The organism is Flavobacterium aureirubrum (assembly GCF_038739835.1).
Taxonomy (GTDB): domain Bacteria; phylum Bacteroidota; class Bacteroidia; order Flavobacteriales; family Flavobacteriaceae; genus Flavobacterium; species Flavobacterium aureirubrum.
Window position 1 is genome coordinate 288,358 of sequence record NZ_JBCGDO010000001.1, and the last position, 57,671, is coordinate 346,028.

55 protein-coding genes (1 of these 55 running past the window's edge) are annotated in these 57,671 nt (G+C 32.1%); 24 read left to right on the plus strand and 31 right to left on the minus strand.

Going from position 1 to position 57,671, the window contains the following annotated elements:
* The 4 genes in view from WFZ85_RS01280 to WFZ85_RS01295 are tightly spaced (at most 5 nt apart) and all read right to left on the minus strand, a layout consistent with a single transcriptional unit that may run on beyond the window.
* Positions 1 to 908 carry the 5' end (the start) of an AAA family ATPase gene (locus WFZ85_RS01280; protein WP_342694469.1) on the minus strand. 1,360 nt of this gene lie to the left of the window's left edge, so only the first 908 of its 2,268 coding nucleotides appear in the window; it begins with the start codon at positions 906 to 908; its stop codon lies beyond the left edge, outside the window.
* 4 nt (positions 909 to 912) lie between these two features.
* A complete protein-coding gene (locus tag WFZ85_RS01285; protein WP_342694470.1) occupies positions 913 to 3,576 on the minus strand; it encodes a DEAD/DEAH box helicase in 2,664 nt (887 codons plus the stop codon).
* 5 nt (positions 3,577 to 3,581) lie between these two features.
* Positions 3,582 to 3,881, minus strand: coding sequence for a DUF4160 domain-containing protein (locus WFZ85_RS01290; protein ID WP_342694471.1), 300 nt, complete (start codon positions 3,879 to 3,881; stop codon positions 3,582 to 3,584).
* Positions 3,882 to 3,883: 2 nt separating this feature from the next.
* The gene (locus WFZ85_RS01295; RefSeq protein ID WP_342694472.1) at positions 3,884 to 5,482 is read right to left on the minus strand and encodes a site-specific DNA-methyltransferase; all 1,599 of its coding nucleotides are present in this window, start codon (positions 5,480 to 5,482) and stop codon (positions 3,884 to 3,886) included.
* A gap of 290 nt (positions 5,483 to 5,772) precedes the next feature.
* Here WFZ85_RS01295 and WFZ85_RS01300 point away from each other — a divergent pair, with 290 nt between their 5' ends.
* From WFZ85_RS01300 to WFZ85_RS01310, 3 genes are all read left to right on the plus strand, one after another.
* Complete coding sequence (locus WFZ85_RS01300; RefSeq protein WP_342694473.1) at positions 5,773 to 6,168, plus strand: hypothetical protein; 396 nt, start codon at positions 5,773 to 5,775, stop codon at positions 6,166 to 6,168.
* Positions 6,169 to 6,246: 78 nt separating this feature from the next.
* Positions 6,247 to 6,681 (plus strand): JAB domain-containing protein, encoded by a 435-nt coding sequence (locus tag WFZ85_RS01305; protein WP_342694474.1) that lies wholly within the window; start codon positions 6,247 to 6,249, stop codon positions 6,679 to 6,681.
* A 284-nt stretch (positions 6,682 to 6,965) separates the two neighbouring features.
* Positions 6,966 to 7,097, plus strand: coding sequence for a hypothetical protein (locus WFZ85_RS01310; protein ID WP_262486609.1), 132 nt, complete (start codon positions 6,966 to 6,968; stop codon positions 7,095 to 7,097).
* 56 nt (positions 7,098 to 7,153) lie between these two features.
* Here WFZ85_RS01310 and WFZ85_RS01315 read toward each other — a convergent pair whose 3' ends face one another.
* Entirely contained in the window at positions 7,154 to 7,372 is a 219-nt protein-coding gene (locus WFZ85_RS01315) for a helix-turn-helix domain-containing protein (protein ID WP_342694475.1), read from the minus strand.
* A 59-nt stretch (positions 7,373 to 7,431) separates the two neighbouring features.
* On the opposite strand from WFZ85_RS01315, the gene WFZ85_RS01320 reads away from it, so the two are divergent.
* From WFZ85_RS01320 to WFZ85_RS01330, 3 genes are read left to right on the plus strand one after another with little or no spacing between them, the layout of a single operon-like run.
* Positions 7,432 to 8,217, plus strand: a complete 786-nt coding sequence (locus tag WFZ85_RS01320; RefSeq protein WP_342694476.1) for a hypothetical protein — start codon at positions 7,432 to 7,434, stop codon at positions 8,215 to 8,217.
* A 40-nt stretch (positions 8,218 to 8,257) separates the two neighbouring features.
* The gene (locus tag WFZ85_RS01325) at positions 8,258 to 8,761 is read left to right on the plus strand and encodes a hypothetical protein (protein ID WP_342694477.1); all 504 of its coding nucleotides are present in this window, start codon (positions 8,258 to 8,260) and stop codon (positions 8,759 to 8,761) included.
* 9 nt (positions 8,762 to 8,770) lie between these two features.
* Positions 8,771 to 9,244 (plus strand): hypothetical protein, encoded by a 474-nt coding sequence (locus WFZ85_RS01330; RefSeq protein ID WP_342694478.1) that lies wholly within the window; start codon positions 8,771 to 8,773, stop codon positions 9,242 to 9,244.
* Between the two features lie 1,024 nt (positions 9,245 to 10,268).
* Here WFZ85_RS01330 and WFZ85_RS01335 read toward each other — a convergent pair.
* From WFZ85_RS01335 to WFZ85_RS01355, 5 genes are all read right to left on the minus strand, one after another.
* The gene (locus tag WFZ85_RS01335) at positions 10,269 to 10,454 is read right to left on the minus strand and encodes a YgaP family membrane protein (RefSeq protein ID WP_342694479.1); all 186 of its coding nucleotides are present in this window, start codon (positions 10,452 to 10,454) and stop codon (positions 10,269 to 10,271) included.
* A gap of 17 nt (positions 10,455 to 10,471) precedes the next feature.
* Positions 10,472 to 10,777 (minus strand): hypothetical protein, encoded by a 306-nt coding sequence (locus WFZ85_RS01340; RefSeq protein WP_342694480.1) that lies wholly within the window; start codon positions 10,775 to 10,777, stop codon positions 10,472 to 10,474.
* A gap of 4 nt (positions 10,778 to 10,781) precedes the next feature.
* Positions 10,782 to 14,021, minus strand: coding sequence for an efflux RND transporter permease subunit (locus tag WFZ85_RS01345; RefSeq protein ID WP_342694481.1), 3,240 nt, complete (start codon positions 14,019 to 14,021; stop codon positions 10,782 to 10,784).
* 72 nt (positions 14,022 to 14,093) lie between these two features.
* A complete protein-coding gene (locus WFZ85_RS01350; RefSeq protein ID WP_342694482.1) occupies positions 14,094 to 15,176 on the minus strand; it encodes an efflux RND transporter periplasmic adaptor subunit in 1,083 nt (360 codons plus the stop codon).
* Between the two features lie 30 nt (positions 15,177 to 15,206).
* Positions 15,207 to 16,520, minus strand: coding sequence for a TolC family protein (locus WFZ85_RS01355; RefSeq protein ID WP_342694483.1), 1,314 nt, complete (start codon positions 16,518 to 16,520; stop codon positions 15,207 to 15,209).
* 260 nt (positions 16,521 to 16,780) lie between these two features.
* Here WFZ85_RS01355 and WFZ85_RS01360 point away from each other — a divergent pair, with 260 nt between their 5' ends.
* Positions 16,781 to 17,233, plus strand: coding sequence for a KTSC domain-containing protein (locus WFZ85_RS01360; protein WP_342694484.1), 453 nt, complete (start codon positions 16,781 to 16,783; stop codon positions 17,231 to 17,233).
* 266 nt (positions 17,234 to 17,499) lie between these two features.
* Entirely contained in the window at positions 17,500 to 18,009 is a 510-nt protein-coding gene (locus WFZ85_RS01365; RefSeq protein ID WP_342694485.1) for a hypothetical protein, read from the plus strand.
* Between the two features lie 148 nt (positions 18,010 to 18,157).
* Here WFZ85_RS01365 and WFZ85_RS01370 read toward each other — a convergent pair whose 3' ends face one another.
* Both WFZ85_RS01370 and WFZ85_RS01375 read right to left on the minus strand, forming a co-directional pair.
* Positions 18,158 to 18,637: a leucine-rich repeat domain-containing protein gene (locus WFZ85_RS01370; RefSeq protein ID WP_342694486.1), complete on the minus strand. Its 480-nt coding sequence runs from the start codon at positions 18,635 to 18,637 to the stop codon at positions 18,158 to 18,160.
* A 3-nt stretch (positions 18,638 to 18,640) separates the two neighbouring features.
* Positions 18,641 to 19,012 carry a leucine-rich repeat domain-containing protein gene (locus WFZ85_RS01375; RefSeq protein ID WP_342694487.1) on the minus strand — a complete coding sequence of 124 codons (372 nt, stop codon included), beginning with the start codon at positions 19,010 to 19,012 and terminating at the stop codon, positions 18,641 to 18,643.
* Between the two features lie 202 nt (positions 19,013 to 19,214).
* Here WFZ85_RS01375 and WFZ85_RS01380 point away from each other — a divergent pair, with 202 nt between their 5' ends.
* Positions 19,215 to 19,697, plus strand: a complete 483-nt coding sequence (locus tag WFZ85_RS01380; protein WP_342694488.1) for a DUF1761 domain-containing protein — start codon at positions 19,215 to 19,217, stop codon at positions 19,695 to 19,697.
* A 56-nt stretch (positions 19,698 to 19,753) separates the two neighbouring features.
* Positions 19,754 to 20,899, plus strand: a complete 1,146-nt coding sequence (locus tag WFZ85_RS01385; RefSeq protein WP_342694489.1) for a GNAT family N-acetyltransferase — start codon at positions 19,754 to 19,756, stop codon at positions 20,897 to 20,899.
* A gap of 27 nt (positions 20,900 to 20,926) precedes the next feature.
* Here the strand turns inward: WFZ85_RS01385 and WFZ85_RS01390 are convergent, their stop codons facing one another.
* On the minus strand, positions 20,927 to 21,292 hold the full coding sequence (locus WFZ85_RS01390; RefSeq protein WP_342694490.1) for a DUF4345 domain-containing protein: 366 nt from the start codon (positions 21,290 to 21,292) through the stop codon (positions 20,927 to 20,929).
* 6 nt (positions 21,293 to 21,298) lie between these two features.
* A complete protein-coding gene (locus WFZ85_RS01395; RefSeq protein WP_342694491.1) occupies positions 21,299 to 23,206 on the minus strand; it encodes an ABC-F family ATP-binding cassette domain-containing protein in 1,908 nt (635 codons plus the stop codon).
* 97 nt (positions 23,207 to 23,303) lie between these two features.
* Between WFZ85_RS01395 and WFZ85_RS01400 the strand changes: the two genes are divergently transcribed.
* Positions 23,304 to 23,687, plus strand: coding sequence for a DUF983 domain-containing protein (locus WFZ85_RS01400; protein ID WP_342694492.1), 384 nt, complete (start codon positions 23,304 to 23,306; stop codon positions 23,685 to 23,687).
* A 488-nt stretch (positions 23,688 to 24,175) separates the two neighbouring features.
* On the opposite strand, the gene WFZ85_RS01405 is transcribed toward WFZ85_RS01400, so the two are convergent.
* The 8 genes from WFZ85_RS01405 to WFZ85_RS01440 all read right to left on the minus strand — a co-directional run bounded on the left by WFZ85_RS01405 (position 24,176) and on the right by WFZ85_RS01440 (position 34,263).
* Positions 24,176 to 25,210 (minus strand): NAD(P)/FAD-dependent oxidoreductase, encoded by a 1,035-nt coding sequence (locus WFZ85_RS01405; RefSeq protein WP_342694493.1) that lies wholly within the window; start codon positions 25,208 to 25,210, stop codon positions 24,176 to 24,178.
* 66 nt (positions 25,211 to 25,276) lie between these two features.
* The gene (gene porN, locus WFZ85_RS01410) at positions 25,277 to 26,254 is read right to left on the minus strand and encodes a type IX secretion system ring subunit PorN/GldN (RefSeq protein ID WP_342694494.1); all 978 of its coding nucleotides are present in this window, start codon (positions 26,252 to 26,254) and stop codon (positions 25,277 to 25,279) included.
* A 42-nt stretch (positions 26,255 to 26,296) separates the two neighbouring features.
* Positions 26,297 to 27,841 (minus strand): type IX secretion system motor protein PorM/GldM, encoded by a 1,545-nt coding sequence (gene porM, locus WFZ85_RS01415; protein ID WP_342694495.1) that lies wholly within the window; start codon positions 27,839 to 27,841, stop codon positions 26,297 to 26,299.
* A gap of 55 nt (positions 27,842 to 27,896) precedes the next feature.
* Positions 27,897 to 28,529 (minus strand): type IX secretion system motor protein PorL/GldL, encoded by a 633-nt coding sequence (porL, locus tag WFZ85_RS01420; RefSeq protein ID WP_342694496.1) that lies wholly within the window; start codon positions 28,527 to 28,529, stop codon positions 27,897 to 27,899.
* Between the two features lie 55 nt (positions 28,530 to 28,584).
* Positions 28,585 to 29,991 (minus strand): T9SS ring complex lipoprotein PorK/GldK, encoded by a 1,407-nt coding sequence (gene porK / locus WFZ85_RS01425; protein ID WP_342694497.1) that lies wholly within the window; start codon positions 29,989 to 29,991, stop codon positions 28,585 to 28,587.
* Between the two features lie 257 nt (positions 29,992 to 30,248).
* Positions 30,249 to 31,400, minus strand: a complete 1,152-nt coding sequence (locus tag WFZ85_RS01430; RefSeq protein WP_342694498.1) for a formimidoylglutamase — start codon at positions 31,398 to 31,400, stop codon at positions 30,249 to 30,251.
* 3 nt (positions 31,401 to 31,403) lie between these two features.
* Positions 31,404 to 33,920 (minus strand): type I DNA topoisomerase, encoded by a 2,517-nt coding sequence (gene topA, locus WFZ85_RS01435; RefSeq protein ID WP_342694499.1) that lies wholly within the window; start codon positions 33,918 to 33,920, stop codon positions 31,404 to 31,406.
* Between the two features lie 112 nt (positions 33,921 to 34,032).
* Entirely contained in the window at positions 34,033 to 34,263 is a 231-nt protein-coding gene (locus WFZ85_RS01440; protein WP_342694500.1) for a helix-turn-helix domain-containing protein, read from the minus strand.
* A 351-nt stretch (positions 34,264 to 34,614) separates the two neighbouring features.
* Here WFZ85_RS01440 and WFZ85_RS01445 point away from each other — a divergent pair, with 351 nt between their 5' ends.
* The 11 genes from WFZ85_RS01445 to WFZ85_RS01495 all read left to right on the plus strand — a co-directional run bounded on the left by WFZ85_RS01445 (position 34,615) and on the right by WFZ85_RS01495 (position 47,904).
* Positions 34,615 to 34,920, plus strand: coding sequence for a hypothetical protein (locus tag WFZ85_RS01445; protein ID WP_342694501.1), 306 nt, complete (start codon positions 34,615 to 34,617; stop codon positions 34,918 to 34,920).
* 117 nt (positions 34,921 to 35,037) lie between these two features.
* Complete coding sequence (locus WFZ85_RS01450) at positions 35,038 to 35,880, plus strand: GLPGLI family protein (RefSeq protein WP_342694502.1); 843 nt, start codon at positions 35,038 to 35,040, stop codon at positions 35,878 to 35,880.
* A complete protein-coding gene (locus WFZ85_RS01455; RefSeq protein ID WP_342694503.1) occupies positions 35,880 to 38,510 on the plus strand; it encodes a hypothetical protein in 2,631 nt (876 codons plus the stop codon). The genes WFZ85_RS01450 and WFZ85_RS01455 overlap by 1 nt, the downstream gene beginning before the upstream one ends.
* A 231-nt stretch (positions 38,511 to 38,741) precedes the next feature.
* Entirely contained in the window at positions 38,742 to 40,190 is a 1,449-nt protein-coding gene (gene miaB, locus WFZ85_RS01460) for a tRNA (N6-isopentenyl adenosine(37)-C2)-methylthiotransferase MiaB (RefSeq protein ID WP_342694504.1), read from the plus strand.
* 77 nt (positions 40,191 to 40,267) lie between these two features.
* Entirely contained in the window at positions 40,268 to 41,533 is a 1,266-nt protein-coding gene (locus WFZ85_RS01465; RefSeq protein ID WP_342694505.1) for a sigma-54 dependent transcriptional regulator, read from the plus strand.
* A 46-nt stretch (positions 41,534 to 41,579) separates the two neighbouring features.
* Complete coding sequence (locus WFZ85_RS01470) at positions 41,580 to 42,083, plus strand: LptE family protein (RefSeq protein WP_342694506.1); 504 nt, start codon at positions 41,580 to 41,582, stop codon at positions 42,081 to 42,083.
* Positions 42,084 to 42,140: 57 nt separating this feature from the next.
* Complete coding sequence (locus WFZ85_RS01475) at positions 42,141 to 42,965, plus strand: tetratricopeptide repeat protein (RefSeq protein ID WP_342694507.1); 825 nt, start codon at positions 42,141 to 42,143, stop codon at positions 42,963 to 42,965.
* Positions 42,966 to 42,977: 12 nt separating this feature from the next.
* Positions 42,978 to 43,310, plus strand: coding sequence for a preprotein translocase subunit SecG (secG, locus tag WFZ85_RS01480; RefSeq protein WP_342694508.1), 333 nt, complete (start codon positions 42,978 to 42,980; stop codon positions 43,308 to 43,310).
* Between the two features lie 139 nt (positions 43,311 to 43,449).
* Positions 43,450 to 43,725 (plus strand): co-chaperone GroES, encoded by a 276-nt coding sequence (locus WFZ85_RS01485; protein WP_342694509.1) that lies wholly within the window; start codon positions 43,450 to 43,452, stop codon positions 43,723 to 43,725.
* A 54-nt stretch (positions 43,726 to 43,779) separates the two neighbouring features.
* Complete coding sequence (gene groL, locus WFZ85_RS01490; protein ID WP_342694510.1) at positions 43,780 to 45,411, plus strand: chaperonin GroEL; 1,632 nt, start codon at positions 43,780 to 43,782, stop codon at positions 45,409 to 45,411.
* 111 nt (positions 45,412 to 45,522) lie between these two features.
* Positions 45,523 to 47,904: a hypothetical protein gene (locus WFZ85_RS01495; RefSeq protein ID WP_342694511.1), complete on the plus strand. Its 2,382-nt coding sequence runs from the start codon at positions 45,523 to 45,525 to the stop codon at positions 47,902 to 47,904.
* Between the two features lie 19 nt (positions 47,905 to 47,923).
* Here WFZ85_RS01495 and WFZ85_RS01500 read toward each other — a convergent pair whose 3' ends face one another.
* The 9 genes from WFZ85_RS01500 to xrtF all read right to left on the minus strand — a co-directional run bounded on the left by WFZ85_RS01500 (position 47,924) and on the right by xrtF (position 56,630).
* Positions 47,924 to 48,610 carry a DedA family protein gene (locus WFZ85_RS01500; RefSeq protein ID WP_342694512.1) on the minus strand — a complete coding sequence of 229 codons (687 nt, stop codon included), beginning with the start codon at positions 48,608 to 48,610 and terminating at the stop codon, positions 47,924 to 47,926.
* A 141-nt stretch (positions 48,611 to 48,751) separates the two neighbouring features.
* Positions 48,752 to 50,365 (minus strand): SulP family inorganic anion transporter, encoded by a 1,614-nt coding sequence (locus WFZ85_RS01505; RefSeq protein ID WP_342694513.1) that lies wholly within the window; start codon positions 50,363 to 50,365, stop codon positions 48,752 to 48,754.
* Between the two features lie 99 nt (positions 50,366 to 50,464).
* Entirely contained in the window at positions 50,465 to 50,806 is a 342-nt protein-coding gene (locus tag WFZ85_RS01510; RefSeq protein ID WP_342694514.1) for a heavy-metal-associated domain-containing protein, read from the minus strand.
* Between the two features lie 54 nt (positions 50,807 to 50,860).
* Positions 50,861 to 52,867, minus strand: coding sequence for a TonB-dependent receptor plug domain-containing protein (locus tag WFZ85_RS01515; RefSeq protein ID WP_342694515.1), 2,007 nt, complete (start codon positions 52,865 to 52,867; stop codon positions 50,861 to 50,863).
* Positions 52,868 to 52,944: 77 nt separating this feature from the next.
* On the minus strand, positions 52,945 to 53,364 hold the full coding sequence (locus WFZ85_RS01520; RefSeq protein ID WP_342694516.1) for an HYC_CC_PP family protein: 420 nt from the start codon (positions 53,362 to 53,364) through the stop codon (positions 52,945 to 52,947).
* A gap of 52 nt (positions 53,365 to 53,416) precedes the next feature.
* Positions 53,417 to 54,772: an MBL fold metallo-hydrolase gene (locus tag WFZ85_RS01525; RefSeq protein ID WP_342694517.1), complete on the minus strand. Its 1,356-nt coding sequence runs from the start codon at positions 54,770 to 54,772 to the stop codon at positions 53,417 to 53,419.
* 1 nt (position 54,773) lies between these two features.
* A complete protein-coding gene (locus tag WFZ85_RS01530; protein WP_342694518.1) occupies positions 54,774 to 55,604 on the minus strand; it encodes an ATP cone domain-containing protein in 831 nt (276 codons plus the stop codon).
* Positions 55,605 to 55,660: 56 nt separating this feature from the next.
* Entirely contained in the window at positions 55,661 to 56,107 is a 447-nt protein-coding gene (locus WFZ85_RS01535; protein WP_413789721.1) for an exosortase F system-associated membrane protein, read from the minus strand.
* Positions 56,082 to 56,630, minus strand: a complete 549-nt coding sequence (xrtF, locus tag WFZ85_RS01540; RefSeq protein ID WP_342694520.1) for an exosortase family protein XrtF — start codon at positions 56,628 to 56,630, stop codon at positions 56,082 to 56,084. The genes WFZ85_RS01535 and xrtF overlap by 26 nt, the downstream gene beginning before the upstream one ends.
* A 77-nt stretch (positions 56,631 to 56,707) precedes the next feature.
* On the opposite strand from xrtF, the gene WFZ85_RS01545 reads away from it, so the two are divergent.
* Positions 56,708 to 57,160: a GAF domain-containing protein gene (locus WFZ85_RS01545; RefSeq protein ID WP_342694521.1), complete on the plus strand. Its 453-nt coding sequence runs from the start codon at positions 56,708 to 56,710 to the stop codon at positions 57,158 to 57,160.
* Positions 57,161 to 57,338: 178 nt separating this feature from the next.
* Positions 57,339 to 57,608: a 30S ribosomal protein S15 gene (gene rpsO, locus WFZ85_RS01550; RefSeq protein WP_342694522.1), complete on the plus strand. Its 270-nt coding sequence runs from the start codon at positions 57,339 to 57,341 to the stop codon at positions 57,606 to 57,608.
* Positions 57,609 to 57,671 lie beyond the last annotated feature (63 nt).

A 57,671-nucleotide genomic window follows, 5' to 3' on the forward strand; every position in this document is an offset into this window, starting at 1 on the left:
ATTTCATTGATTTTATTTTTATAATTTATGTCAAAATAATCATTGAATTTTTCAATAATCTCTTTATCTATTGTATCATTTTGGCAAAATGGGCATTTTTGCTTTTCTAGAGTTAGATTAATATATCCCGTACCCTCTTCAACCCATTTTTTTATTCCTAATGTATTAATTAAATCTGCAATATCAACATCATTATTACCTATTATTACTTCCTGTAAAATATTATTTATTTTAAATTCTAGCTTTCTGACTTTTCTGTATAAAATTATATCAATATTTGAATTAATTTTTTTTAATTCCTTTTCATAAAGTAAATTATAACTATTCTGCAAATCATTAAATGAATGATTCTTTTCTTTATTATCTTTTCGAAGTTTTCTTATTTCACTTAAATGATTAGCACTATTTCCTGAATGCTTTAAACTTAACTTTGAAAAACTTTCATTGTATTGATTTCTTTTTTTAAAACAATCTTCTTTTAATTTTTTCTCTCTATCAGAAATATCTTTTAAAATTTTAGCTCTCTCAATAGTAAGTTTATCTTTTAAATAGAGCTTGTATTTATCAATTAAATCTTGCTCTTTTTCAATAATGTCATCAATAATTGCATTTTTTTCATTTAGAGAAAAAATTCCATTAAGAGAATCTTTATCAATGAAATTTCTTTTAATAAAATTCTCATCATAAACTAGAATTTCATTTTCTATTGGATTATAACCATTCTGATTACAATTAGAGATGTTTAATAATCTATTATCTTCATTTAAACTTAAATTGTACAAATACTTTGCAATTGTAGATTTACCACTACCATTACTACCAAAGAAAAAATTTAATTTTTTTAATTCAGGAATAATGACCTCATTTTTGTAACTTGTAATTCCTTTAAGTTTAATTTCTGTAATCATACTTCTACAACCTCTTTAAAACTTCAATTATTGTATTTGCTGTATAGCAATCTTCTACATTTTTGGTTTGAAAAACCATAAAATACTTGTACTTCTCTCCTGATTTTTCAGCCCATATTTTGCCTAATTTATTTTTATCTTTACTATCATCATTATCCAAATGGTCTCCTTTAGTTTCAATTAAAACAAGGTTTCCTTTTTGGGTATAAATAATAAAGTCAGGGTAATGGTCTCTATAATATCCATTAATAAAAAAGCCTTTACCACGTGTTAGATTTCTATGCCAAAATATTATATTATCCATTGTTGCAATGGTCATAATCATATCTTGTTCAAATCCATTCATAGTATCTTCACGTTCATATAATGATTTCCCAATTGCAGTACTTAAGTTGATAGGGTTGATACTTTCACTGAATGAAAAATTCTCTTTTACAAAAACCTCATTGGAATCAAGTAGTATCTTAAATCTTTGTTTTGAATATGCAGAACTTAAGTCATTGATTTTGTTTTTAATTTTCTGAATATAGATAAATTCATTATTGATGATATCTCTAATTTGGTCATTAGATAAACTTTCAAATACTCTACCTACATAACGCTTTAAGTCTTGTTCTGAAATAGGTGTCATATCACCTAATTTGCTTACAATAAATTTACTTACATCTTTAATTTGGTTTTCTTTTGGTTTTGACAAAATAGTATCTACCAATATATTTTTTGCTCTTTGTGAAACTTTATTAGCTGTAGCTGTTCCTTTATTACTATCAAAATCTACAGAATAAATCTCAGCAGAAATTTCATCAAAATTAATTTTAGTATCACACTCTAGCAAGTTAAAACCTTTGAGCAAACTATTTTTGTTTAATAAATAATCACTTTCTGTTAGCTCTTCAAACAAAATATTTTGAGCTAATTCATCTGTTTCAGTTTTTAAGAAAAATTGAGGTAATACAATAGTTTTTGTAATAGATTCAAATTGTTTATCTATAACATATCTTTTTGGAGTTTGTTTCATAACTTCTGTAAAAAAGGTGGTATTATCATCAATCTCTATGCTGTTTACTTTTTCTTCAAAAACTTTACTCTCAATTACAGCTTTTTCAGTAATGTGTCCTATAACTGTAATGTTATTTGTATAGCTATCTAAAGTAACCTCTTCATCAGGGTTAAAGTCAATAGCATTTATATTAAAATCATCATCAGATTTTACTTCTGTAACAACAGGATTTTCAAACAAATCTTGTTGTAAAATTTCTTCATTGGTTAATTTTGGTTCTGGTAATTCCTCTGCAAAATAATCTTCTTTAGAAAATCCAGCATCTTGTAATCCTTTTACAATATTATCTAAAGTATCATTGAATCTAGCAGATGCAGTTAATACAAAAGACATGTTCAATAAAGGACTATTATGTTTTGTTACATAAGGCTGTCTTAATACCCTACCTAAAATTTGCTCTACTTCTACAGGAGAAGATTTATCTGCCAAAGAAGCTAAAATATAAGCATTAGGACAATCCCAACCCTCTTTAAGTGCATTTACAGTTATTATATATCTAACAGGACAATTTCTATCCATTAGATTAATTCCTTTTAACTCGTCAATACCACTAACTTTGATTTTGATTTGTTCTTCTGGTATTCTTAACTTAACTAATTGCTCCTTAATTTTTTGAAAGGTTGTATTGTCTTTCCCTTTGATATTAGACTGAGCTTGAAATAAAATGATAGGTCTTATATATTTTCCTGTGATAGTTTCTTCTTCTTTGGCTAATAATTCTAGTTGTCTTTGAAGATGTAATGCACTATTTATAACTTCTTCTTTTTTGTGATGATTGTAAACCACAACAGGTAATTTTACCATATGCTCTTGCTTTAATTTTAAAGCACTAACAAAACTAATAATATTACTATTCTCCTTTGGTGTAGCTGTTAAATCTAAAACCATAGAGGGGTTTAAATTTTTGAGCATTTCTACACTCAAATCACTTTCTGCATTGTGGCTTTCATCAACAATCACAATAGGATTTAAACTCCTAATAACATTGATTAAAGCAGTTTCATCTGTATCTTCAAGTACTAAATCTTTATTTATGATAGTCTCTCTAAAAGCTTCTAAAGCACCATTTTCTTGAAATATCTTCCTATCTTCTTTTTTAGCTTTATCAATTCTTAAACTACTAAAATTCAATACAAAAATATTAAGTTGCTCTGTTGCAGAAGTTGGATTAAAATTAGCTCCTTGCAAAAGTTGGTCTTTTTGATACACTTCTACTTTATGACCAAAAAGACTATTGATTTTCTCTCTGTATGGATGACTAGGGTTATTTAAATTGTTATAAGTTTGTTGTAACAAATTACTCCAAGGCACAAGCCAAACTACAGCTTTTGCATTTCCTTGATTGAAAAATTTGTTTATAGTGTATAAGGCATTACAAGCTATGAAAGTTTTACCACCAGCAGTTGGAACTTTTACAGCAATATGTACTGCTCCGGGAATGTTGTCTTTATAGGGTTTCATTCCAGATTGTGTAAGTGGATTATATGCACCCACTCTGTCAGTCCAAAACTCATTAAAAGCTTTAGCTGGATTGGTATGTTGTTGTAGATAAGAAAGGTAATTTTCTAAATCTTTTATTACGTCTTGTTGGTATGGCTTTAATTCCATTAAGTTTATTTTTTACTCCAAATTTGATTCATCAACATTTTAACTTTTACATCATTATAAAATTTTTCAACAATTTTAATCTCTTTACTAGCAATAGTTCCAGAAATATATTCACAATTTTCAATCTTAAATTTCGCATCTATTGTTAAATCTTTTGATTTGACATGAAAATGAGGAGGATTATGGTCATTAGAATAAATGATTATTTGCATATTTCCTAATGTAGCAATCCGTTCTTTTTCAACTAATCCTAAATTATTTGAAAAATAGTTATTTAAAATGGGTGTTAATATTATTTCATACATATTTAAAACCTAGTTATATCTCTTGGTATTTTTTTGAAAATAATGTGATATTTACTCATTAGTTTTTCATCTAACAAACAATTATCTGCATAAATTATATATTGCTCTGCTTTAGTTTTTAATTTTCTTAAAAAACTTTCATCTAATGTGGTCATAGCATCTTTATCATAATAGAAATAATAGGCAGTTTGTTCTTTAACTCCTAGTAAGTACTGTTCATTTTGCTTTATGTAATTAGATTTTGTTTCAGAAAACCACACATACTCATTAATTCTTTCTATACCAATAGCCTCATTTAATAAATCATTCTCTAAGAATATAGGTTCTCCTAATTCATAAAAACTAAAATCACCACCTGTTCCCTCAATAGGTTTAGCTTCTGAGCCATAACCTTTAATTACTCTTTTTACTCTTTCAGCAGTAATAGTGTTGGCATAGTCTTCCATTTCAATTAAAATGAATTTTCTGTTACCTCCATCTTGCTTATTTAGATTTAAAACTGCATGTGCTGTTGTGCCTGAACCTGCAAAGGAATCTAGAATTATATCATTATAGTTCATTCCTATTTGAATTATTTTTTCAATAAGTCTAGGTGGTTTTGGGGTGTCAAATGGAAATTCAGCATCTATGAAAATATTTTTCAAAACTTGTCTAGCTTCTTGGTTATCACCAACATCTTCTCTGAACCATAAAGTTACTGGTACAGTACCATCTTGAACCTCTGTTAAGAATCTTTTGATTGAAGGTACATTATCTCCATTAGAACCAAACCAAATTCTATTTTCATCTAATAGTTTTTGAAAATTATCTTTTGATGTTCTCCAGCATCTTCCTTGAGGAGGATTAACAATTCTTCCAGATGGTGTGGTTATGGGGTAGTCATAATCTTTTGAATATGTTTTAACAGAAAAATCACTTGATTTCCATACTCCTCTAATATCATTATCTAAATTTTTATATCTTTTATTTGCATCTTCAGTTCTAGGTAAAAGATTTCTAACCCATCCTATTTTGTCATTGTTATTTTTGTTTTTAGCATAACAAATTACAAAATCATGCATATCAGAAAAAAACCTTGCATCATTTTGAGGACTATACTTTTTTTGCCAAATTATATTGTTAATGAAATTTCCAACCCCAAATATTTCATCACAAATCAATTTAAGATTAGCTTGTTCATTATCATCAATTGATATAAAAATAGCACCATCATCAGCCAATAATTTATGAAGCAACTTTAATCTTGGGTACATCATGCACAACCACTTGTCATGCCTAGATAAATCTTCACTTTCTTTACCCACCACTTGCCCTAACCACTTTTTAATTTTAGGGTCATTTACATTATCATTATATACCCAGCCCTCATTTCCTGTATTATAAGGTGGGTCAATATAAATACACTTTATTTTGCCCTCATATTGTGGTAGTAAGCTTTTTAAAGCCTCTAGGTTATCTCCGTGAATAATTTTGTTTTCACTAACAAAAGTATCTGTTTCAGAACCATTGCTATAAGTATATTGCTGTTCTAAAACTTTATAAGGTACATCTTGATGATGGTTAATTACTTTGTCTTTTCCTATCCAATTGAGTGTTGGCATATATGTTAAAATTTAAAATGCTAAATGTACTACATTTTTTTAAATTTTTTTTTGGTAAAAAATTTAGCTCCAACTATTTTACACACATACAAGCTTCCGTACAAAACACCCCCGCCACTTCTAAAACCCACTAAATACCCCCACTTATTTGGAGCAAGAAAAGATTTCTTGTGCCATATTTTTTTCATTCTAAATTTTAGCTTACATAAATTCAAGGTGATAGTTGTAATTTTTTAAGTTCAGAGGTGTGTTTAAAGTTTGGCAAAGTTCAACTCAAAAAAATTAAATCAATGGTACGAATTATTGACTACAAAAAAAGACAAGCAGAGGATGGTAGAGAATTCTTTGTTTTAGAAATTTCGGGAGGTATTGAAATGGTAAAAAGCCAAACCTCAAATCAGTTTTATGCAACTGCTAAAAAAGCATTTATTTCATCAACATTTGATGAGCAAACTTGTAAAGCTCTTATTGGTACTGAAATGCCAGGTAATGTAGTGAAACAAGAGTGTGAGCCTTATGAGTATGTAAATAAAGACTCAGGAGAAGTAATGATTTTAAGCTACAGATATGTTTACACACAAGAAGAAGCTACTACATCTAAAGAAGACAAATCTATTCAAAGACTTCTAGCTGAGGAACATACTTTTTCAACTAATGGGCATCATAAAGAAGAATTTGTAATGTAAAATTTAACTCGTCCATTTTTGATATAGCTCTATTAAGGGTAGTGTCATTTGTGGACGAGTTTTTTATTTTCTATTCCTATGGAAGTAGCTGAAATTAAAGTTTCCTATTCAAATACAAATCCTATTAGAGTTCAAGTCACAAATAGCCAAAAGATGTTTGAAGTGATTATGAAGCATTGGGATTTAGATATTTTAGAGTATCAGGAACAAGTGAAAGTAATATTGCTCAATAGGGCAAATATTGTATTAGGCATCTATGAGCTTTCTAAAGGTGGTATTTCAGGAACTGTGGTAGATATTAGAATTATTCTAGGTGTAGCTTTAAAGTGTAATGTATCTGCTATAATTTTAGTACACAATCATCCAAGTGGTAAGTTAGTACCTAGTGAACCTGATAAGGCTATTACAAAAAGATTAAAAGAAGCTTGTAATTTGCTTGAGGTGTATTTACTAGACCATTTAATTATATCCAAGTTTGGGTATTACAGCTTTGCAGATGAAGGCACATTATAACATACACTTTAGAAGTCTAGCTGTATAATGCGTGCGAATGGGTGTGTGAATAAGGAGGCTTTTTGGAGTGTTGTTGATTAGTTTGAAAAAAATCAAGATATAATAATATAGCCAAAAGTTGTAAAATAGTACTTTTTTTGTTGCTATATGAATACTTCTATTGCCCTAGATACAATTTTACAAGTAAATAGGATGCTAACTAACAAATAGCCAAAATGTATTTTTTAGTTGCAAAATATGGTACACAATTTGATATATTTTAATAAACTTAAAATCTATTAATTATGCCAAGAAATCACGAAGCAGACATGAGTAATTCTAATTCAGGTACATCAGGTACAAATGAAACCTATCAACAAAATCAGGACAATAGGGCTGACCAATTGAATCCTAATAATGACAAGTATCAAGGTTAATTCTGAATTTTAAAATCTTTAAAAATTGGTTATTTATTCAAAATAGATAACCTTTTTTATTTTACCAATTCTTCTAATTTAACATCTAATGCAACAGCTATTCTGTGTAATGTGTAAATTGTTGGGTTAGTTCTGCCTGATTCTATTCTTGAAATATTGGTTGTATCAATATCTCCATCAATTTTACCTACCAAATCCACTTGAGTTAAACCCTTGCTAACTCTAATATCTTGGATTCTTTTACCCACATTTTTTAATAATTCTTGCTTATCCATAACTTGACATATTTGGCAAGTCAAGAAAAGATTTATATGTTTGTAAGTTAATGCCATATATGGCAAGTTCAATTAATATGAATTTAAATATAATTTACAACAAAGACCTTTTAAAAGACATTGCTAAAGGGAGTATCATCACTATTATAAAAGATGCAGATTCTAAGAAGTATAGATTTGTTGGATTTTGTCCATTTGATGAATTAAATAATACAATCATCTTATCTAATCTAAATGAAAACAATAAAAACGAGTTGTTCAGATTTTACTTCAAAAATGAAAAAGATGAAATTTGGATTATAGGTGATGCATTACACGAAAACAGGGAAGATGTTAAGCTTCAAATTGTATCTCAATTAAAGTATAAGCGTGATATAATAAAAAATTCAATGCACAATTTTGAATCAAAACACCTCAATTTTATATGGAATTATAAAGAATTGAAATCACAAAATCCTAAATCTCCAATTTCTATAATTAAGAATGGTAGAGTAATAAACTTGTGTTATTTAACTTATTTAGAAGAACCAAAAATGTTTCTATTTTGTGATTACATTATTGGTAGCACAATTCCACACTTTTCAAATAGTGATATTTACTCAGGAGACTCATTTAGAATAGGTATTAAATATGATTATGAAATATTAAAAGAAAATTACAATGTTCACTTAAATCCTGTTATTGTAAGTGGAATTTTTGGAAATTATAACTCTCATTGTCAAGAAATATTCAAAATTCAGATTTTCCAATTAGAAAATTTAATATCAAGTTATTTGGGATTAGAGCAGTCAAGCTTAAAAGCTTACAAGGAATTACTATTTGAATGTGATGCAAAACCTTTTTAGAGTTAATAAATCTTATTACAATACTAAAATGCCTCTTACAATGAATATCAAACTTCAAGATGAACTCCAAAAGCACCAACCCTTAAAAGCAGAACAAATTAAAACTTGGTTAGTTGAAAATGAAAACTATTTCAATTTTCTAATTAGTCAAAGTAATTGCAATAAATGGAGTATATGGCTTGAGGATAAAGCAACTCATATTTACCCTTGCGTATGTTCTAATAGAGAGAAAAACTGCATATTTATTGAAATCTATTACCAATTAGATAGAGTTATACAGCTATATCAAAAAGAGGAATACTTTAAAATCCTAATAGAAGAATACAAGCAAATTAGTAGTGATAAAATTGCTTTATCTGAATGGTTCAACAAAAACAAAAAGTTAGCTTCAGAATTAGCTTTTGATACAGAAATATCAATTATGCTTGAATTAGAACCCTATAAAACTTCAAAAATAATACTCAATGAAAATGAGTTTAAAAACATCATTGAATTACAAAATATTTTCAATGAATTAGAATACAATCAAATCATTAATTCTTAAATAAATCAAATGAAAAAACTATTTGCATTTTTAGTTATTATAGTTTGTAACACAGCTATATATAGCCAAACCAAAACAGAAACTAAAGATTGGATAATTGAAACATATAATTCATTCAAAAGAACAGAAAATCAGAATGATTTTTTAAATATTGAAAAAGATAGCTTAATTTTTCATAGTTACTTTTATAAATACACATACAGCAAAGTAGGATTTAAAGATATAGTTTCAATTCAAATTAGAAAGAGAAGTGTAGATGGTCTCGAATGGTATCAAATTGATTTGAATACTAACAAAAAAATTGAAGTTGGTAAATATCAAAATGAAACTTATACAAAGGATTATTCTAATGGAGCTACTTTGTCAATACTTCTAAGTACAAAATTTGGTTTAGATGATTACCCTAAAAGAATGGAAAAAGCCTTATTAAGAATCATTACTTTACACGGAGGTAAAGCAAAAATTCTAAAAGAAGCATTTTAGAAAAGTAACCACCAATAACTAGGTGGTTTTTTTATATCCAAAAGTTATGAAACTATTAAATATTCCTTTCAAGTTAGGTATGCAATATGATAATTGGGAGTTTGATTTGGAAGTAACAAAGGATAGAATAGAGGATTGTGATAGTTACATTTATATAGGTAAAAAGTTTAATAAATTTCTGAATTATTCTACAGATAAAACTGAATTATTATTCAGATTTGATGTATTAGAATCAGTAATGTTAAGATTTGATGATAGAAATATTAAATTCTATTATGAACTATTGAAAGCTATCAATAAATCTACTAGAAGCAAAGTGAATTATCATAATAACTACACAGCTTATCTAGTTTCAAACAATCTAATACATATCTTTTACAATGAAAGTAATAGTACCATTATTCTCATATATGGTAAAATTAGATTTATCCAAAAACAATTACTACTTTTGCACTGAAACAGAAGAAAAAGTGGTTTTGAAATGTTGGTCAAGGCACACATTTAGGCATACACAAAAATTAATTCTTTGTAAAGTCTTGGTTTTTAGCCCAGAAGTGTCACAGGTTCGAGTCCTGTTCCCGCTACTAGAAAAGAGAATCAAAATATCGGTTCTCTTTTTTTTTACAAATAGTTTAGAGGTCTTAAGTCCACTCGATGAACACAGGTTCTCCCGAAGTTTCGGGACTGTTCCCGCTACTAGAAAAGAGAATCAAAATATCGGTTCTCTTTTTTTTACAATTAGTTTAGAGGTCTTAAATCCACCCGATGAACACAGGTTCTCCCGAAGTTTCGGGACTGTTCCCGCTACTAGAAAAGAGAATCAAAATATCGGTTCTCTTTTTTTTTTACAAATAGTTTAGAGGTCTTAAATCCACTCGATGAACACAGGTTCTCCCGAAGTTTCGGGACTGTTCCCGCTACTAGAAACCCAGCAAATGCTGGGTTTATTTTTAAAAAAAATATTTCTATACAAAAAAGGCAGACTTTACAATCTGCCTTTTCTTTCCAATATATTTTTCAAAACTTAGTCTTTTACACCCAATTTTGTCAAAATATCGTCCATCAAACACCATTTGGTTATAGACGATTGCAATAAGTTGGCGCCAACAAAGGCGGTAAACCACAACCAATTTTGATTTACATAAATAGATAAAAGAACACTAATTAGTATAAATGTTCCTGCTATTGCTCTTACAATTCTATTTTTCATATTTTATTGTTTTAAATTTAATTAGATTTTTCGATGCTTACAGATGCTACATGAATGTGAGATGCTGTTTGTTGTTTGTTATTAAAATCGGTTATCAAGTCAAATAATAAATCCATATTCTCCTTGTTGACAAAAGCGTAGAACAAAATAGAATTTGTTTCATTCATTTCACTGGCAAACCAATTAGTTTCTATTCTTTCTTCCGAAATGTCATTGTGCCCAATGACATTTTTATAGCTAAATGATTTTACTCTGGCTTTTTTCAATATGGTTTTAATGTCATTTTCAAATTCTGCTATTGCAGTAATTAGTAGTAGTTTCATATTTTTAAGTATTAGATTCTTGTTCTTCACTTTTTTGCAAATCACTAATGGAATTACCTTCCCATTTTTTTCTTTCGGTGATGTAGTAAATGATAGGAACAACAATTAGTGTTAGAATTGTGGAAACTATCGCTCCAAAAACCAACGAAATGGCCAATCCTTGAAATATTGGGTCAAATAAAATGATGGATGCTCCAATAACAACTGCGCCTGTAGTTAATAAAATTGGTGTCGTTCTAACTGCACCAGCTTCAATAGTGGCTTGTTTTAATGGAATTCCGTCGTTCAGTCTGATTTCGATAAAATCAATCAGCAAGACAGAGTTTCGCACCATAACTCCAGCCAAAGCAATCATTCCGATAAACGAAGTTGCAGTAAAAAACGCTCCTAACAACCAATGTCCTAATACAATTCCGATTAGCGAAAGTGGAATGGCCATCATCATCACCATTGGTGTTTTGAAGTTTTGGAACCAACCAACAATCAGCATGTAGATAATCACAATTACGATTAAAAAAGCAGCGCCTAAATCACGGAATACTTCCAATGTAATTTGCCATTCGCCATCCCATTTCACAGTGAAATCACTTTCGTCTGATGGTTGTTCCATATATAATTCGTTGACTTTATACCCTTTTGGTAAGTTCATTTTTTGGAGTTTTTCATTCATTCCTAAAATTGCATACACAGGACTTTCCAATGCTCCAGCCATATCGGCGGTTACATAAACTACTCGTTTTTGATCTTTTCTGTAAATTGTTTTTTGTAAAGTATCTGTAACTACTTTTACCAAATCACTGACGGGAACAACATTACCACGACTTCCTTTAATTTTTAAATTCTGAATGTCTTGCAATGATGTTTTGTCTTTATCGTCAAGTGAAAGCACAATCCCAACATTGTCATTAGCGTTTTCATCATACAAATTAGAAACCGGATATTCCTTTAATAAATACGTCAAGTTACCAACGATTTGTTGCGGTGCGATTCCGTTTAGCATCGCTTTCTCTTTATCGACTTCTAGTTTGTATTCGGTTTGATTGTCTTCCACCATCCAGTCTACATCAACAATATCCGAAGTAGTTTCCAAAATAGTTTTCACCTGATTGGCAACTTCTATTTGTTGTTTGTAATTTGGACCATAAATCTCAGCGACTAAAGTCGATAAAACTGGCGGTCCAGGCGGAACCTCAATGATTTTTACATTGGCGCCATATTTTTTAGCAATCTTCTGAATATAGGGACGCACCACTTTAGCAATATCATGACTTTGCAAATCACGGTCTTCTTTATGTAATAAATTCACCTGAATATCCGCCATATTACTTCCGCCACGCATATCATAATGGCGCACCAAACCGTTGAAAGTTATAGGCGCTGAAGTTCCAATATAGTTTTGATAATTCACCACTTCGGGAACGGTTGAAAGGTATTGTGCGATTTCTTGAGTTACCGCAGCAGTTCTTTCTAGAGTTGTTCCTTCAGGCATGTCAACCACCACTTGGAATTCGTTTTTGTTATCAAAAGGAAGCATTTTCACCACCACTTGTTTGGTAAAAAACATTACCATCGAACCAATCAATAACACAACAGTAATACCTACCATAACTCGGCGTTTTTTTGAACTTTCCAAAAACGGACGCTCCATTTTGTTATAAACTTTATAAATCCATGAAGTTTCTAATCCTTGTTCGGCTTTGTGTTCTTGTTCTTCTTTTTCATGCAATAAATGGTACCCCAAATAAGGAGTAACAGTCAGCGCAACAAACAAAGACAACAACATTGCAATCGAAGCGCCGATTGGCATTGGACTCATATATGGTCCCATCATTCCCGATACAAAAGCCATTGGAAGTATTGCTGCAATCACCGTGAAGGTTGCCAAAATAGTTGGATTTCCAACTTCGTTAATGGCATAAATGGCAGCTTGCTTGAACGGCAGTCGCTTCATCTTGAAATGTCGGTGCATGTTCTCGGCAATAATAATACTATCATCTACTACAATTCCTACTACGAAAACCAAGGCAAAAAGTGTAATTCTATTTAGCGTATAGCCTAATAAATAATAAGCGAATAATGTCAAAGCAAACGTTAATGGAACAGAAAAGAAAACAACCAATCCGCCACGCCAACCCATGGCCAACATTACTAAAACAGTAACAGCAATAATTGCAATTCCTAAGTGTAGCAACAACTCGCCCACTTTATCGGAAGCTGTTTCTCCATAATTTCGAGAGACTTCAACATGAACATCATCGGTTATAATGGTTTGTTTTAAATGCGCCACTTTTTCCAAAATCTTTTCAGAAATTTTCATAGCATCGGCACCTTTTACTTTTCCGATGGAAATGGTAACAGCCGGATATTCCGAATTATTTTTGGCAAACTTTTCATTGGCTTTTCCATATCCAAAAGACACATAGCTTCTTGGTGTTGAAGGTCCATCTTGAACCGAAGCCACTTGTTTTAAATAAACCGGCATGTTGGCATTAACGCCAACTACCAAGTTTTCGATATCTTCTGAAGATTTTAGAAATTCACCCGTTGTTACCAAATATTCTTTATCAGAAGCTACAAAACTTCCCGATTGTGAACTGCTATTATTGGCCTGAATCATTTGCATAATTCCCAAAGCGTCAATGCCATTTTCTGCCATTTTATCTTTGTCTAAAACCACTTTCACTTCCCGATTTCTACCGCCGATTTCTTTGGTAATAGCAACATCTTTTACTTTTTCGATTTCAGAAGTCACTTCTTCCGCAATTTGACGAATTTCGAAATCGTCTAATTTTTCACTCCAAAGTGTTAGTCCTAACATGGGAACATCGTCAATGGAACGTGTTTTTACCATCGGTTTATAAACGCCTTGCGGAAACATATTTTCGTGTTTGGCCAACTCATCGTATAGTTTTACATAGGATCGTTCCACATCTTGACCCACATAAAATTGAACAATCAACATCGCTTGTCCGTTCATAGCCATACTGTGAACGTGTTCAACACCTTTGATATTAGAAAGAATTTTTTCTAATGGTTTTACCACACGATTTTCAACTTCGCTTGAACTTGCTCCTGGATAACCCACCATAACGTCGGCCATCGGAACATTGATTTGTGGTTCTTCTTCTCTCGGAATTAAGAACGAACTGTAAGTGCCAATAATCATCAAACCAATCATTAACAAAATAGTTAATTTAGAATTGATGAAAAACTGCGCTATTTTACCTGATATACCTTCTTGCATGATTTTTTGTTTAAAGTTTAAAGTTTAAAAGTTTAAAGTTGTTTTCCAACCAAACCTCTAAACTGCTACTGTTTACTGAATACTAACTTTAGCGCCATTATACAATTTACCTTCTGCCGAAACAATGTATTGCTCGTTAGCCGATAATCCAGACAACACTTCTACTTGATTGCCGAAAGTTTTCCCAATTCGCAACCATCTTAAAATGGCTGTTTTCTCTGTTCCGATAGTATAAATTCCTGTGAGTTGGCCTTGTTTTACCAAGGCACTTTGAGGAACCAAAACTTTATCAGATTGTGTCTCTGTAGTTTGAGGTTTGTTGGAAATTGGAAATTGTACATTCACAAACATTCCAGATAAAACCTTACTTCCGCTGTTATTCAAAGCGACTTTTACTAAATATTGTCCACCAGTATTTTTTGCCGAACCACTTACTTCAACAACTTTACCGGCAACTTCTTTATTCATTGATTTTACTAAAACTTTTACATCCATTCCGTTTTGAATATTGGAAATATCGCTTTCCGAAACCATGGCGGTAACTTGCAATCTTGATGCGCCTTCTATACTTACTAAAGGCATTCCTGGATTTGCCATATCACCTTCTTTGACAAAAGTATTAGTCACTTCGCCCGAAAATGGTGCGGTAATATTAGCATAAGAAAACTGTGCAATTACTTCGTTACGCATTTGTTTTGCGCTTTCTAAACCGGCTTTCGCCATTTCGTAGCGCGATGTAATATCGTCTAACTCTTTTTGCGATGCACTTTGCTGACTGAATAACGCTGTAAATCTTTCATAGTCTTTCTTAGCATTATTGAAAGCTGCTGTCGCTTGTAAAATGGAAGCATCAACTTGCGCTTTTTTGGCTTGTAAATCGGTGTTGTTGATACTCACTAAAAGTTGTCCAGCGGTTACTTTTTGTCCTACTTTGACATTTACTTTGGTTACGAAACCCATCATTCTAGTGGAAACATTGGCACTATTTTCAGCTTCAATTTTTCCGCTTGCGGTAACAAATTCCCCATTAGTATTAGCTGAAATGCCACTTACTTTTACTGGAATTGCCGATTCGTTGTTAGTTATTTCTTTCTTTTCTTTTCCACAAGAAATAAAAAGAATTGAAAGAGTTAGAATTGCTATTGTTGTTTTCATCTTTTTAAAATTGATTTTTGATATTTTAATTTATTTAGTTAAAAATTGTAAATAATGCTTAGTGAAATTATATTCAAAAACCGATTGTGAATACTCTAATTCTTTTTGAATAACCTGGGTTTCAGACAGTAATAAATCGGTTGTTTTTTCTAATCCTTGAGCGAAACGATTTTGACGAATTCTAAAAGCTTCTTGAGATTGTTCAAAAGCTAGTTGTGATAAATTCACTTTGTTTTCGGCATCTTTTAACTGGCGATTGGTTTTATTCAATTCCATTTGGCTTTGTTTTATATATTGTTCTGTTTCGACTTCTGCTTTTTGGAAATCGGCTTTGGCTTTGTCATATTTCCCGATGGATTTGTAACCATCAAAAACATTCCATGATAATTGTGCACCTACCAAATAGCCTTTGGCTGCTGTTCCTAAAAAAGTAGAGTCATACAATTCATAACTTCCGAAAGCGTTCAATCTTGGTAAGAAATTCATTTTGCTCATTTGCATCATTTTTTCAAAGGCTTCAGAAGATTTGTTCATCGCCTGGATGTCTTTTCTATTTTCGGATAATTGGGTATTTATGGCTTCAATTTCGATTGCATTTTCCAATTCTTCAATAGGTTTGTATGTTTTTCCTTTGCTATCTTCATTCAATAGAAAAGCCAAATAATCAGAAGCATTTTGCACATTACTTTTGGCATATTGTAGCTGATTATTTATTTCACCTACTCTTACTTTCACATTTAGTACATCTGTTTTTTGCAATAAGCCTTGTTTAAAATAGTTCTCCACCATTTTCAAATTAGCAGTAGCAGTAGCTTCTGCTTTTTCTAAAACTTTTACCGCTTTATATGTCAATTGGAGTTGCATATATGCCTTGGTAACCTCTAGTATCAGATATTCTTTTGTTCTCTCGGTTTGCAACTGATAAGCCTCCATTTTAGTTTTAGCAGCTTGCCTACCATAAATCCCATCAACATTTATTAAAGGTTGTTGAATTTCAAATTTAGTAGCAAAGTTTTGCGTAACCGCGGGATCATTCAATACTGCGGGATTGAAATCGGCAGGTGTTAAAATTTCCTGATTTAATTTAGAACCAAAAGCCATCAACGGATTAGTTGTTGAAATTCCAGTATAAGACACATTAATATTGGGCAAAAAGAGTGTGTTTGTTTGATTATAATCTGCCTTTGCAGACTGATAGCTTTTTTCGGCTATTTTAATTTGGAGGTTTTTGTCAGCTACTTTTTGGAACAAATCAGATTTAGAAATTGACAAAGTATCTTGACTGTGTCCTGAAAAGTAGACCAAAAGAACTCCCACTAGAACGATTCCCTTTATTTTCTTCATAATAGATTTTATTAATTATAGAGCAAAAATAAAACGGTGAAAAACGGTTGGCAGTAACAAGTGTTACATAGCGACATTTTTTTCAAAAAAATCACTAATCATCACTTCCTAGCTTTAAACATTTCATTTTTAAAGAAGTAAAATCCAATCAAAATAAAAGCCTATATTTGCACCCGAAATAGATTTTGATAAGAAAAAATACTATTTATAATGCTAAAGCAACTCATTAATCTCAATTGATGGGTTTTTATTTTAAAACTATGAATACAAAAAAAATTATCGAGTACCGCTCGTTACTTGGCGTTACTAAAACAGCTACTTTGAAAGAGCTGAAAACTATTTACAGAAATACAATGAAAGATAGCCATCCTGATGCCATTTCGGATGACAATGAACGATTGTTAGCTGAAGAAAAAAGTAAAGAAATTATCGCTGCGTATCATTTTTTAGTAAGTATTGCTCCTGAAACTTTGGAAAAAGACAAAGACGAATACACACGAATTACTTCAAGTGTTAACATTGCCGATTTTTATTATGAAAAAGGCGTTTTGTACATTACTTTTTTAGATGGAAGTTCTTTTGAATATTTTGGTGTTTTACGACCTATTTATATCAAAATGGTGAATGCAGAATCGCCAAGTCGTTTTGCTAGAAGACACATTTACAATCAATACATCTATCGCAGTGCATCTAAATTAGCTGTTGCAGAATAAAAGCGATTAAAAATTAAAATATACGAAAGAGGACTAATTCAGTCCTCTTTTTTTATGTTCTCTTACAGGTAATAACAGGTTTTAATAGTCTTATTAAAATTCACTATAAAGAAATTTGGCATGGCATAAAATTACTAGATGTTTGCAACAAGATGCGTCATAATATATAACAGTGAAATTGAAATTATATAAAAAACAAGAAGGAAAGTATAAGGAAATACAAACGTTATTTGATACCTTTGCTATTATATTTAAATATAATAGAAATGAAAAAATTAATTTTATCTGTCTTTTTGCTACTAGGTTTAGCATTTAGCGCGCAATCACAAGAATTTTCAAAAAACGCTATAGGTTTACGTTTAGGCGGCGATAATGGTTTTGGTACCGAAATTTCGTATCAACGTGGATTATCGAAAGATAATCGTTTGGAACTTAACTTAGGTTGGAGAAATGATAGCAATGATATTGATAATTTTAAACTAGTTGGTTTATACCAATGGGTTTGGGGAATTGATAAAGGGTTTAATTGGTATGCTGGTGTTGGTGGTGGTATCGGTAGCTGGAGTTACAACGGTAACAACAACAACTTTAATAATGGTAATGATAGCGGCATTATTCTTCTTGCTGCAGGAGACATAGGAATTGAGTATAACTTCGATATTCCAATTCAAATTGCACTCGATTTCAGACCGCAAATTTACTTAAATGCTGGTGATTATAGAAATGATGATTTTGGTGGTGATATTGCGTTCTCTATTCGTTATTGTTGGAACTAATAATTAACAAAATAAACTGCAAAACCCGTCTCAAAAAATTAAGACGGGTTTTTTTGTTCAAGTATCAAATAAAAAAAACTGCCTGAAAATTACTTTTCAGACAGTCGGGATTTCCCAATCTACCCATTAAACTTAATTAACTCAAACACTATTCATCAGCGGCAAAAGCCGAATTTTTATCAATACTTACTTTTAAAGTTGTAGCAACACCTTGCTCATTTACCATTGTCATGTTTAACGTATCAAGCTTCGCTAGATTTCTAGAAACCAATCCGTTGAACATATTGTATGAAATATTCATTTCTTTTAAATTCGATAATTTTTCTAAGTCAAAAGGAACTTGACCATCCATTTTATTTTCAAATAAACTTAAAGTTTCAAGTGAAGCAAGATTTGACACTTCGCTTTCCAAACGGCCAGTAAGTTTATTACTATTTAACAACAATGTTTTCAAAGCTGTTAATTGATAATAAGATGATGGTATTTGACCTTTAATTTCATCGTTAAACAATGACAACGTCTCTAGTTTAGACAAGTTACCAATACTTGTTGGTAATACACCCGTTAATCGGTTCATGTGTAACTCAATTGATTTAAGCTCAGCGGCATTTCCAATAGTTTCTGGCAATTGTCATGAAATTTTATTGAAAGCAATACTCAAACTCGTTAATTTGGTCAATTTTCCAATGCTTGAAGGCAAACTACCCGTTAAATCATTTCTAAATAAATTTAAAGTTTCCAACGAACTCAAATCACCTAGTTCATTTGGTAATGTACCAGCAAGATTATTGTTAACTAAATTAATGGAAACCACTTTATCGTTTTTTATTTCCACCCCATACCATGTTGATGCAGGCGACTTTAAATCCCACTTTTTGATCCATTGTGAACCATTAGTTGATTTGTTAAGTTTAATTAAAGCACTTTTTTCTGTAGATGAAATTTCTGCTGTAACAGTAGCAGAAATAAAAAGGAGTGAAACGTAGGTAAAAATTGTTTTCATATCATTTAGTATTTTGGTTTATGACAGAGTAAAACTATATAGAAGTGCGATTAAAAACAAAAATAATCGATAAAATGCATTTATAGTGCTATTTATTACAAATATATCTTACATTTTAGTGTTAAAATATTTGTTTTTTTTAAAAACAGAATTAACTAAATACTTTCTATATTTGATATACCTAATCATAAAACATACAGATATGAACATTAATTTTTTAGCCATTTTATTGGCAGCGTTATCAACTTTAGTTGTGGGATTTATTTGGTATAATTCAAAAGTCTTCGGAACCATTTGGATGAAAGAAGCTGGACTGAAAGAAGAACAGCTGCAAAATTTTAACTTTCTGAAAATGTTTGGTCTTATGATTGTTTATGCATTTTTCATCGCTATCATACTACAATTTTTAGTTATTCATCAGTTTGGTGCTTTTGGAATGATCGGTGGTGATCCTTCAAAAGCAAAACCTTCCTATGAAGTTTTTATGGCTGATTATGGAACCGCTTTCCGAACCTTTAAGCATGGTGCGTTACACGGTTTTATAGCAGGATTGTTAATGATTTTGCCCATTATTGGTACAAATGCACTCTATGAAAGAAAAAGTTTCAAATATGTTCTTGTCACTGCGGGATTTTGGATTGTATGCCTAACAATTATGGGAGGTATTATCTGTACGATGCAATAATTAACATTTTATTATAAACCAATCGCTCTACATTTGTGGAGCGATTATTTCTACTTTTGAAGACAACTACCTATCAAATTTATACTTCTATCTCTCAACTCCCAGATTCTTGGGATCCAGTGGCTCATGATAACGCTTTTTTACAAACACCTTATTTAAAAGTTCTAGAAAATGCAGCGCCTACAAATATGAAATGCTTCTACATCGGCATTTTTCAAAACACTGAACTTGCTGGAGTTGCTTTGTCTCAATATCTTGACTTAAATAAGTTAGAGTCATTTGGTGAAAGAGATAAATGCCTTAAAACCTTTATCCGAAATTTTATATTTAAAAATTTTGCATCTCACGTCCTTTTTTTGGGAAATAACATGATAACAGGGCAAAATTGCTACGCCTTTAATAAACCAATTGATCTTAAAACCATAAGTGACTTACTATTAGAGTGTGCTGATGAAATTAAAAATTATTTCAAAAAACAAAATATTACTATTCACATCATTTCTTTTAAGGATTTTTACCAAGAATATGCTCAACCACTAAAGAAGTTTGGTTTTCAATCGATTTATGAATTTAATACGCAACCCAATATGGTATTTGAGTTGCCAACTCATTGGCATAATGACGAAGATTATATCAAGGCATTTTCTAAAAAATACCGTGACCAATACAAACGCGCGCAAAATAAAATTAAAGGAATTGAAATAAGAGAGTTATCATTAGACGAAGTGATTGCCAACGAAGATAGAATTTATCAATTGTATCGCTACGTGGCAAAAAACGCTCCTTTCAATACGTTCTTTTTAGATAAGCATCACTTTTCTTCTTTTAAACAACAATGTGGCGAACGATTTGTGCTATGTGGCTACTTCTTAAACCAAAAATTGGTAGGTTTTCACACCTTGTTGCTAAACGGAAATGTCTTAGAAACCTATTTCCTTGGCTATGATGACAAAATTCAGAAAGAAAAAATGTTGTACCTAAACATGCTATACAACATGACAAAATTTGGTATCGACCATAAATTTAGAAAAATAATTTTTGGAAGAACCGCCCTAGAAATCAAAAGTTCTATTGGTGCACAACCTGTAGTGATGTCGGGTTTTATTTATCACACTAATAAATGGATTAATAAATTAATGCCTGTCATTTTTCCTAAACTAGAACCAGAGTCAGTGTGGCAACAAAGACATCCCTTTAAATAGATTGAATTTTATGAGCTGTCTATAACGCTACGACTCCTTTTCTCTTAGTAAAATATAGCAACCAAAAACCCCTAAAATAATTTCGCCAATAGTGCCAAGTATAAAAATAGTACTCGGAAGACCGTCAGAAAATAAAGAAATTAACCTGCCCAACGCCAAACCAAACATAAAGCAAACAGTTGAAATCATAGCTGGTTTCCAATACACGGGTTGGAGAATTCCAACAATCCAGAAGGAAGCAAATGCCAAATACAAACCCATAATAGCGCTATAAACATTCAATTCATCAGTGGTATCTAGAGTAACTTCAAAAAGCAAATCGGGACGTAATCCATATACCAAAGCAACAGGAATTACTATACAGGAAGACAAAATAAGAGGTAAATTCTTCATCAATTGCTACATACTTTCAATTTCGCCTTGAACCTGTTCCCAATCTTCTAGTAGTTGGTCCAACGCTGCCTTTTTCTTATTATAAGCCGTAAAAAAATTGGCATTTTCAATGTGTTTATCATAGTTTGATGCTAATTCTTTATCGTCGTTTTGAATGTCGATTTCTAGTTGTTTAATCTGACTTTCAATCTTACTCAATCGGTTTTGTAGTGATTTCCCTTTTTTCTGATCTTCATAGGAAATATTTTTATTCTCCTTGACATTAGTGGTTGCAATCACGTCTTTCTTCTCAATTTCACGCATATTCACTGCGTTTCTTTGTTCCAAGAAAAAGTTGATGTCTCCCAAGTATTCTTTTATTTTTTGATCTTTAAATTCATATACTAAATTAGACATCCCTTGCAAAAAATCCCTGTCATGCGACACTAGTAAAAGTGTTCCCTCATATTTTTGCAAGGCCGCTTTTAAAACGTTTTTCGATTTTATATCTAAATGGTTCGTTGGCTCATCCATCACCAAAACATTGATAGGCTGCAATAACAATTTACACAACGCCAATCGGTTTCTTTCGCCACCAGAAAGCACTTTAACCTTTTTGTCAACATCATCACCGCGAAACAAAAACGAACCCAGCATATCACGAACTCGAGACCGATTGCCGTCAGTAGCCGCGTTTGTCATGGTCTCTAGCAATGTAATTTCGCCATCTAAATATTCCGCTTGATTTTGAGCAAAATAACCCAACTGTACATTGTGTCCCAACTTAATCGTTCCATCATATTGAAATTCATTCACGATAGCTTTGATAAAAGTTGATTTTCCTTGCCCGTTCTGACCCACAAAAGCTATTTTGCTTCCACGTTCTACCAAAAGTGAGATATCTTTCAAGATGGTTTTATCACCATAACTTTTTGTAACATGTTCTGCCTCTATCACCACTTTTCCCGGTGTTTGTGACACAGGAAAAGAAATATTCATTACTGAGTTGTCATCTTCGTCAACTTCAATACGTTCTACTTTGTCCAATTTCTTAATAAGCGATTGCGCCATCGACGCCTTCGATGCTTTGGCTCTAAACTTTTCAATTAACTTCTCGGTCTCTTCAATCTTTTTAGCTTGGTTTTTTTGCGTAGCCAACTGCTTTTCGCGAATTTCTTCTCTCAATACCAAATATTGCGAATAGGGCTTATTAAAATCATAAGCTTTACCCAGCGAAATCTCAATAGTTCTATTAGTCACATTATCCAAAAACATTTTATCGTGAGAAACAATCACCACAACACCCGGAAAATTGCGCAAAAACCCTTCTAACCAAATGATACTCTCAATATCCAAATGATTTGTTGGCTCATCAAGCAACAAAATATCGTTAGACTGTAACAACAATTTAGCCAACTCAATTCGCATCCGCCAGCCGCCAGAAAAAGTATCCGTTTGGTTTTCAAAATCTTCTCTTTTAAAACCCAGCCCCAATAAAATTTTCTCCGTATCGCCCACATAATTATAACCACCAAGCAACTCAAATCGATGCGTATAATCCGATAAATCTTCTATAATTTGAGCATATTCCTCGCTTTCATAATCCGTTCTTGTTACTAAAAGATGATTAATTTGCTCCAGCTTTTTCTCTACCTGTTTAATTTCAGTAAACGCTTCATACGCCTCTTCAAGAACCGTGCGTCCATGCTCAAAATCAATATCCTGACGAAGAAAACCCATCCTCACTTCCTTCTCCGTGGCAATTTGTCCACTATCAGGTTTAAAATCACCCGCCAAAATCTTAAGCATCGTCGATTTTCCAGCACCATTTTTTCCAACCAGTCCCACTCTATCTCCCGACCCCAATCGAAAAGTTACCTCTTCAAAAAGATACGTGCCACCAAAAGAAACCGATAAGTTGTGTATATTTAACATAATAATTTGTTACAAATGTTACATACAAAGGATTTATAAAAACTACCTTTGCATCAGAAAGGAGTACTACTAAAAATACCCCATAAAATTTTTGCAAATGTTAAAAAAAGGATCCAAACTAAATAGTATTTTAACAGGAAGTTGTCCACGCTGCCATCAAGAAAGCATGTATGTCGACCAAAACCCATACCACATCACAAAAGTATACACCATGCACGAAAACTGTAGCCACTGCGGACTACATTATCAAATAGAACCCTCCTTTTTCTACGGCGCCATGTATGTCAGCTACGGTCTAACGGTAGCCATTGGCGTAGCAGCATTTATCATTTCAAAAGTCTTCATTGGTCTCAGCTTAGGACAATCCTTCATAGCAATAATCATAGCCTTAGTAGTCCTAATGCCCGTAACCGCACGATTAGCGCGAAACATATACATCAATATGTTTGTACACTACGAAAAAAACGCAGCAAAAAAATAAGGAGCCAAGCGCTTGCGCACTATAATAATCCCTATTCCTGCTGTCCGTTACAATCTTGCCCAAAAAGGCAAGGATTTCCACTACCATCAGGGCTAAAGAAGAAACCATATTCTCCCACCACAACAAAAAAGCACCACAACAAAAAAAAACCAAAAACAACCACCACCCAAACCACAAAAAAACAAAACAACTTTTAAAAACACCGCGAAATCAAAACACACCCCGAAATCAAAACATACTCAGAAATCAACACACACACCGAAATTAAAACACACCCCGAAATCAAAAAATACATAGAAATCAACACATACTTCGAAAACAAAACACACTTAGAAAATAACACACAACCCGAAACTCTTCCCGCACACCCCGAATCTCAACTTGCATACTCCGAATCTCTTCTCGCACACCCCGAAACGCTGCCCGCACACCCCTAACTCCCAACTTCAAACTCCCAACTCCAAACTTCAAACTTCAAACTCCAAACTTCAAAACCTCCTAATATCAATACTCCTATCAAGCGGCTTTCCATTTTCAATAAAATCAAACAAGTCACGCGCCATACTCGGCGCTAACATCACACCGCGCGTACCAAGACCATTAAGAATGTGAAGGTTTTTATAACCCGGATGAGTTCCAATCAAAGGCCGTCTGTCTTTCACCGTAGGACGAACACCCGCAAAATGCGCTACAATTTCAAAATCACAAGTGATAATTTCTTTTAATTTATCAATCAGTTCCTGCTTTCCTTCATCAGTTACTACACACGTTTTATCCTGCCAATTATAAGTAGCACCCACTTTAAAAAGACCATCACCCAACGGAACAATAAAAACACTGGTATTGATTATAACATCAAGGTCTAGATTAGGCGCTTTAATAATCAACAATTCACCTTTTGTACCATCAAGCGACAAATAATTAAAAAAAGGATTAGCGTGCAGTCCAAAACCTTCAGCAAAAACAATTTGTTTTGCTGATACATCATGATAACTTACGCTATCATCCATAACAGCCAAATCACTATAATTAAAACCAGTCTCAAACAACAATCCCAATCCTTTTAAATACTGATGATAACGCTCTAAAAGAACCACAGTATCCACATAACCCGTGTGCAACACTTCACCATAACCAAAAGGCGAGTCCATACCGCTAAACGTTTTAGTAATTAATGTACTAGAAAGAAATGGCGCCAAGTTAACTTTATCCGACGCAACAAACCAGTTATTCTGCTCTTCAATAGAAAAAAACTTTCGGTAAATAGGCAGTTTAAAATCAAAGTGAACTCCTAGTTTGTCTTCAATCGCTTTATAAAAAACAACTGCTAATTCAAGTTGCGCCTTAGCATTCCATACCTCACTAAATCGTTTCAAAATCACAGGATTGTATAAACCACCTGCTATTCTAGTAGAATTTTGAGAATGATTATCAAAAACAATAAAAGACTTATTATGTTGTAAAAGTGTTTCTGCAAAAGCAATACCAGCCAATCCCGAACCAACAATAATGTAATCTAGCATAACGATAAACTAAAAAAAACTCCCACCATCTTGGTGAGAGTTTTATATTGAACTATGAATTTGCTATTAGTAATTCCACATATCAGACTCAAAACTACGAATTTTTTCTTTAACACGCTCAGACTCCAACAACTGGTTTTGAGCGTTATCTTTCATATAGTCAGCAATAAGTCTATCGCCATAAACATTCTCTTCTTTGTATATTTCACCATGAAAACGACGAGAATTTAACAAATGATCAAATGTAATCGGCATCGCAGAGTTTTTATCATTAAAAGCTTTTGCCTCATGAAGAATATCACGAATCGCTGGGAAATATACCCAAAAAAGATCAATTACGTCAGCATTATCCTTCCCAATTTCCCTTGCTTCTGGCGCAACAGGACAAATAGCCAATAAACGATATTTTAATTCTCCTTGACGTTTGTCAAAATACCAAAACCCTTTTATTTTATATCCAGAAATATAACTAGCATCAAGCTCTTTTTTGTTGATATATTGAGGATCTAAAACCGCTGCAGGAGCAGAAGGCACAGTCTCAGTTACCCAAGTCTTACCTTGTTTCACCCTTCTTGTAGTTGGCTTCGGATAAAACTCATCATAATGGTCATTAATATAATCCTTTCCAGCATCAATCGTATCAGTAAAAGTAAAGGATGAAGCCATATCTTTAAAAGACTTTTTAGTGTTAAAATAATCATCAGAATACACTTCTGTGATAGCACCACTCTTAATATTCTTTATTAAGACATCAAATAAAGAACGTCTTTCTTTACCTACAAAAGCAGTGTCAATAGGATAATACAAAGGAAAATTAATTCTTTCATCAATATCAATTAACTCCCAAACAGTCTTACCCATCAATACATCCCTGTCATGAACATAACCATAAGGTAATGGCTTATCATTGTCAGAAATTAATTGCGCCGGAGTTTTCTTTCCAATTTCATCTGGAGTCTTTGCATTTAGCAAATTAGATTGAGCAAATGAACTAGTGCTCAATACTAAGGCAGATGCCACGAATAAAAGATTTTTAATTTTCATAGTTTTCAAATAAGTTATAGTAGGTATTAATAACTCAATATATTATTGTATTTCGTATACAACCGGAGCTGCATCTTTTGTAATTACGTTAGCGCCACCAACTATCTTAGTTTTAATCTCAGAGATGGTAACTTGGTCACCTCTAGTTGCACGTGCTAAAGCCGCTTTACACTGACTATTAACTCTATCGCCATTAACAATAATTGCGGGTTGACCAGGTACTTTAAATGTAAAACGAGTAACTTGGAAATTCAAATCATACAAGAAGTCTTGTAACTCTGCTGTAACTTGAGATACCTCTAAACGTGATTTAGCACCTTTTAAAACTCCCACTTGTTTTCCAATAGCACCAGCAGGAGCAGGAATATTTTTAATTCTGAATACCTTTTTATCCACAGCAGACTTACCGTCAGCCATTTTCCCCGTAACCGAAACAATTACTTCAGTACCGGAACCTGGATTTAAATTGTATTTTCCACCTTTACCAGTTTTTGTCAATCCAGTTGCAGAGGCAGAAACATCAGAATCAGGAATTCCAGCAAAAGATATAGTCATTGGGTTGTCTAAACCTCTGTACACTACATTCATTTTATCCGCAGAAATGTTAGCAGAATTAGGACGAGGAACGACTACATATTTACCTTCAAATTTTAAAGGCACTGGTTTCCCGTCTTCCATAAAAGAGAATGTACCGTTAATGGTTTTTTCTCCAACACCACCAGCCGTCATAGAGATAATAGCTTGCCCATTCTCAATTTTACCAGGTCCAGAAAAAGACGTTGGAACAGTATTAGCGTCATATTTTCCTAAAACCACTCTACCTTTAACAGTTTCTCCTTCAAAGAATACATTCTTATCTAAAACAACCATAGCTTGGAAGTTTTTTAACGAAGCAGCTTGCGCAATAGTATTACCAATTAAGGCATTGTAAATATCTTGCTCTGTTGAGTGTACATCATTCTCCATACTTGTAAGCTTAGCAATAGAAGCTACAGCAGGAAAACCTTCAAAATGATAATTCAAATACTTTTTAGAAACACCATCACTATCCTTAATGTTATCTAAATTAAATTTAGATTTAACATTATTAATAATAGGCTGGTATTTTACATCATTTCCAAATACAGCTATCAAATCTTTTTTGTACGTTTCTATAGCGGTAATAATTTCTTGACCTTTAGGCGAATAACCATCACCTTTGAACCAATTCTCGTCAATGTAACCACTTTTGTCCATTGCCTCATAAGGTAACTTACCTGTCTTCTCATTTTTCTCAAACTCTTTTGAAACATCATTTTTCAAATTAGCAAGAAAAACATAAAGCTTTTTAGAAATTGCGGCAACTTGATTTGCCTTCTCTAATGGTGCCTTGAAACGCGTAGGATCATCTTCAGCTTTTTGCTCTAAAGTTCCAAATAAACTTTTATTGTATTCTTCTGAAAACTTATTTACACCTTCAAATTTTTCATTCATTAAACCAAACGCGGTTAATACTTCTTTTGACATATTTAATGCCAACATTGCGATGAAAACCAGATACATCAGGTTAATCATCTTCTGTCTAGGGGTTAATTTTCCTCCTGCCATTTTTTCTAATTAGTTTAAATTATTATTTTTTTAAAATATATAGTTATAAAACTAATTATCCTTTGTTACTCATTGCAGAAAGCATTCCACCATACACATTATTCAATGTAGATAAGTTGGAAGTCAACGATTGCATTTGGTCTTTTAATTTAAGATTATTTTCAGCAACTTCATTATTGATTTGAGCATTTCTTTCAGCACTCTGGACCTGAACATGATACAAACCGTTTAGAGTTTCTAATTGAGTTGCTGCTTTAGTCATTTCTTCTGCATATTTTTTAGTTGAAGCTACCGAGTCAACTGTTGGTGAAATAGCTTTGGCAGCTCCTTCAAAATTCTTGATACTATTCCCTAAGCTCGCCATTAGTTCGCCATCAATTTTAGCCTCTTTCAACATTGCATCTAATTTTTGAGACAAAAGACCTTGTGCATCTTTAGGATCTTCTTTTTTAGCCTTCTCTGTCGCTTGACCTCCAGCTAATTCAGGATATACCAAAGACCAATCAAGTTCTTTATCAACAGGATCAAAAGCAGACAGACCAAAGATTAATGCTTCAACTCCTAGTCCTATAATTAACATCGCACTCGCACCTGGCCAGTGTTGAATTTTAAATAATGCTCCTACGATTACAACCGCTGCACCCATACCGTAGGCGAAATTCATAGTTTTTTTGCTTAATAATGCCATAATAATAAAAATTTTAGTTAGTTAGTTTAGTTAATATAATAAATTTAGTTTGAAATTATTTTTTTGGAGCTTTGCCATTTTTAGTTACCTGAGTCCCCATATAATCTTGTACAGTTCTGAAACCAATGTAACTTCTTGCCGTATCGGCATATTCAAAATCTCTAGTACCTACTTGTAAAAAATAAGCAACATCCTTCCATGAACCTCCACGAACCACTTTTCTCATGTTTTTAGAATCTGAAACATTAGGGTTCATCGAAGAACTATATTCATAAGCAGCGGCATCGTATGACTCATCAATCCACTCTGCAACGTTACCAGACATATTATATAAGTTATAACCGTTTGGTTCATAAGATTTTGCCTCTACAGTATACAAAGCTTGGTCGGCTGCGTAATCTCCGCGGTTTGGTTTAAAATTAGCCAAGAAACAACCTCTATCATTTTTAGCATATGGTCCACCCCAAGGATACGTAGCAGATTCTAAACCTCCTCTTGCAGCATACTCCCATTCAGCTTCTGTAGGCAATCTGAAAGCGTTAATCAAGTCCTGCTTCTTCTTTTTAGATTTAATGTATGTATTCTTATTTAAAGTTCTCCACGCACAAAAAGCTTTGGCTTGCTTCCAATTTACACCAACAACAGGATAATCGCCATAAGCTTGGTGCCAAAAATAATCGTTATGCATTGGCTCATTGTAAGAATAAGCGAAATCTTTGATCCAAACCGTAGTATCTGGATACACTTCTTGTTGTTCAGTTCTAATAAATGAACTTCTTTTTCCCGTTTTAGCTTTTGCCGCAGCCTGGATATCCATCCAAGAATATCTAAATTTCAATTTCCTAACATCAATAGTTCGTAAACCATTAAAAGACTCCGCTACTGGTAAATACATCGTATCCATAACTTCCGAGTAGTACTCATCAGGATATTTATTTGTCTCTTTGATTAATTTGACTTTTCTATTTAATCTTCTACCAGCATACGGATCATCATCCGTTCCTACACTATAATAATTTTCGTACATGTACTTATCGTACGGGGTCATTTTCGCTGGATCGGTATCATTAAATGCAAAATCACCAATACTTCCCGCGTTTTTACCACCTTTACCAGAACCAGCAGTTTGACCTACTTCGTCTGCCAGAATAGCTAAACGAACACGTATTGTAGAATCCTTAACCCATTCGACAAATTGACGATATTCGCTGTTTGTTATTTCTGTTTCATCCATGTAAAATGCTCTAACAGTTACAGTTTTTGTAGGCGCATCTTGTACATTAGCTAAATCATCATCTGATTTACCCATAATGAACGATCCACCAGGAATCAATGTCATTCCAAACGGTTTTTCTGGATTCCATTTTTTTCCTTTAACTCCTACTAACTCGCCTTTGTCGCTTGATCCACCGCAGCTTGTTAATAAAGCCAAAAATGATGCGAATGCAATGAACTTCTTCATATATTTTGGGGTTGTTTAATACTTTATTTTTAAGGCCGTAAACCTATTTATTATTTTTTAAAAAAGCAATTAAATACTATTAAATTTTATCACCGACAGAGACTTAATGCTTAAACACGAATCAAAAGTAAAATTAATTTCTATAACAAAAAAATTTGTTATCGATAAAATGCATTTTTTTACGTTAAAATACACTTTTTTTACTTTTTTGTAAGTTTAATGATACAAATAAGCATCGGCACAAAATTAAATCATTATTAAATACTATTTTTTCTTTGTGCTTTCCACCATCTTTCAGGTATTTCTTGGTTACATGCCTCGAGATATTCTTCGTGTGAACAGGGTAATAACGTATTTTTTTTCAATTTATTATATTGCTTAGCAAAATAATTAATCTCAATCCACCACCTATCGGTTTTGTTACTCTTATAAAAAATGAGTTCTTCTGTCTCTAATGGCACTATATATTTAATATAATTTTCTCTGGTACCATATGGATACTCATTAGAGCGGAAATTTACTCCCTCGATAAAATACCAAATAATCTGGGAAATAAGTACGGCTTCCGCCACAGAATTATTATGATTAAAAATACCAAGAGAAGAAACTCTATCGCTTATCCCGGCATATCTTGACAAACCACAAATTTCCTTCCCATCAAATCCGTTTGGTATAAATGAAGTCAAATTTCCTGAACTTGACGATTTAACTGAATTCAAATCAATACTAACGATATCAGCATCACGAAAAACAGGCTCTGAAAGAGAAATGTTACTAGATATTTCTCCTAATCTGTATGCATCAAAATACAACTTTTCTACTAAATCAATTTCTTCTTGAGAATTGTAATAAGTTTGATATCCGATATTACAATAGTTGAATAAGTTATTTGGCTCGTCCAATATAATCTTTGAAAGATAAGAGTCTGCGGTGATTTTATCTTGATGTTTGCCAATGTCTAGCTTACTATCAATAGAAACTAAATTGACCATTTGTTCTAAATCATCATAAGCACGGTACATTGGATAGGTCAAATCTTGTGTTCCACCAATAATTATTGGTATAATTCCTTTTTTTATCAATTTTGACACTACCTTTTGTAAAGCATAAAAAGTATCTTCAAGAGAATTTCCTTGGATTATATCTCCTAAATCAGCTAGTGAACTTTGCCAATTTCCAGGAAAAAGCGCATATAATTCTTTTCTAATAGCTATCAGCTCAACTTCATCAAAGGCTTTAGTGTCTCCGCGATTTTCTAATACTCCAATTATTGCAATTTTAATTTTATCAATATCTGGAAAATCCTTATCTGTATGGAACGAAACCTTGCAACCCAAATGCTGTGTGGATAAACCACTAACAAATTGAATAATTTCACTATCAACTGGTGATAAAAAATCGAATTCCATAACTTACTTCTTTTTTGCTGCTGGTTTTTTTATCCCAGTTTTTTTTGCTACAGGTTTTTTGGCTGTTGGTTTTTTTTCTGGTGTTTTTTTTGCTATCATTTCTTTAACTTGCTCTAAAGTTAACTTTGACGCATCAATATCTTTACTCAATTCGATTTTGATTTTCCCTTTGGTTATTTCTGATCTTCCCCATCGTGCTTTTTGAACCAAAATACCTTCCTCACTCCAGTCATGGATTACTTTATCGATATCTTTTTGTAATTTATCTTCAATTAATTCTGCAACGTCGGATTGCGATAGTTTATCGAAGTTGTATTTTTTATTTACATTAATAAAGATACCGTTCCACTTAAGGAAAGGTCCAAAACGTCCAACACCTTTTTGAACATCCATATTTTTATAGGTTGCTATTGGCGCATCGGCTTTTACTTTTTCATCTATTAGTTCTTGAGCGCGTTCCATGGTAACGTCCAATGGTTCTTCGCCTTTTGGCAAAGAAATGAATTGTTTTCCAAAGCGAACATAAGGACCAAATCGACCGTTGTTTACCTCGATTTCTTCTCCTTTGTATTCACCTAATGATTTTGGTAATAAAAACAACTTCAATGCCTCTTCAAGGGAAATGTTACCCATATTTTGTTCTGGACGTAAGCTTGCAAACTGTTTTTCTTCATCATCTGCATCGCCTATTTGAGCCATTGCACCAAATTTTCCAAGACGAACTAAAACTGTTTTACCCGATTCAGGATGTTTTCCTAGTATTCTTTCTCCGCTTTCTCTGTCGGCGTTTTTCTCTACTTCGATGACATTTGGATGAAACTTATTGTAGAAGTCTTGCATCATTTTTGCCCAGTCGATGTTTCCTTCGGCTATTTCGTCGAAGTCTTGCTCCACTTTGGCAGTGAAATTATAATCTAGAATGGCTTCGAAATTTTTTACTAGAAAGTCGTTTACAATAGTTCCAATGTCTGTTGGTACTAACTTTCCTTTATCTGAACCGGTCATTTCGGTTAACACTTGACTTTTAACTTCGCCACCTTTTAGAATCATTTGATTGTACTTTCGTTCAGTACCTTCAAAACTTCCTTTTTCAATATACGTTCTTGCGATAATAGTCGAAATAGTTGGTGCATAAGTAGAAGGACGACCAATGCCTAATTCTTCTAACTTTTTCACCAAAGCTGCTTCAGTGTAGCGACTTGGTGGTTGCGTGAAACGTTCTCTTGACGTAATTACTGTATTCAATAATTTTTCGTTGACTTTTAAGGCTGGCAACATTCCTTCTTGTTCTTCATCGTCGTCGTCATTTCCTTCAAGGTAAACTTTTAGAAAACCTTCGAATTTGATAACTTCTCCAGTGGCTTGAAAAATTTCGGAATGCTTGTCTGAGCTAATTTTTACGTTGGTTCTCTCTAATTCGGCATCGCTCATTTGTGAAGCCAATGTTCTTTTCCAAATTAAATCATATAAACGCGCTTGGTCTCTATCGATGTTAACGGTATGACGCGACATATCGGTTGGACGAATGGCTTCGTGTGCTTCTTGTGCACCTTTACTTTTCGTGCTGAATGTTCTTGGTTTAGAATATTCTCGACCGTATGATTTAGTGATTTCGGCTTGCGCTGCTGCGGTTGCTTCTTGAGAAAGATTCACACTATCGGTTCTCATATAAGTAATCAATCCGGCTTCGTACAGACGTTGTGCTAACTGCATCGTGATTCCTACAGGAAGGTATAATTTACGGGCAGATTCTTGTTGTAAGGTTGACGTAGTAAACGGAGCAGCAGGTGATTTTTTTGTTGGTTTGGTTTCTAAATCGGCTACTTTATAAGTAGAACCGATGTTTTTGTTTAGAAAATCTTCGGCTTCTTTTTTAGTGGTGAAGTTTTTTGGCAATTTGGCTTTCACCACTTTTCCAGCTTCGTTGGTAAACTCAGCTGTAACTGAATAGGATGCTACTGCTTTGAATTCTTGGATTTCTCTTTCGCGTTCTACTATTAAACGTACTGAAACCGATTGTACTCGACCGGCAGACAATCCGCCTTTTACTTTTTTCCACAAGACAGGTGACAATTCGTATCCTACTAAACGGTCTAAAACTCTGCGAGCTTGTTGTGCATTTACTAAATTATAATCAATTTCACGAGGATTATCAATGGCTTTTAGTATGGCGTTTTTAGTGATTTCGTGAAAAACAATTCTTTTGGTTTTGGCTTTGTCTAGTTTTAGTTCTTCCGCTAAGTGCCAAGAGATGGCTTCTCCTTCGCGGTCTTCATCGGAAGCTAACCACACCATATCGGCAGACTTGGCTAGTCCTTTTAGCTTGGTAACCAATGCTTTTTTATCGGCAGAAACTTCGTATTTTGGTTTAAAACCATTTAAAACATCTACTCCTATTTCTTTGGAAGGCAAGTCGGCAATGTGACCGTAACTTGATTCAACTTGGTAGTCTTTTCCTAGAAATTTTTCGATTGTTTTTGCTTTTGCTGGTGACTCTACGATAACTAAATTCTTTGCCATACTTGATTGTTTGTGTGGACAAATGTAAATGTTTTTTTTAAAAAATGATTTTATGTAGAAAAATTAGCCAATATCATGGTTAAGATTTTTTGAAATGAGGAAAACTTTTAAATTAATACTTTTCAACCATAATAAAGAAATCACTTAAAGAAATTTCAAAGTAATCACATATTTTAGAAAGTGTTGCTACAGAAATATTTTGTTTTCCTTGTTCTATTCTTGCCAAATGTATGCCTGTATCAAAATAGAAAACCTCGAGGGTAATGGTTCTCTCTTTGCGTAATTGTTTGATACAAATAACTATTCGTTGAGTTAGTTCACTATTTTGCAGTTGTTTTGGCATGATACCAAATTGAACATTGCTATTGAAAAAAATAATTACATATTTGTCATTGTTTTGATTTTTTTTGTAAGTTTGGGTTTATTAATTAATCAACAAAACTTATGAGTTACATAATAAAAAACTCTACATTTCGAAAAAAAAGAATACAAAAAAACAGGTGCTTTTGTATAGTTGGGTAGCAAATTCATTATTCAAATTTGTAAAACAATAAATATAGAAAAGGTACGTTAATATATTATTTGGCCAATAATTGAGGGATTTCTTTGTTACCCAAAATAAAAACAGAGTAGGAAAATCTTGCATGCCTAACAAAAGAGGAAGAAAAAAATTTAAATTTTAATCTATAAAAAAATGAAAAAAGTAATTTTTGGCTTTATTGCCACAGCAATGTTTTCAACAGTAAGTTTTGCAAACACTCCAGCTTTAGAAAATGAAATTAATTTGAAGAAGGAAAATCAAATTGTTACTGTTGAAAATGAAAACAAAGAAGAAAGTGAAAGTTCGAAAGCAAAAACAAATGAAACTCTTTGCGTAATGACTTGTTCTTTTGATCTTGGTGATGGTCTTGTTATAACTGCATCTGCAGGCAATTTTCTCATGTCATGTGAAAAAGCATTGTCAAGATGTATTGATAAATTAATAAAATCTATTGGATAGACTAATACCTTTTTTAACGAGGGTGTCTAAAAAGTATAGACTCTGTTATTCCGAATTTATATCGGAATTTAAAAATTATTGATAATTAAATATTTTTAGAAGCTGAAATAAGTCAGCTTGACAAGATTAGAACTTTTTGGACAACCTCGTTTAATTAATAATCCCAAAAAAATGAACTATATAAAATACCTTTTATTTTTATTTTTAAGTAATTTAGGTGCACAAAATATTGAAATCGACTTTATTTCAATAGAAAACACCAGTAATGTAATATCTTCAACGAAAACCAACTACAAATTAATATTAAAAGATAGTGCTTCTTGCTATTTCAATACTCTGAAAGACGAGAGTCAATTTATTTATGGAAATAATGCTTTTGATAAAAAACAAGTTAAAGATGTTACACAAATAAAATTAAGTGACAATCATTTTGGCATAATTAAAGATGATTTTTTTTACAAAAATTTTATAAAAGACACTCTTATTTACAATGAAATTATATCAAATGAGAAAATTTACGTGGGCGAGAAAAATAATATATTTTCATGGGAAATTAAACCTAGTTCAGACACACTAGTGTTAGGATTTAGATGTCAAAAAGCAATTACAAAATTTAGAGGTCGAACATACGAAGCAACTTTTTCATCTGAACTTGCACCTTATGGCGGTCCTTGGAAATTTGATGGTTTACCTGGTCTTATTATTAGTGTTAAAAGTTTGGACAATTATTTTATAATATTTCCAGTTAAAATAGTAGTAAATAAAAAGGAACCTTTAATTTGCGAAAACATATATAAAGAAAAAAAAATTATTAGTTGGAATGAATTTAAAAAAATGTTTAAAGAAAACATGGAAAGAAAACTAAAAATGCTTAGGTCTAAATCAGAAAATGGGGAAGGAGGAAGTATAAAAATAGGTGATAAAATAGAAGATTTAGAAATACCAGAAATGAAATTTTAATGAAGAATTTAGTTTGTCTGCTTATCCTTTTTCCGTTATTTACAATTGCACAAACATTAAAAGGTAGTATTAAAGATAGTAGTGGCAACTCAATACCATTTGCAAATATCTTAATAAAAGAAAATGAAAATCCATCAATTATAGTTGAGTATACTTATGCACGAAATGGAAAATTCATTACAATTCTTAAAAAAAAATATCAAACAATATTAGTTGAAGTTACTTCTCAAGAATATTATAACGAAACATTTATAATTCAAAATCCAAATATAGAGGATACATATTCGATAGATTTTATTCTACAAAAACAAAATATAACCGAACTCAAAGAAGTTGTTGTAGTTTCCGAAAAAAAATCATATTCAATTAAAAAAGACACCTTGACCTATAATATTGATAAATACAAAGACCCAACTGATAAAAAAGTTCAAGATGTTTTAAAAAGATTACCCGGTATAGAAGTAAATGAAAAGTCGGGAGAGATAAAATATAAAGGAAAATCTGTTGAAACAGTCACACTCGATGGAGACAATCTGTTTGGGTATAATTATAGTTTGGGTACAAAAAACATAAACATCGATATGCTTGAACAAGTACAAGCTATCGATAATTACTCTGAAAATCCATTACTAAAAGGAATTGAAGGCGGAGAAAAAGTATCTTTAAATTTAAAACTTAAAAAAGGGAAAACAGATTATTCAGGCGATATTGATTTTGGCTTAGGATTAAACAGTGATTTAAATTTAGTAAACAACTCAAATGCAAATATACTTGGCATTTCTAAAAACTATAAATCTTTTGGCACAATGACCTATAATAATATTGGTATAAACCATTCCCCTTTCGACTATTTTTCTTCCAATAAAAGTATTGAACAACAAAAAGAAAAAGATTTAGTAACACACAAAATAATTTCAGAAACATTGTTTAATAATGGAATTGATGATGAAAGAGCCAACATCAATAATATGTTTTTTTCAAATTACAATAGTATTTTTAAAGTAAACAAACGTCTCTCTATTAGAACAAATTTGTATTACATAAACGACAATATAAAATTAAATCAACTAAATACAACCGAAAATAAAATTCAAAACGAAACATTAATCACATCCGATGATTTCAATACTACTAAAAAACCACAATTCTATAGAGGTGATGTTGAACTAAAATACAACACTTCAAAAAATTCATTACTAGAATATAATACAAAGTTTAGCTATGAAAACATAAAATCCAATTCTTCCATAACAGCAAATCAAATAAATTCTTTTAAATCAAATCTAAAATCCGAAAGCATTTTCTTTAATCATAGAATTCTCTACACGAATAAACTTAACAACAATAAAGCAATACAAATACAATTAAACCAAGCTTACAGCAACATTCCTCAAAATCTGTTACTTAATAATCAAAACACTTCAATTATTGAAGAACAAAATAGTAATTTCAAAAAGAATTTCTTGGATGCAATAGTTATTTTATTAGGTAATAAATCAAAATTTAAATATTCATTTTCAACAGGAGCAACCTACGAAAACACAGATTATAACTCTATAAATAATTCAAATCAAACAGCCACAAATTTTAATAGCCCTAACTATTTTGAAAAATCTATTTATGCGCTTGGTTCAATTAATTATAGATTAAATAATTGGTCAATAATGCCTTTATTCTCAATTAAAAATTTAAATCAACAATTAAATGACACTCAAAATTTAAATAAAAAATCAAAATCAGATTTTTTGTTTGAACCTTCATTTACTATAAGATACACTATTAATAACAAATCATTCATTTCATCAAAAGCCAGTTTATCTCAAACTCCATTTTCAGAAGAATACATTTTTATAAATCCAATAATAACAAACAATCGAATAAAAATAGCAAATACACCAACTCTTGAAATTCAAAAAACACAAATCTATAGTTTAAACTATTATAATAATAACTTATACAAACAATTTTTCATGAGTATTGGTATTAGTTATCAAAAATGCAATGGCAACTATTTTTCAAATTTTTTAATCAATGAAAATGAGACTATTTTAAATAACTTCTATCTCAATGAAAAAAATGATAATTTAAACTTAATTCTATCAACAGAAAAGTTTATTAATGAACTGTCCACAACTTTAAAATTTACTTCATCAGTATCAAAATCCAACTATAAGAACATTGTAAACACCTCTGATTTAAGAAATAACACCAGTAACAACGTATCTAATGAGTTGACTATTAGTACTGCATTTAACACCAAAATTAATTTTGAAAATCAATCAAACTATCTATATTCATCAAACAAATCTGAAAATAATAGTTCTATCAACAATAAAATGTTTACAAATGCACTAAAAATAAAATACAAACACTCGTCATCCATCTTTTATGTAATTAATGGAGATTATTTCATGCCTAATACAAATAACACCAGTAATGATTATTTATTTCTTGACTTTAGCGTTATTTATAAACCTAAAGGAAAAAAATATGAATTCAATTTAATTGGTAAAAACCTTTTGAATAATACTATTTTTTCACAAATACAAACCGCCGATTTTTCTATTAGCACACTACAAAACAACCTCATTTCAAGATATGTTTTTCTTAATTTCACATATAATCTTTAAATAAATTTAGCTTTATTTTTTACAAACAAGCTAAAACTATGGATTCAAATCAGCAATACGAATTCCAAGTCCGCTAAATTCTTTCACCTCCAAAACTTTTGTTAAACCACTCTGCCATCTTGTCATATTTTAGAATTTAGTATTATCTTTGCTTTCGTGATTCCGATAAAATTGGGATTTATACTAATGTTAAGTTGAGATTCCGATAAATCGGAATGACAAATTTGGAATATGGAAAAAGAAATAGAAGAGAAAAAACAAGGCACCAGTCTTGTTTTGGAACAAAAAGAAGGTAATACCAAAAAACTATTTATAGAAAGCTATGGTTGTGCGATGAATTTTTCGGATAGCGAGATTGTAGCTTCCATTTTGACGGAGCAAGGTTATAACACGACACAAAATTTGGAAGAAGCCGATTTGGTTTTGGTTAATACTTGTTCTATCAGAGATAAAGCTGAGCAAACCGTGAGAAAGCGTTTGGAGAAGTACAATGCTGTGAAACGTAGTATTAATCCGGGTATGAAAGTTGGGGTTTTGGGCTGTATGGCGGAACGATTGAAAGACCAGTTTTTGGAGCAAGAAAAAATCGTTGATATGGTTGTTGGTCCTGATGCTTACAAGGATTTGCCTAATCTTCTGAAAGAAGTGGAAGAAGGACGCGATGCCATAAACGTTATTCTTTCGAAAGACGAAACGTATGGCGATATTGCTCCGGTTCGTTTGAATAGTAACGGTGTGAATGCGTTTGTTTCTATTACTCGTGGTTGTGATAATATGTGTACGTTTTGTGTGGTTCCATTTACTCGCGGACGTGAACGCAGTCGTGAACCGCAAAGTATTATAGAAGAAATTCAGGATTTGTGGAATAGAGGTTTTAAAGAAGTTTGTCTTTTAGGACAAAACGTGGACAGTTACCTTTGGTATGGCGGCGGTTTGAAAAAAGATTTTGTAAAAGCTACCGAAATGCAAAAAGCTACGGCTACTGATTTTGCTCAACTATTGGAACAATGTGCGATTGCTTTCCCTAAAATGCGATTTCGTTTTTCGACTTCTAATCCGCAGGATATGCATGAAGAAGTGCTTCATGTGATTGCTAAATATGACAATGTTTGTAATTACATTCACTTACCGGTTCAAAGCGGAAGCACAAGAATTTTAAAGGAAATGAATCGCCAACATACACGAGAAGAATACATGGAATTGGTGGATAAAATCAAGCGTATTATTCCAGATTGTTCGATTTCGCAAGATATGATTACTGGTTTTCCAACAGAAACTGAGGATGATCATCAAGATACCTTGAGTTTGATGGACTATGTGGAATATGACTTTGGTTATATGTTTGCGTATTCTGAACGACCAGGCACTTTGGCAGCTAGAAAGATGGAAGACGATGTTCCGGAAGAAGTGAAGAAAAGACGTTTGCAAGAGATTGTGGATTTACAACAGATTTTAAGTGAAAAGAGAACAAAACGTTTCTTAGGTCAAACGGTTGAAGTTTTAATTGAGAAAGAATCAAAAAAATCAGCTCAACATTGGAGCGGAAGAAATTCTGAGAATGTAGTGACGGTTTTCCCGAAAGGAGATTATAAAGTTGGGGATTTTGTGATGGTGAAAATTAGTGATTGCACCACAGCGACTTTGATTGGTGAAGCGGTTGGGTATAGTGAGATGAATTAACAATTGATAATGGATAATTGACAATTAGCACGAGTTTAATTGTCAATTATCCATTTTTAATTATCAATTAAAAAAAAATGGAATCAGTTCAAAATATAAAACAGCGGTTTGAAATCATCGGAAACGATGCTAAACTCAATCGTGCTATCGAGAAAGCCATTCAGGTTGCGCCAACTGATATTTCGGTATTGGTTGTTGGAGAAAGTGGTGTTGGAAAAGAAAGTATTCCAAGAATTATCCATTCGCTTTCGCACAGAAAACACGGAAAATACATTGCTGTAAACTGTGGTGCTATTCCAGAAGGAACTATTGACAGTGAGCTTTTTGGTCACGAAAAAGGTGCTTTTACTGGCGCGACAAATACGCGTGAAGGGTATTTTGAAGTAGCCGATGGTGGAACGATTTTTTTGGATGAAGTGGGTGAATTGCCGTTAACAACACAAGTTCGTTTGCTTCGTGTTTTAGAAAATGGTGAATTTATTAAAGTAGGTTCAAGTCAAGTTCAAAAAACGAATGTTCGTATCGTTGCTGCAACCAACGTAAATATGTTTGACGCGATTGAAAAAGGAAAATTCCGTGAAGATTTATACTATCGTTTAAGTACGGTTGATATTCCGTTGCCACCATTGCGCGACAGGAAAGACGATATTCATTTATTATTTAGAAAATTTGCTGCCGATTTTGCTCATAAATATAAAATGCCACCAATCAAATTGCGTGATGATGCCGTCTTGTTTTTACAAAAATACCGATGGAGTGGAAACATCCGTCAGTTGCGAAACGTAGCAGAACAAATTTCAGTTTTGGAAGTAAATAGAGATGTTACTTTAGCTACTTTACAATCGTATTTACCAACAGAAGGTAATAATTTACCAAGTATTATTGGTGGAAAAAAATCAGACAGTGATTTTTCTACAGAAAGAGACATTTTATACAAAGTGCTTTTTGATATGAAAAGTGATTTGAACGATTTGAAAAAATTGACTTTGGAATTGATGAAAAACGGAACTAAGGTTCAGGACATTAATCCAAGTTTAATTCAGAAGGTTTACGGAACGACATCGGCAGAAAATGAAATTCACTTTGAAGAAGAAGCACGAGTAAATATCATTCCTAAAAATAACGACACACATCAGGAAGAATTTGATGAAGAGGATGATGACAGTACTTATCTTATGGCTGAAACTGTGGAAGAGGAAGAAGTGTTGAAATTGGAACAAAAAGAAATTGAATTGATAAAGAAATCTCTCGAACGCCACAAAGGAAAAAGAAAAGCAGCTGCCGATGAATTGGGAATTTCAGAAAGAACACTTTATAGAAAAATTAAGCAATTTGATTTATAACTTAAAAGACTTATAAAACCCGAAAAAGCATATCTTTGAAATCCAAATGAAAAACGTCAAATACATAGTTTTAATTATTGTAGGTTTTACTATCAATAGCTGTTCAGTATACAACTTTACTGGAACGGGAAAAATTGATGCCAAAACATTCCAGGTAAACTATTTTCAAAACACGGCCGAGTTGGTTGAACCAGGAATAGATTTGCTTTTTACACGTGAATTACAAGATTTAATTCAAAATCAAACCAATTTAAATTTAGTGAATTCGAACGGCGATTTGGTTTATGAAGGCGAAATCACTGGTTTTAATGTGGCGCCAATGACTGCAACCGCCGATCAAGCGGCAGCACAAAATAGAGTGACCATCAGAGTAAATGTTAGATTTAGTAATAAAAACAAAGAAGAAGATAATTTTGAAAAGCAATTTTCTTTTTTCTTTGACTTTGACGGTTCGTCACAATTAGTCGGACCGAGACTAACGGAAGCACTTGACGTAATTTTTGAAAGAATTACGCAAGATATTTTCAATGAGTCGCTCGCAAAGTGGTAATATCTAATCAAGTTGGAAATGACAGACAACTGAAAACCGATAACAAATAACAAAAACTTGAACTTAACCGATTATACTTATTTACTAAACAAACCCGACACTATCAACGATAGACATGCGCAAACACTGGATACAGTTTTGGCAACCTTTCCCTATTTTCAAAGCGCTAGAGTTTTAAGATTGAAACATTTGTATAATCAAGATAGTTTTAATTATAATTTTGCATTAAAAGTTGCTGCAGCTTATACAACTGATAGAAGCATATTATTTGATTTTATTACTTCAGATACATTTGTTTCTGTTCAAAAAGGGTTGTATGAAAAGAAGCTAGAAGAGTTAATGAACATGACTGTTGTAGAAAGTGAAGAAGTTATAGTTCCAAAAAAGAACCATTTTCTAAATCCTTTGGAACATTCTATTAAAACTTCTATAAGTCAAGCTGAATTATCGGAAGAGCAACAAATAACAGAAAAATTAGCTCTTGGGAAACCTTTAGAGTTTTCTAAAAACGAAAAACACTCGTTTCAAGAATGGCTTCAATTATCGCGATTAAAGCCAATTGAAAGAGAAGAAACTCAAAAAGATTTCTCTCTTACAAATGACGATAAAAAGAAAAAAATAGCATTAATCGATAAATTTATTGAAAACAACCCAAAAATTCCGCCTATAGCAAAAGATACTTCAATTCCTGCAATCGAACCAATGCCTGATGATGCCTCATATCTCATGACAGAAACCTTGGCGAGAGTTTATTTGGAACAAAAAAAATACGCGCGCGCCATTCAAGCCTACGAAATATTAATTTTGAAATATCCAGAAAAAAGTAGTTTCTTTGCAGACCGAATTTCGGATATCAAGATTTTACAACAAAATAATAATTAATTACAATACATCATGTTTACAATTTTTTTAGTTTTAATAACAATCGTTTGTTTCTTATTAATAATTGCAGTAATGGTTCAAAATCCTAAAGGTGGTGGTTTATCATCTTCATTAGGTGGTTCACAAATGCTTGGTGGTGTTCAAAAAACAACTGACTTTTTGGATAAAAGTACATGGGTATTAGCTACAGCCTTAATCGTTTTGATTTTATTTTCAAGCATCAGTTTTCCGAGTATGGTTGGACAGTCAGATTCTAAAGTAATTGATGAAATCGAAACGGTAACACCAAAATCAACTACTACAAATTCAACTCCTGCAAAACCAGTTGAAACACCAAAAAAATAATAGTAGGTAAAATAAATAATATAATGCCAGCGCTGACATGCTGGCATTTTTTTTAGGTAATAATGTCAGTTAAATCGACGTGGCACAATTTCTGAAATGCACAAAGTAAAATATCTAATAACTCAAAATATATAAAACTATGGCTTTAAACATTAAACCTCTTTCAGATAGAGTTATCGTAGAACCTGCCGCTGCAGAAACCCAAACTGCATCGGGAATTATAATTCCTGATACTGCAAAAGAAAAACCACAAAAAGGAACTGTTATAGCAGTAGGAAACGGTAAAAAAGATGAACCATTAACTGTTAAAATTGGCGACATCGTTCTTTATGGTAAATATGCTGGGACTGATTTAAAATTTGATGGAAAAGATTATTTAATAATGCGTGAAGACGATATTTTGGCAATCATTTAATTAATATCGCAATTTTAAAATAAGTAGTAAGACATAAAATAAAAAAAAAAGAAAATGGCAAAAGATATAAAATTCGATATTGAAGCACGCGATGGATTAAAACGCGGTGTTGATGCATTAGCAAATGCAGTAAAAGTTACACTTGGACCAAAAGGTAGAAATGTGATCATCTCAAAATCATTTGGTGGACCAACGGTTACTAAAGATGGCGTTACGGTAGCAAAAGAAGTAGAGTTGAAAGATGCACTAGAAAACATGGGTGCACAAATGGTAAAAGAAGTAGCTTCAAAAACCAATGATTTAGCGGGCGATGGAACTACAACGGCAACAGTTCTTGCACAAGCCATTGTGAAAGAAGGATTGAAAAATGTTGCTGCTGGCGCTAATCCAATGGACTTAAAACGTGGCATTGACAAAGCAGTTGAAGCTATCGTTACTGATCTTGGTAAACAAGCGCAAGTTGTAGGTAGTGACTCAGAAAAAATTAAACAAATTGCTTCCATTTCTGCGAATAACGATGAAGTAATTGGTGAGTTAATTGCCACTGCTTTTGGAAAAGTTGGAAAAGAAGGTGTAATCACTGTTGAAGAAGCGAAAGGAACAGATACTTATGTTGATGTTGTGGAAGGAATGCAATTTGATAGAGGTTATCTTTCTCCTTATTTTGTTACCAATCCAGAGAAAATGGAAGTCGAATTAGAAAGACCATACATTTTATTGTATGACAAAAAAGTTTCTTCCTTAAAAGAATTATTACCAGTTTTAGAGCCAGTGGCACAATCTGGAAAACCATTATTGATTATTGCAGAAGATGTTGATGGAGAAGCATTATCCACTTTGGTGGTAAACAAATTACGTGGTGCATTGAAAATTGCAGCTGTTAAAGCTCCAGGATTTGGAGACAGAAGAAAAGCAATGTTAGAGGACATTGCCATTTTAACTGGCGGAACCGTTATTGCCGAAGAAAGTGGTTACACATTAGAAAATGCTACTTTAGAAATGCTTGGAACTGCTGAAAAAGTTACTATTGACAAAGACAATACAACCATCGTGAATGGTGCTGGAGATGCTGACATCATTAAAAATCGTGTGAACCAAATCAAAGGTCAAATGGAAACTACAACCTCTGATTATGACAAAGAAAAATTACAAGAACGTCTTGCCAAATTAGCTGGTGGTGTTGCTGTTCTTTATGTTGGTGCTGCTTCTGAAGTAGAAATGAAAGAGAAAAAAGACAGAGTTGATGATGCATTACATGCAACTCGTGCTGCTGTTGAAGAAGGTATTGTTGCTGGTGGTGGTGTTGCATTGCTTAGAGCAAAAAATGTATTAGCTAATTTAAAATCAGAAAATGCAGATGAAGCTACAGGAATTCAAATCGTTTCTCGTGCAGTAGAGTCACCGTTGAGAACAATTGTTGAAAATGCAGGATTAGAAGGTTCAGTAGTAGTGGCAAAAGTTTCTGAAGGACAAGGAAACTTTGGTTACAATGCCAAAACAGACGAATATGTTGACATGTTGAAAGCTGGTATCATAGATCCTAAAAAAGTAACTCGTGTGGCACTAGAGAACGCTGCCTCTGTTGCTGGAATGATTTTAACCACCGAATGTGCTTTAGTTGAAATTAAAGAAGAAAACGCTGGCGGTGGAATGCCAATGGGTGGCGGAATGCCAGGAATGATGTAATTCATAATTCAATAAATACAATTAAAATGCCTCAAAATTTGAGGCATTTTTTATTTACTACAAATCCATTTTTTTTACAATAACAAATCAGATAATTATTATTTTTACCTGATGTATAAAAAAATAAATCTTACTATTGCCCTAGTTATTCTTGTTAGCCTTTCGATGTTTTCTCAAACAGAGGATACTGATACTTCAATCAAAAAAATTCAAGATAAACTTACCTCCTATTTCTTTTTAGAAAGAGAAAATATAAATCTACACTTCAATAAAACAACTTTCTTGACTAATGAAACCATTTGGTTTAAAGGATATGTCGTTAATAGAAAAACAAAGCAACCTTTTTTTAACACAACAAATGTTTTTGCAGTAGTATATGATGACAAGGGAAGTAAAATTTTTGAAAAATTATTTTTTGTCGATAACGGAACTTTTACAGGGAAATTTGAGCTTAATGAAAAACTTCATTCAGGCAATTATTTTATTCAAGTGTACACTAATTGGATGAATAATTTCACTGAAGATGAATCAACCATTCGAAAGATAGATATCATTAACCCAGTAGAAGGTGTATTTTCGGAAACCCAAAATCCAGATATAGAAACGCTAGAACTAAAATTAACTCCAGAAGGTGGAAGTTTAATTAAAGGAATTACGAATGTAATAGGGCTCAAATTATCCGATTGTTTTGGAAAATCACCTAAAAACAGCGAGGTTCAAATACAGAATAATAAGGGTGAGATTTTACAAACTGTAAAATTAAACGCATTTGGTATTGGAAAATTTGAAATTATCCCAACCAATAAAGAAATAAAAGCTGTTTGTTATTTTGATACTAAAAAAATAGAAACTGGTTTACAAACCCCGTCTAATACTGGAATAGCTCTCGAAATAAATAGTTTTACATTTCTCGATAAAAAAATTTTTAAAATTAAAACTAATCCAGAAACGATAAAAATTTTAGAAAACAAAAAAATATATCTTGCTATAAATCAAGATGATAAAAATTTAATCCTTCCATTGAAATTGAATAGTCAAAATCTAGAACAAGTCATCTCGATTTTAAATGAAAATATCTTTGAAGGAATTAATACTGTTAGAATAATAGATAATGAGTTGAAACAATGGTGTGAAAGAATCATCTACCTATATCCTAAAAAAGAGAAACCGATAAATTTACTGCCGAATTATAAAAAAAATGGTAAAGTGAATATGGTTGGCTATTCTGAATATGCTAATGCCAATCTAAGTATTTCTATTCTACCCGAAGAAACCAAAGCAATTGAAATTGAAGACAATCTTTTTTATTCCTCTACCATAAAACCATATATAAATGACTCTTTTAATGAAGTTAATTATTATTTTACAGAACCATCAAGAAAAAAATTTTACGAGTTAGATTTGGTTTTACTAAACCAAAGCAAACCCAAATATGAATGGAAAAATATCGTTTCAAATCCGCCAAAACCTAACCATAGTTTTGATATTGGTTTAACGATAAAAGGCACTATAAATAAAGAACTGAAAAATAAAGAGGACTATAAAGTTAGACTATATTCAAATTTAGACCGAATATTATTGCTGTCTGACCTGAATGAAAAAAACGAATATGTTTTTGAAAACATAGCAATAACCGACTCAACTGTGGTTGAACTTTCGCTTCTAAAATCTCCTGAATTTAATCTGGTTCCATCAAATTTTGTAACGCAAGTACTGAATAGAAACAAACATTTTATAAAACCTTTTTACGTTCCTTATTTTGAATGTAAAAAACCTCAAGTATACGAACACTCAACTTTGTATGATTTACCAAAGTATAACGGTGAAATAATTAATTTAAACGATGTAGTAATTAAATCAAAAACGAAAAAAACGTTGGTCAACGAAAATAAATTCGGAAATTCTTACCTAAGAGGCTATAAAATAGAAGAAAATAGTACCTCAAATTTATTGTTATTTATTGAACAAAATGGGTTCATTGTCAACCGTACATCGCCTGGAGAGGTTTTAATAACATCAAGACAGGTATCTTCAATTTTTGGCGAAAGACCAACACCCGAAGTTTTTATTGACGATATAGCATTGCCATTTACATTTGCAGAACTTGATTTAATAGATATGTCTGAAATTGATGAGATTTATATAAATGCCAATGCTATTGTCCCAACCATGAGAAACAAACTAGGAATAATTAAAATATATAGAAGGAAAAAAATTTCTTCTAAATCAGTTTTAAAATCAACCTCATTTTTAATCAAACAAGGTTTTGAAATGAATACAAATTTTCAAAACGAAGACTATGAAAACTTTGCCAGTAAAGGCTTTAAAAATTATGGAATTGTTGACTGGAATCAAACTTTGCTCACTGATGAAAAAGGAAATTTTCTATTTGAATTTCAGGACGCTAACATTAAAAACTATAAAGTAATAATCAAAGGAGTTACTATAGATGGTCAGTTAATCGATAAAGAATTAGATATCGTTGTAGAGTAACTAAATTATGTACGCTTTTTTATTCGCTTTCATTTTTTGGACTTTTCTTAATCATTTTCATAATTACAGGAAAGCTTGAAATAAGAATAATAATAATGATTATTTTTTCGATGTGATGCTTTAAATCAATATCAAATTTATCCAAACAAAACCCATACAAATAATGCCCTGCAAAAATTAAAGTAAACGACCACAGGAAAGAACTAAGCACGTTATAAAACATAAACTTCTTCTTATCCATGGTTACAATACCAGCAACGATAGGTGCAAAAGTTCTGAAAATTGGTAAAAAACGAGCAAAAATAATGGCTTTGCCGCCGTAACGTTCAAAAAAATCCTTAGATTGAATTAGGTACTTCTTCTTAAACCAAAAGCTATCTTCTTTTTTATACAAATAATAACCACTTTTACTTCCAAACCAATAGCCTACCATATTTCCAACAATTCCGGCGATGGCTACCATTGCTGATAATAAAAAAACGTTGATTAAATCACTATCTATGAAGACAAAATTTTCAACCAAACTTCTACTGTAAATTCCTGCGAGAAATAGTAAACTATCACCAGGTAGAAAAAAACCAGCAAACAAACCAGTTTCAGCAAAAACAATAAACAACACTATCCATAAACCTCCCTTAACACCGCCAATAGTCATTGTTATATAAAACTCTGGATTTAGCAGTTGCATCCAATCAAAATCAGTCATTTTTTTTACTTTAAAATAGTGCGTGAAAGTAGTAAATTTTGAGACACTTTTTGTTAAAAAAAACTTATTACTTTCGGATTTTATTATAGTGGATAACCGAACTAAAACTTAAAAAAAAATGAACTGTAATATACTATTGAGTTATACTTTTAGTTTTCTACTAGAGAATTTATGATTTGAAAAAGACACATGATTTTCTAATCCCTTTATTGAAACTGTTCCTCCTACTCCATCGTTCTCATAGTCAAATTTAAACTGATTTAAACTTACCATTACAGAATGATCTACAAACTTAGTATCTTTTAAACATATTACTATATTGTTTCCTTGTGGCACAGCTACTAACTTCTTTTTTATGGCTAAATAATTGGTAAAAAGTGCTGCTTCGTGTATAGATATCAAATAGTTGTCATCAGTTTTTAAAGTTGTTACTCGAATAGTAAAAATGGAAGAGAAGTTAACTCCGTTATACAAATGGAAAATAATTTTTAGAATAATACCTATTGAAATACCGAGTAACAAATCTGTTGCCAAAGAAACAATAACAGTAGTTAAAAAAACAGCAAATTGCTCTTTGCCGATAGAAAGTAATAGACCTATTTTTTTTGGATGTGCCAAAGAAAAACCAACACCAATCAACATTGCGGCAAGTGCAGGTTTAGGAATTAAGTTACTGAAATTAAGAGCCAATAATAAAAAAATTGTGATAAAAATACCATGTAAAAAATTAGCCCATCGTGTTTTTCCACCACTTTCAACATTGGCAGATGAACGAGCCACTTCAGAAATCATGGGTAAACCGCCTAAACAACCCGTAATAATATTTCCAACGCCAACTGCAATCAAATCTTTATTGTAATCTGATTTCCTTTTATAAACATCCATGATGTCAATTGCCTTTACGGTAAGTAGTGTTTCAAGACTACCAACAATGGCAAACATCAAAACAAACTTTATAAATATGCCTATTTTAGATATTCCATCAAAGCTTACATTCAAGCCGATGATGTCTAGCAAATTTTTATCAAAATGAACCAAATATTTAGGGATACCATTTTCATCTTTTATGTTATGAAAACCAAAATAGTATGAAAGTGGAATTGTAATCAATAAGACAATAACTGGTGCAGGAATTTTACTAAGCCATTTATTTTTAATTATCGGCCAAGTGAAAACAATTAATAAACTAACAAAACCTAGCCAAAATATTGACCAATTTAAAGCTTTTACTGTTTGCGGAATTTTTGACAATAGCGTGAAAGGATCCACAATAGGTCTGCCGTTTTCATCCAAAGGATTTTGACCCAATAAAACATGAACCTGTTTACTAATGATTATAATTCCGATAGCTGCCAGCATGCCGTAAACAGCTGAAATGGGAAAAAAATCGCTTAGTTTACCAAATTTTAAAACCCCAAACAGAACCTGAAGAAATCCGGAAACAACAATAACGCCCAAGGTGTATTTCCAGCCTTGTTCACCTCCACCAAATGCAGCTACAGAACCAGCTACAAGTACAATCAACCCAGCTGCTGGTCCTTTTATTGTTAACTTTGAACCGGCTAAAAACGATACAACAAGACCGCCAATCATTGCAGTCAGTAGTCCGTAAATAGGATCGAAATCTGAGGCTTGAGCAATTCCCATACTTAATGGTAATGCCAGCAGAAAGACTAAAAAACCTGAAACAGCATCTGATGAATAGTTTTCTTTAAAACCTTTCCAACCATCGCAAGGTATGTTATGTTTTTTCATTAAAAAACAGAGAATTTAAAATGCTAAAAATACGTTTTAAATTATGTTAGCTTATATCTAATTACATTTTTTTAATAAAGAAAAACAATGCTTTATAAATTATTTACGCTCATATTTACAACAGCCATGCAAATTATCATATACATCCTGCGTTGTTTTAACTTCATCTGTATCATGACCTACACTCGCAATTGCTTTCTTTATATCAAGAATTGTACATTTTTCTTCATTGATTATCAAGTGTAACATATGATCATCTGTATGCCATTGTGCGCTTTTTACACCTTTTATTGAAAAAGCTGCCTTTTCAATTCTTTTTTTACACATTTCGCAATTGCCATTTACTTCAATATTGTATTGAGCATTTTTGTTCTTTTTTTCTTGTGCTGATATTGAAAGTGTAACAAAAAGTAACATCATTCCTAAAATTATATTTTTCATAATTTATTTATTTAAAGTTGTTATTGAAATTGATTTTTGAATTTGAAATTAATTCTATTTTATTTTATATCGCAAACCGCCATAAAACATTTGACCAAAAACAGGAGCATATATTATAGATGTATCGAAAAAATTCCCAAAAGGATTAGTTTCGCCTAAAATAGCATTAATCTGTCGGTAATTACCAAGATTTTCCACGCCACAATAAAATTCTAAAGTACTCGATTGCTGTAGTGTAATTTGCATATTTAGTGTTGTAAATGATGGAGAGAATTCAGAAAACCGTTCTTCAACAGGATTTGATGCTGTAGTAGGCAATTGTTGTTTGCCAGTCCAGTTTACTGTGGCATCAAAACGCCATTGTTGTCCTTCATTGCTTATGTGTGTTTCGTATTCTAAATTTGTAAAAAATCGATGCTTGGCTTGCAAAGGTCTTTGAAAAGTTCCCAGTAAATAATCAGTAGCAACGTCAAAAAACTTATAAGCTGTTCTAACATTTAAATGTTGCTCTAGTTCCATATTAAAATCAAACTGTAAACTATTGGCAAACGATTTACCCTCTAAATTATAAAATAAAACTTGTTGTGGCGAGTTCATAACATCAACAACGGCTTGATTTTGAAAATCGGTTCTATAAAAGTCTATTGTTACATCTGATTTTTTTCCAAATAAAATAAAATTTTGAGTAAAACTTAAGCCATAATTCCAAGCAATTTCGGGATTTAAACCATAAACTTTCCCATCTGTATCAAGAACAGAAAAAACTCTAGAGCTGGCAAATAGCTGTTGATTTTCTGCATAAATATTCGCTGCTCTTTTTCCTCTTCCGGCAGAAAAACGCAGTACCGCTTTATCCCAAGGATTGTATTTGGCATGCAGTCTTGGTGTAAAAAAAACTCCCAGTCTGTTGTGATTATCCACTCTACCACCAAGAATATAACTAAAATTACTACTGTTATCGAAGGTATATTCAAAAAACGCACCCACAGAATTATCTATTCTACTAACATCCGAAAGATTTACAAATTCTGCATAGCTATCATATGAAAAATTCAATCCAGTCGAAAACTTATGCATCGTATTGTTGATTATGGAATTGAAAATCAAGTTAGAGTAAAAGCTCTGCTGTTTAATATCGTATTGATTTAATCCAAAATAAGATTGTTGATTATGATTACTAAAAGCATTTTGAAAACCAATACTTTGATAAGGCATATCTTTAAAAACATAACCAATTTTTGACGTCAAGTCAAATCGTTCTGTATTGATTTCTGAACCCCATTTATTGGTTGTTAATCGGTCTCTATCAGGATCAAAATCTACTTCTCCTGATTGTTTTTCATCTCTTAAAAACCGAGCATTTATGAACGAAACCAAACCCGTTTCAACGTTTGTATATTGCCATCGATTAGCGATATTAAATTGTTGCCCTATCGGATTGTCCAAAAACATATCATCGTTCATATCATTTTTTTGCACTCTCGCATTGCCATGAACGAACAAACTTGTAGCCCATTTGTCTGAATTTTTTTTATTAAAATGCGTATTTAGCTCATATCTACTATCGGTAGAACCATAAAAATTAACAAAAAATGGAATATCGTTTGCTGGCTTTATTAGTTCGGTGTTGATTTGACCCGAAATGCTTTCGTAACCATTAATCACACTTCCTGCGCCTTTTGTTATTTGAATGTTATCAATCCATGTTCCAGGTGTAAAAGACAATCCAAAAGCTTGAGAAGCGCCACGAACAGATGGTACGTTTTCTTCGGTAATCAAAATATAGGGTGAGGTTAACCCGAGCATTTTAATTTGCTTCGTTCCCGTTAAAGCATCAGCGAAATTTACATCAATAGAAGGATTTGTTTCAAAACTTTCTGCAAGATTACAACAAGCGGCTTTCAACAATTCTTTGCTGGTAACTAATGTGGTATTTGTTGTTCCTTTTAGTGACTTTTTTAATCCTTTTTGACTGGTATTTATTTTTACTTCTTTTAAGGTGTCTTGCGAAAAAGCAATTACACAAAACAACAATGCGAGAAGCAACAAAGTTTTCTTCATTTGTATTGATTTTAAAATTTAATTATTACAATTAAATTCCTCTAAAGTAAGAGAAACTGAACTAAATTCAGCTAAAATCAGGAGTAGAAAGTATATTGGCAATATAATTTATAAAGTGGTGGTGCATTCGATTGGCAATAAAAAACCGCATTTTCGTTTGATGAAAATGACATTTTCATATCTGCAAGGATTTGAGGAGTATAAACAAAAAAACAAACCGCCTCAATGTCAAGAATGCTATTTTTTATAACAACTTGCTCTGCTTTATTTTTAAGGCTAATTTTTTTGTCAGAGCAGCAACCTTTAGTAGTATTTTCAGATTTTGCACAACATGCTTTCTCGTCTAGAACAGGCATTTCGCAAACTTCATCATTAGAAAAAACAGAAGAAATAGAAGCGATCTTTTCACCGCAATAATGAACACTAAAAGCCAAACCAGAATTGGAGACCAAAACAAGTAGGGCAATAAAAAAACTAATGTTCTTTCTTAACTTCATGTTGCAAATTTAGTACTAATCCTAAATCAAATGCTTAAATAGTATTAAAAATTTACAATTCAAATTCTTGTCCTATTAATGGAACACAACAATCAAAACCAAATTTTTCTTGAATTTTAATACGCAACTCGTCAGCAGGTTGATTTTCGCCATGTACTAAAAATACTTTTTCTGGTTTATTTTCTAATTCAGAAAGCCAGTTTATTAAATCTTTTTGATCGCCATGAGCAGACAATCCTTCAATTTCTTGTATTTTGGCTAAAACTTGGTAATATTTTCCATAAATTTTTATGTCGGTCGCACCTTCGAGTAGTTTTCTTCCGCGAGTTCCTTCAGCTTGATATCCAACAATGATAACCGTGGTTTCAGGCAAACTTATGTATCGCTCTAAATAACTCAATACTCTTCCACCAGTAATCATTCCGCTTGCAGCAATGACTACTTTGGATTGTTTGTCATAAATGGTAGCAATCGTTTCTTGATAATCAGAATTCATGGTAAACATTCGACACATTTGAACACATTCTTCCTCGGAAAGTTTATGCCACTTTTTATTATTCATAAAAATATCCAAAACACTTATTCCCATTGGCGTATCGATAATATATGGAATATCTGGGATTCTATTTTCTTTTTTTAATTGCCACAACAAATACATAATAGTTTGTGCTCTTTCTACAGCAAAACTTGGAATAATTATCGTTCCATTATTGTGAAAAGTATTGTTTATGTATGTTTCCAATAATAATTTTACATCTTCAATGGGGTGAATTCGATTACCATAAGTGCTTTCGAGAAAAATATAATCGGCTTTTTTTGGTTTTACTGGCGCATACATTAACACATCGTCATCCCGACCAATATCACCTGAAAAAACCAATGTTTTATTCTCTAATTTCAAGGCAATAGAACAAGCACCAATAATATGCCCTGCGTTAAAAAATCGGGCGGAAATTTCAGCATCTAAAGTCACTTCGTCATTTTGTTTTACAACTCTAAAAAGCGGAAAAACTTTTTCTGCTTGATCAACATTGTATAAGGGTTCGGCTTTTTCATGTTTTGAAAAATGCTCTTTATTTGCTCGTTCTGCTTCTTCCTCTTGAATTTTGGCACTGTCCAATAGAATAAGCTTCGCGATTGCGGCAGTCGGACTTGTGCAATAAATCTTTCCTTCAAACCCTTGGTTGACTAATCTAGGCAACCAACCGCAATGATCTAAATGCCCATGAGTTAACAAAACATAATCTATAGTTGAAGGCAAAATAGGCAAAGGTTCCCAATTGAGTTCACGCAACGGTTTTATCCCTTGAAATTGTCCACAATCTATTAAAATCCTAACTCCATTGCTTTCAATTAAAGTTTTAGAACCAGTAACGGTTCCTGCACCACCTAAAAATTTAATTTTCATCTTAAATATAATTACAAAGTTGAGCTGCTTCTTTCAAAACATTTTTAATTCTTGTAGGACTAAGTCCAATTTTTTCCAATATTTCTATGTTGTCAATAATTTCTCTTGCTAGAATAATATCTAAAACCAGTAGTTTATCTTTTTCTGCTAATGATAAAGTTGTTAAACACGTGATTGGATACAATTGCTGGTCATCAATTTTTCGGCGTAAACTGTTTGAATCAGGATAATCCCAACTCAATAATTTTAAACCAGAGCATTTTGCAAATAGAATTGCATCAGAGGTAAAACGATTATTAGTAACAATCCAACAACCTGATATAAAATCGTTTTTAGTATAAATTAAATGTTTTCTATCTTTCAAATCATTAAATCGGGATAAAATGTACATCGGAATTTTCACATCAGAATTAGCATCTTTACCAGCATGAAACTTACACTCAACCATTTCAATAGTGTTGTTTTTCATGATAGCAATATCTACTTCGTGTACCACACATTTACCCGATAAAAAAAGATTAGTTTGTGCCAAGAATCCCTCTGAAATAAATAAACGTGCGATATACTTTTCGAAGAAAAAGCCTGCCGGTCCGAGCATTTGAATAGCAGCACGTAAATTATAGCGCGCGGCATGAGAATTGGAAGCTTTTTTTAAAAGAGCAAAAGCCAATTTGTAGATTTGTTTCGTAGAAATTCCCTCGAAAATTTGGCTTTCGATTGTTTTCAATACTTCGTCCACGATGATTTTATTCGCACCCGATTTTAGTAGCGAACTTTTAAGTTTTTCTCGGTTAAAATCGACAATACTTCCAGAGTGTTTTACAATTTTCATAACAAACTAAATTAAATTTTAGTTTATAGAATAATAGTAAAGTTACGAAATAAAGGTTACTTTTTTACTTGTTTTTGATAATAAAAAGCAGGAATAAAAAGAAGGATGAAAATCGGTTGGATTAAAAAACGTCGGATGTAGAATAAAGTCATTTTATTTTCTTCGCCAAAAAAGTTAAGCACAAAAATAAAACTAATCATTAATACCGAACCTAATATCATATAGAGTAACATGGAGAACTTGACAATTTTTGTATCTTTAAAAATCACATACAACAAAAACAATGAAATTACTGAGTTGAGATAGAACCTGAATCCTAAACTAAAAAATAATTTAAAAATATTGATTTGCGGGAGAGGCGATTGAGAATACTCCGTTTTAAAATAATTCAAAAAAGGGTCATAAAATAAGTTGTCTTCAAATACTCTGATTAATATTAAGAGTAATAAAAGAAATATTGACCAAAATAATGTTTGTTTATTTTTTAGCAAAACTTGAAGCATAATTCGAATATTTATTAACCCAAACAACCCATAATAAAAAAATGACCCCATAAATTACCAGTGGGAAAATCACGCCGTGTAAAATATGTTCCATTTCCGGAAAAAAATACAATGCTATGCATAATAATGCTATTCTCGCAATATTCAATATGTGAATAATTAGAGTTCCTGTAAAAATAAAAATCAACGTGTTTTTTAATTTGCCTGTGAATGCCAGCGTAAAAGCGATAAACAGAATAATCACACTAATGCCGTTACAACCTTCAATAATTCGGGAGATGTATTTTCCCTTGTAAAATAATTTCACACTTGGTTCTTTGAGGTGAGCCATAGTATACGATTGGTTATCAATCCATGATAATACTGTAGCCGTTTGATTTGCCACTATTTGTGTAAAAGAATCGACCTCTGCCTTTGAACTATCAAAACGATTCAAATAAGATTGATAAACAACTGTCAAGATAATGTAGCTCAACACAAATTTTCCTAAAAAATATAAAAAGGGTTTGTATTGTTGTAACATATATAGAAAAGTAATTTTTAACAAATTTATATTAAATAAAAAAAGTGGAGTACTTACTTTTGCATAAAAATTGAAAAATGAATTTTGAAAATTTAAAACCCCAAGTTATCGCTATTCTTTCGGCTGAAAATGAAAGAGATGTTACACTTAAAAATCTTTGTCAATTCTTGTCTGAAAATGTAGATTATTACAATTGGGTTGGATTTTATTTCGCCAATCATGAAAATAATACACTGCATCTCGGTCCATATGTTGGTGCTGCAACTGACCACACGGTTATTCCTTTTGGAAAAGGAATTTGTGGACAAGTAGCGGTTTCTAATTCAAACTTTGTAGTGCCCGATGTTTCAGCACAAGACAATTACATCGCCTGCAGTTTTACTGTGAAGTCTGAAATTGTGGTTCCTCTTTTCGTCAATGGAATAAATATTGGACAAATTGATATTGATAGCCATGTGCTTGACCCTTTTACGGAAGCAGACGAACGATTTTTAGAATTTGTAAATCAAGAAGTTGCTAAGCTTTTTTGATAAATTCCACATAGTAAAACATCAATTCCAAAAGTATACAAACAAATACTCAGTCAAATTGGAATTTGGTCCCGAAGTTTCGGGAAAAAGATTGGATTCTTAAAATTAAATTTTATCTTTGCACCCGAATTGAGAAAGTCTTAATTCATACATAAGAATCATTTAAACAAATATTGGAATGTATTTAAGTAAAGAAACAAAAGCTGAAATCTTCGCTAAACACGGAGGAAAAGCTGAAAACACGGGATCTGCTGAAGGGCAAATCGCTTTGTTCACATTTAGAATCTCGCATTTAACAGAACACTTGAAAAAAAATCGTCACGATTACAACACTGAGCGTTCGTTGGTAATTTTAGTAGGTAAAAGAAGAAGTCTTCTTGACTACTTGAAGAAAAAAGATATCAATAGATATCGTGAGATAATCAAAGAATTAGGTATTAGAAAATAATACATAACTAAAGAGGTGCTTGCGCGCCTCTTTTTGTTTTATAATTAGATAAGAAAAGTTTCG

Coding starts and splice junctions, on each gene's coding strand:
- WFZ85_RS01380 (WP_342694488.1), top strand. CDS start 19,215: ATGAACATTAATTTTTTAGCCATTTTATTGGCAGCGTTATCAACTTTA.
- WFZ85_RS01535 (WP_413789721.1), bottom strand. CDS start 56,107: ATGCTTCAAGTTTTGCTAAAAAATAAACAAACATTATTTTGGTCAATA.
- porK (WP_342694497.1), bottom strand. CDS start 29,991: ATGAAGAAGTTCATTGCATTCGCATCATTTTTGGCTTTATTAACAAGC.
- WFZ85_RS01515 (WP_342694515.1), bottom strand. CDS start 52,867: ATGAAGAAAACTTTGTTGCTTCTCGCATTGTTGTTTTGTGTAATTGCT.
- WFZ85_RS01315 (WP_342694475.1), bottom strand. CDS start 7,372: ATGGATAAGCAAGAATTATTAAAAAATGTGGGTAAAAGAATCCAAGAT.
- WFZ85_RS01485 (WP_342694509.1), top strand. CDS start 43,450: ATGGCTTTAAACATTAAACCTCTTTCAGATAGAGTTATCGTAGAACCT.
- WFZ85_RS01500 (WP_342694512.1), bottom strand. CDS start 48,610: ATGACTGATTTTGATTGGATGCAACTGCTAAATCCAGAGTTTTATATA.
- WFZ85_RS01360 (WP_342694484.1), top strand. CDS start 16,781: ATGAATACAAAAAAAATTATCGAGTACCGCTCGTTACTTGGCGTTACT.
- WFZ85_RS01305 (WP_342694474.1), top strand. CDS start 6,247: ATGGAAGTAGCTGAAATTAAAGTTTCCTATTCAAATACAAATCCTATT.
- WFZ85_RS01375 (WP_342694487.1), bottom strand. CDS start 19,012: ATGAAAACAATTTTTACCTACGTTTCACTCCTTTTTATTTCTGCTACT.
- WFZ85_RS01525 (WP_342694517.1), bottom strand. CDS start 54,772: ATGAAAATTAAATTTTTAGGTGGTGCAGGAACCGTTACTGGTTCTAAA.
- WFZ85_RS01285 (WP_342694470.1), bottom strand. CDS start 3,576: ATGGAATTAAAGCCATACCAACAAGACGTAATAAAAGATTTAGAAAAT.
- WFZ85_RS01505 (WP_342694513.1), bottom strand. CDS start 50,365: ATGAAAAAACATAACATACCTTGCGATGGTTGGAAAGGTTTTAAAGAA.
- xrtF (WP_342694520.1), bottom strand. CDS start 56,630: ATGTTACAACAATACAAACCCTTTTTATATTTTTTAGGAAAATTTGTG.
- WFZ85_RS01400 (WP_342694492.1), top strand. CDS start 23,304: ATGTTAAAAAAAGGATCCAAACTAAATAGTATTTTAACAGGAAGTTGT.
- porL (WP_342694496.1), bottom strand. CDS start 28,529: ATGGCATTATTAAGCAAAAAAACTATGAATTTCGCCTACGGTATGGGT.
- WFZ85_RS01340 (WP_342694480.1), bottom strand. CDS start 10,777: ATGAAACTACTACTAATTACTGCAATAGCAGAATTTGAAAATGACATT.
- WFZ85_RS01345 (WP_342694481.1), bottom strand. CDS start 14,021: ATGCAAGAAGGTATATCAGGTAAAATAGCGCAGTTTTTCATCAATTCT.
- WFZ85_RS01330 (WP_342694478.1), top strand. CDS start 8,771: ATGAAAAAACTATTTGCATTTTTAGTTATTATAGTTTGTAACACAGCT.
- rpsO (WP_342694522.1), top strand. CDS start 57,339: ATGTATTTAAGTAAAGAAACAAAAGCTGAAATCTTCGCTAAACACGGA.
- WFZ85_RS01495 (WP_342694511.1), top strand. CDS start 45,523: ATGTATAAAAAAATAAATCTTACTATTGCCCTAGTTATTCTTGTTAGC.
- WFZ85_RS01510 (WP_342694514.1), bottom strand. CDS start 50,806: ATGAAAAATATAATTTTAGGAATGATGTTACTTTTTGTTACACTTTCA.
- WFZ85_RS01545 (WP_342694521.1), top strand. CDS start 56,708: ATGAATTTTGAAAATTTAAAACCCCAAGTTATCGCTATTCTTTCGGCT.
- WFZ85_RS01365 (WP_342694485.1), top strand. CDS start 17,500: ATGAAAAAATTAATTTTATCTGTCTTTTTGCTACTAGGTTTAGCATTT.
- secG (WP_342694508.1), top strand. CDS start 42,978: ATGTTTACAATTTTTTTAGTTTTAATAACAATCGTTTGTTTCTTATTA.
- WFZ85_RS01320 (WP_342694476.1), top strand. CDS start 7,432: ATGGCAAGTTCAATTAATATGAATTTAAATATAATTTACAACAAAGAC.
- WFZ85_RS01310 (WP_262486609.1), top strand. CDS start 6,966: ATGCCAAGAAATCACGAAGCAGACATGAGTAATTCTAATTCAGGTACA.
- WFZ85_RS01395 (WP_342694491.1), bottom strand. CDS start 23,206: ATGTTAAATATACACAACTTATCGGTTTCTTTTGGTGGCACGTATCTT.
- topA (WP_342694499.1), bottom strand. CDS start 33,920: ATGGCAAAGAATTTAGTTATCGTAGAGTCACCAGCAAAAGCAAAAACA.
- WFZ85_RS01290 (WP_342694471.1), bottom strand. CDS start 3,881: ATGTATGAAATAATATTAACACCCATTTTAAATAACTATTTTTCAAAT.
- groL (WP_342694510.1), top strand. CDS start 43,780: ATGGCAAAAGATATAAAATTCGATATTGAAGCACGCGATGGATTAAAA.
- WFZ85_RS01465 (WP_342694505.1), top strand. CDS start 40,268: ATGGAATCAGTTCAAAATATAAAACAGCGGTTTGAAATCATCGGAAAC.
- WFZ85_RS01530 (WP_342694518.1), bottom strand. CDS start 55,604: ATGAAAATTGTAAAACACTCTGGAAGTATTGTCGATTTTAACCGAGAA.
- WFZ85_RS01335 (WP_342694479.1), bottom strand. CDS start 10,454: ATGAAAAATAGAATTGTAAGAGCAATAGCAGGAACATTTATACTAATT.
- WFZ85_RS01440 (WP_342694500.1), bottom strand. CDS start 34,263: ATGCCAAAACAACTGCAAAATAGTGAACTAACTCAACGAATAGTTATT.
- WFZ85_RS01300 (WP_342694473.1), top strand. CDS start 5,773: ATGGTACGAATTATTGACTACAAAAAAAGACAAGCAGAGGATGGTAGA.
- WFZ85_RS01405 (WP_342694493.1), bottom strand. CDS start 25,210: ATGCTAGATTACATTATTGTTGGTTCGGGATTGGCTGGTATTGCTTTT.
- WFZ85_RS01325 (WP_342694477.1), top strand. CDS start 8,258: ATGAATATCAAACTTCAAGATGAACTCCAAAAGCACCAACCCTTAAAA.
- WFZ85_RS01350 (WP_342694482.1), bottom strand. CDS start 15,176: ATGAAAACAACAATAGCAATTCTAACTCTTTCAATTCTTTTTATTTCT.
- WFZ85_RS01295 (WP_342694472.1), bottom strand. CDS start 5,482: ATGCCAACACTCAATTGGATAGGAAAAGACAAAGTAATTAACCATCAT.
- WFZ85_RS01430 (WP_342694498.1), bottom strand. CDS start 31,400: ATGGAATTCGATTTTTTATCACCAGTTGATAGTGAAATTATTCAATTT.
- WFZ85_RS01355 (WP_342694483.1), bottom strand. CDS start 16,520: ATGAAGAAAATAAAGGGAATCGTTCTAGTGGGAGTTCTTTTGGTCTAC.
- WFZ85_RS01445 (WP_342694501.1), top strand. CDS start 34,615: ATGAAAAAAGTAATTTTTGGCTTTATTGCCACAGCAATGTTTTCAACA.
- WFZ85_RS01390 (WP_342694490.1), bottom strand. CDS start 21,292: ATGAAGAATTTACCTCTTATTTTGTCTTCCTGTATAGTAATTCCTGTT.
- porM (WP_342694495.1), bottom strand. CDS start 27,841: ATGGCAGGAGGAAAATTAACCCCTAGACAGAAGATGATTAACCTGATG.
- WFZ85_RS01470 (WP_342694506.1), top strand. CDS start 41,580: ATGAAAAACGTCAAATACATAGTTTTAATTATTGTAGGTTTTACTATC.
- miaB (WP_342694504.1), top strand. CDS start 38,742: ATGGAAAAAGAAATAGAAGAGAAAAAACAAGGCACCAGTCTTGTTTTG.
- porN (WP_342694494.1), bottom strand. CDS start 26,254: ATGAAAATTAAAAATCTTTTATTCGTGGCATCTGCCTTAGTATTGAGC.
- WFZ85_RS01455 (WP_342694503.1), top strand. CDS start 35,880: ATGAAGAATTTAGTTTGTCTGCTTATCCTTTTTCCGTTATTTACAATT.
- WFZ85_RS01520 (WP_342694516.1), bottom strand. CDS start 53,364: ATGAAGTTAAGAAAGAACATTAGTTTTTTTATTGCCCTACTTGTTTTG.